This is a genomic window from Helicobacter sp. 13S00477-4 (genome assembly GCF_002272785.1).
Classification (GTDB): Bacteria; Campylobacterota; Campylobacteria; order Campylobacterales; family Helicobacteraceae; genus Helicobacter_J.
On record NZ_MLAS01000006.1, the window covers coordinates 1 to 57,671 of the forward strand.

Consider the following 57,671-nt stretch of genomic DNA (forward strand, 5'->3'; position numbering starts at 1 on the left):
CACTCTAATGCTTGGGTATCTTTTACTTTAGCATTCAACACATTAGCTAGGCTTTTGAACGCAGGGACAAACTTATCATCTAAATTTTCAATAATTAAAGTCATCTCAAAATCCTTTTTTAGCTTTTTTGATATTATAACCTTTTTCTATGAGGTTACCACTTATTATCAATATATCCTAAGTGAAGGCAGGGCAGGGATATTTTTATAATCACAGATTTTTAAAACTAAATGCCAATGATACCAAGATTTTACCCGCATACTTCCTATTTGTGCATTATAAGATTATTTTGTTTGGGTATTTGCCTGCTAGTCTAGTTGTTTTATGTATAATATAAATGAGGTTGTACCAAACGAGGACAGCAACCTCTTTTGGTAAATTTATGACCTCGAAATGAGGTGGTAAGTATGCCATTACTTAAGATACTGAAACATATCTTAGTGATGATTATACTACTTTGTTTATTAATAAACAAGTTATATTAATCCTAAGATAAACACGAAGGTTTAACCCTTTGTGTTTTTTAGTATCTAGTCCTCATTTATGCTTTCATAGCAAATATAAAACCTATCTTCCCAATCCCACAAGTTTAATTCATTTTGTTACAAATCTTTAGCCAATACCATAAATTTCATTAAATCGTGATTATCTACGATTTTATCATACCTCTCTTCTTCTTCTCTTGTTATTACCACAGGCAATAATCCTTGTTCGAAGCAAGAATATATCATTAAAAATTTTCCTAATACACTGTATCCATAATTATCATTCTTACGTTCTAACCAATTATAAAGAAAATGCCAATCATATGCACTTGAAGTATTTGTTTTTAGGATACTGTTGAATTCACCAAGCAAATCATCATTTAGTTTTTGTCCCAATATCAAAGATTCTACCATTTTCAACCCTAATTTTTTATAATTATGCACTTCATAAAAATCTACTACCCTCATCGCTTCAGGTATATAATCATAAAATATTATTGAATTGATTTGATTAGGGTTTGCGTGTGATTCCCTGATAGTATGATATGCCATACGAGCACATATATCCAACATATATTTATCTAAAATCTTTTTAAATTCATCTCTAGTTTTTAGCATTCAATTCTTTGTATCCATTTTGGCATGGTCTCAATTATATTTTTACTTTCAAATTGATTTTTTCTAATCCTACCTACATACCTTAAGGACACAGAATTATCATATAAATAAATTTCATCACATAAATCTATCACTTCATTTAGGTTATAAAAGGATTGAATATAACGCTTTTCAATCACGCTATGAGCTATATCATGCCCGCCTTTTGCTACCCTCATTGCTACCCTTTGTTTAGCGATTTCCACACTATCCACACCCACATAATAAAGATGAATTTTATAACCCTTGCCTCTTAGCTCTATAAAATCATCTTTATAAATATTTTTAACTTCTTGATTGAAACTAATTTGTTTTTTGATACATTTTTCCAACATAAGACAAGCGATTTTACCTGCCCTAAATTGGTCTTTTTCCTCTCGCCAGTCCCCGAAGCTACTGACTATCTCATCGATATTTATCCTATAGCCAAAGTGTTTTTTTCTTTCTAGCTTATCATAATACAGGGTCGTTTTACCTGACCCATCCACACCAGCAAATATATTGGCTATTGGGTTGTCTTTACTCAGGTTCATATCTCTTTTTCCTCTCCCTTCATCACTAGTCAATAAGCGTCGCTATATGCTTGTATCTCTCCTATGAGCGGGGTAAACTTCTACTACCGATTGTATTGATTGAGTAGGTTTTGAAGCTCTTAGGTCTCTATCCCTAGCCCTTTGCACTTCGCTAGCTCTTTGGGTCGGTATTCCTTCGAGTGCTTTTGTATCTCTAAAGCCGTCATGATTTTCCTTATCCATTTTTAAAATATTTCCTGCTATCTCAGCGATACCGCCGCCGCATTTAAATTTTTTATTTTTAAAATAGTGGATTTTATAAAATCCAAAAATCAAATTTATCCATTTAAAATAAAATCCCTGAATCTTTTTTACCTCTTTTTTGCACAAAAGACCCTAATATTTTAACAGATTGTCAAAAATGCAAAAAATTCATACAAGTCAATTTGAATTATGAAGTTTTTTATCTTAATTTAAACTTAATATTTATTTATCAAAATAAATAACATTATGAGACTAACTTTTATATTAAAAGATATAAGCACACTTAAAAATCCCTTATTTACTTTATTCAATAGGTTATAATCCAAAGTGTGCCAAATCATTTATCCAATTTGTGCCAAAACCCATATCTAAAACTTACTTACTTGCCTAAATATTTTATGATAGATACAAGCCTAGATAAAAACACTCTTCCTCTCACTACCCTAATGCTTCTTGTTTTAATTCCGCATTACCCTTAAGTGTAAACCATTCAAAGGCGAGGGTTTATACCCTCTTTAAATGTGAAATATTTGGCTCAGGTTTAGTTTCAAGATTGGGTTTTGGCTAATTGTCTTTTGCACTATGGATAAACTTTAATTGTCCTGTGTTGTAATAAGGTCTTAGGGCTTTGATTTTCTCTACTTTTGATATTTTTCGGCTTGCTTGGTAGGGATTGATTGCGTTTATCAAAATGGGTTTATTCTCATTCCTATTTCATTGCTTTTTTGGCTTCGGATTCTTGGGCTTTTCACACCCCGCTTACCACTAACCCACACAACCCTCTGTCTTTGGCAAATTGTAAAAGTGGTTGTGTCTTTATTTGTTGGGTTGGGTTTTGATTCTTGTGGATTTGATAAGTTTATTCACTAAACTCCTCTTACTACCCTAACATTTTACACCCTACCCATACACGATATTCTCCCTCATACCACTTCACGCCAACCCTTTTAAAATTTGGGTTGTGCTAGTTTTATTGTCAATCACCCTCCTTCGCTTAGAGCTAGAAGATATATCAGATGCTTTTATTTGGCTTGGGTATGTTTGTGTGTTGGTATTTGGTTTATTTTGGAAGGGTTATGAATGTGTTGGTATTTGGTTTATTTTGGAAGGGTTATGAATGTGTTGGTATTTGGTTTATTTTGGAAGGGTTATGAATGTGTTGGTATTTGGTTTATTTTGGAAGGGTTATGAATGTGTTGGTATTTGGTTTATTTTGGAAGGGTTATGAATGTGTTGGTATTTGGTTTATTTTGGAAGGGTTATGAATGTGTTGGTATTTGGTTTATTTTGGAAGGGTTATGAATGTGTTGGTATTTGGTTTATTTTGGGGATGGGGGGGTATCCATCCCCATCCCCCCATCCCTCCCCCCTCACACTCAAATAATGGATTTTTTGGATTTTAAGATTTTTGTAGATTGTAATTCAAAATAATAAATTTTATTTTCATTATTTGACAAATAAGATTTTTATAGATAGAATAGCGATAATAAATTTTAAAGTTCAATAAAATTTTATTATTTAACCTTATACTATATAGTATTATAAATATTTTTAGTAATTGCTCTATCAAATTTTTTGTTTGTTATTTTGTAATAATCATCAAAGACCCTCAAATAAGTATTTTTATGCTCTTCTTGATGGCTTTGGATTATGCAAAGGCTAATATAATCAAGCCCTTTACAAGTGCTTTCATGGATTATCTCTGTAAAATACCTTGCTTGCCTTCCTTTATCTTGTATGGTTTGTTTGGCTTCAAAGAGGTTATTGCTAAAATCTAAAACATCATAAAATGAATCAGGAGAAATGAGTAAGCCATCATCATTTTTTAGGCTTTGGGCTTGGATTTTTAAGATTTGGGCAGAGCCTATGATGATGGCTTATAAGCAGCTGTGTCTAATCTATCTTCATACACCAAACGTTCAAAATCAACATCCCCATCCCTTAAGAACCTAATAGGATCAAGCTCACCTGTGTCATCTTCTTCATCATCCTCATCATATCCTTCCCAATCCCCTTTGGTGATGTGTGTTTGTTCGATTAAGATTTTTTGAGTTTTTAGCTTGACTTTGTTATGGATATTTGCAGCTTGAATGTCTAAAGAGTGTGTTGCATAGATAAAAGCTTCATCATTAAAAAGGGTATGGGCTTGCATAGAAATATTGTCAGAAATAATGAAGGCTTTATCTTGGTTGTAAAGGTTAGAAGCAATCAAAAAAGCATCTTTAGCATAAATGAGTCCTTTGATATTTGAGAGGGTAGAAGCAGAGAGTTTTAAATTTTGCTTAGAGATGATAACCCCAGAATTTTGTAGCTCTTCTTGTGTTTTTATCAATATAGAGCCTGCTGATTGGATGAAAGATTGGTTATTCAAAGAATAGGTTTGGATGGATAAATCTTTGGAAGCAAAAAAGCCTCTATTGTATTTAAAATGAGGCTCAGGAGCATTATCTTTAGCTTCAATTCCAATAGATTGAATGGATTCAAAAGCAACAGGATATATATTTTGAGAAAAATTAGGATAATTATTATCAATATAAGCTGAAGTTATTTCAATCTTGCCATTGCTTTGGATGACAAACCCTCCATCCCCTTCTTTGAGTGATGGGAAGGTAGCCATAATACCCTTATTGTCAATGAGAGAATTGGCACAGGAAGCAATGAGGTAAATAGAATTGGCATAAACCCCACCTAAATAAGCTACATCAAGGGCAAGTTTGAACTCTTCTTGTTTGGAAGTGATGTCTTTAGATTCTATGGGCTGCCATAAGAGCAAAGCTCCTTTCTCATCAAGACTGATTTGATTAGAACCTAAAATAATATTGAGTTCTTTGGCATAGAGTTTTTGATGGATACTCAAAGATTTGGCTAAGAGGTTGAGTGAAGTTGAAGGGAAGGCATTCAAAGAATCAATATTGATGTGTCCTTTTTGCACCCTCAAAGAAAAGTTGTGTTTCAAATTTTGGTTGTCTTGAAGCTGGGCTAGTCTTGAAGGGTTTGGGATAATAGAGGATTGAGGTATGGATTTATTTTTTGTTATTAAGCCTGTAGAAAGGGTCAAATCACCAGTATTGATGAAAGCACAACCTTGACAAGTGATGCCATTAGGATTAGCAATGATAAGTCCTGCTTGTTTGCCTGCAATCTCAAGACTACCCTTTAATATAGAAGAATGGGTGGAAGTAACTTGATTTAAAATAAGGTTAGCTTCAGAGTTTGATAAGTTTGGATTCGAAGTGATGAATCCAGATAATTGAGTTGATGTGATGGATTCTATAGAGTTATTGATGATGATACCCCTTGCATTCACATTAAAGTCCAAGTAATGATTGTTAGAAATCCCTATTTGATTGGGGGCTGTGATATTGATGATGGGGATGTTGTTTGTAGAAGTATCTATTGAAGGGGCAAATTGAGCTTTGGAAGTATCAGGAATGATGGGCATTATGCCCTCATTGGGACTTATAGTCGGTATCAAAGCAGGCTCAGCCAACAAGATAGAACAAAAACTTAAAGCATAAAGAAAAAAAATAGGCATTTGAAAAACTTTGAAAACAAAATCTTTGAGGTATTGGATTTTTGTTTCCAAAATATATGGTGATTTTTTTATTTGAATCAATCATTCCCTCATTTGATAAATTACTTATTCAAAGACATAAAAATTTAATTATTAATTGATATTTGATATTAAAATAGCGTGATATTAAAATAAGGTTGCTTAAGTTTAGGTTAAAAAATTAAAAAGATATTTTAGGATAAAGGCTAAGAGGAAAAATCCCCTTAAGAGATAAGGCATTAGAATTTCCACCTTCCTCCGATGCTTACTGTTGCATATTGAGAGATATTCCCAAGTTTTGCTCCTATAGAAACATTAAGGAAAGTATTTTGACTTGCTTGCCATTCTCCTCCAGCCTTCAATACAAAGGCAGTATCAAATTTATTATCTTCAAAATCACCATAAGATGAATTGAAATAGGTTGAATATATCCTTGTTTGAGTCTTTTGATTGTTTGACAATACGACTCCTTGATAAAATTCTGGTGAAATGAAGAAATAAGATTGATTGTTGTCAAAATATTTCCTGAGTTCTACCCCTATATTTCCTGAGATAAACTGTGTTTGGTATGCAGAAACATCCATTGAAATATCAGGATTATCAGATGTTGCTTTGAGGGCATCATTAGTTCCATAGTTGTATCCCACACCTATGTATGGTTTCACAAACCAATCATTTTTTGATATATTGAATACATACCCATAGGTGGCATCAACATGAGTTTGAAGTCCTAGATTGTTGCCATTCAAGGTTGTATTCAATACATTATCTTTGAAGTTCAACTCATTATAACCTACCACTTCCCCAACGCTTAAATCAATCTCACTCTTGCCTGCAAATATTCTTGTATATACCCCAAAATCACCACTATGACTAGTGTTTTTTGAAGAAGAATTAGATATGGAATTGGTTGTATAAGCATATGTGCCATACAATCCTAAGATGATATTTTTGATGAAAGCATCATAGCCTATAGAAAGTGTGCCTGCAATATTTTTGATACCATTGCTAGTCCCACCTAAAGAACCAAGATTGATCCATAGGTTATTCACAGAATTCAATCTTAATTTGTCATAAGAATAGATAGTTGGAGATACATCAGAGCCAACTGTTTTGTTTGTATTATTAGCGGCTAATGCTTTTCCTTTCATTTTATCAATCCATTCTGAAAATCTTATATCTTGAGAAGAGGGATTGCTGAGCTTAGCTAATCTGGTTTGGGTGCTGAGTCCTGAAGCAAAGCTTAGTATTTGACTGTTCAATGAAGCAGAGGAAGAAAGTGAGTTAAGACTTTGTTGTTGGGTATTGACAGTTTTTATCACTTGAGCTTGTTTTTCTTCCAAAACTTTTCGAGCTATCGATAGTTTAGACATATATTCTAAGGAATCAATGTATTCTTTTTGGGTTTGTTTGATTTTATTTTTGATTTGATTGATTTTGTTTATATCAGCATTCCCAGATTGAAGATCCTTGATTTTTTTATCAAGAGTTGCAATTTCATTGTTAAGTTTAGTCAATTTTGTGCCATTTTCTTTTATAGCTTGCAGATAACTATTTAGAGTTGAATTTTCTTTATTGAGTGTCTCAAGCTCTGTTCGGATATTAAGGAGGGTTGTTTTAGTATTATTGATATCTGTATCTGTGATATTTCTTGTAATGCCTACTGCTTTTTTTAGAGTATTGACTTGATTTTGCAATCTTGTTTTTTCATCAGCAATGGGCTTGAGATCGACAGAATTTTTGCCTAATTGTTTATTGATATCAGCAAGTTTGTTTTGAAGGGTTTTGATTTGATTGTTTACAGCGGCAATATCAGAATCTGCGATTATTCCTGATGGTAGGATGTGTGATGAAAGCTCATTGATTTTCTTTTCAAGTTTCTTTTTTTCATCGTTGAATGATAGGGATTGGATCGTCAGAGTGCTTGCTTGTTCTGCTAAAGTGTTAGCAGCACCAAAATGTTTGCCAGCGTCGAGTTCTTGTTTTTGGAGCTCAGGGATTTTCTTTTGTCCATTTTGTGCATATTGTTTCATATAAGCTATATTTATTTGTATACCAGGATTTGTGTATGGATTTAAAGCTTTACTATTATTAATATAATTTGTAAGTTTATCTATTTCTTCTTCAACTTTGCGAGTTCCGGTTTGGATATTGGCAAAATCAGTAGAAATTGATGTTGCAGTAGTATTTGCTTGATTATGTGAATTTTGAAACGATTTCATTTCATTTTCTCGTTTTTGATTATTTTTTGTCAACTGTGAGTTTATGCTTGAGATATTTTGATTTATGATAACCATTTGTTCTTGAAGATCTTTCATTCTAATGAGATTGATTTCTCTTGCAAGTTTGTTGTTATTGAGATTGACTTGCTGTTGAAGTGCAGTATTCAAAGTATTGGTCGTTGCAACTAATTGATTATTTAAAGTAGCTGTACTTGGATTGTTTGGTGCTGTGTTGACTTTATTGAGGGCATTGAGTGTGTCTTGATTGCTTTTGATTAAGACCAGATTACTCAGTTTGGTTAGGGTGTTATCAAACTCTTTTTTCTTAGTGTTGATTTGATTGTTATAAGAGTTTATGTCTTTGTATTTTAAACTTTTCATACTATTGGTGATAGTATTATTTTTTTGTTGTAGTTCGTTTAAATCAGATTGAAAAAAGTTTTTTTGTGTGTTGAGATAGTTGATTTGTGTTAGCTTGCTAGAAGTTTCTGAAGAAGAATTTTGGATTGCGGTTTGAAGATCTGTATTGAGTTTCAATATATCATCTTGGTAATTGTAAACCTTAGATATTAGGAGTTCATATTGCATTTGGGCTTTTGCGGGATCAAAAGATGATGCATTTGCAATCGAAAGTTCTAAAGAAATGGGAGATAAAGCTGAGTTAGCTGCACTGAGTTCGTTATATGCCCCCCCCCCCTCCTAATAGTGCTAAAGATAAGATAGCTGATAATTTTCTTGATGGTGAATTCATTTTTTTTTCCTTGCATTTTTTATTACGCAATGAAATTTTCGATTTATCCTATTAAGAGTGCAATTATAAAATAAAATCCTATGATTTGTCAATTAAAAATGAATAAAAAATTATTTTTAATTGAGTTAGGTTGTTTATCATACCCCCCCCCCCCCATATATATTAAAAATAAAAGTATTAATAATTTTATTTTTAATATATATTTATACTTTTAATTGTTTTTTATATGAGAACTTTCTTGCCACAAAGGGTTAGGGATATGGTGTTTGTTGTTATTTTTTGATAGAATCAAAAACTAAATTTAAAAAAGGCAAATAATGCAAGAAACGATACAGGCTTTTCAAGATCATTTCCAGACTTGGGGGTATTTACTTTTATTTGTATATTGTATGGGTAGTGGCTATGTGGGTATCGTCGTTGCTGGTATATTGAGTTCTTCAGGGAGTATGGATATAGGGATGTCGATATTGGTAGCATTTTTGGGTAACACTTTTGGGAGTAGTGTTTTGGCTTTGTTAGGAAAGTATCAAAAAACTGAGGTAATGAAATATTTTTCAAAACACCGTAGGAAAGTCGCCCTTACATATTTATGGCTGAAGAAATATGGTGTTTGGTTGATTTTTGTCAATAAATATATTTATGGAGTCAAGACTATTGTGCCTATTGCTATTGGATTGAGTAAATATGATTTGAAGAAATTTTTAATATTGAATGTATTTTCTTGTGGGGTATGGGCTGTATTACTTGGATTGGTGGCATTTTTTGCTAGTGAGGTTATCAAAAAGATTTTTTCCAAAATAGGTGAGATGCCATATTTGATGCCTTTGATTTTTATCATTATTGCTTTGATTGTGTGGATTTTGCTCAAAAAATTCAGCAAAAAATGAAAAGATTTTTTATTCCTTAAGGGTCTTTTTTCTGTATAATAAAAAATCCAAAAAAATAATTTCAAAAGGATAATAATATGAAAAAAATAGGAATTTTTTACGGCAGTGATAGTGGTAATACCCAAACAGTGTGCGAAAAAATCGCTGATAAATTAGGCAAAGACAATGTTGAGCTTATCGATGTTGCAAAAGCTTCAAAAGATCAATTAAAAGGCTTTGATAACCTGATTTTAGCAAGCTCTACTTATGGCAGTGGTGATTTGCAGACTGATTGGGAGGACTTTATTGGTTCTTTGGATGAGAGTGATTTTGGAGGTAAGAATGTTGCTCTCGTAGGGCTTGGTGATCAAGATACTTATAGCGATACTTTTTGCGATGCACTTTATCATTTGTATGATAAGGCTAAGGGTGGCAAAATCATTGGTCAGACTTCTACAGATGGCTATACTTTTGATGATTCTAAGGCTGTTGATGGTTCTAAATTTGTCGGTTTAGCGATTGATGAAGACAATCAAGATGATCTTACTGATGAACGTATCAATGCTTGGGTTGATGATATCAAATCGAAGTTTGCTTGATTTTTCATTGGGCTTTTGTCCAATGAAAATAAGCTTTTAATATCTGGATTTTACATAAAATTTTGAAGTGTGTTGGCTTTTGCCATCCAAGCTTTAAGCTCTTCCCATTCTTCTTCTTCTATAAGTTTTTTTGCTAAAAATAATTCTTCTGTAAATAAATTGATTGAATCAAGTAGATTTGTTTTGTTTTGTTTGAAAATGTCTTTCCACATGATTGGAGAACTTTTTGAGATACGGCTCATATCTTTGAATCCTCCTCCGATAAGAGCTAGGATAGTTTGGGGGTCTTCTTGGGAAAGGACGGTATTAGCAAGTGCGTAGCTGATGATATGAGGGAGATGACTGATGAGTGCGATGTGTTTATCATGGTCTTTGGCATTCATTTTGATGAGACGCATCCCAATAGAGATAAAAATCTCTTTTGCAAAAGCGATTTGAAATTCTCCGCTATCTTCTAAATCTGTGAGGATAATGATTTTATTTTTGAAGAGGTCTTTGAAGGCTGCTTTTGGTCCATAGAATTCTGTGCCACTCATTGGATGGGTGCCAATAAAATTTTTTCTTATTCTTTGGGGAATGGCATTGATGATTTTTTCTTTCGCTCCACCAAGATCAATGATTGTAGTGTGGGTAGAGATTTTGTCAAAAGTTTGGAGAGTTTGTATGATTGCATCTACAGGAGTAGCTAGAAAAATCACATCGCAAGTTTGGATTTCATCAAACTCAACACATTCATCCACTAGCCCTAAAGACAATGCTTGTTGTGTATGCAACGCATTAGTGTCATAGCCTAAGATTGTTTTGAATATTTTAGTTTCTTTTAGGGCAAGCCCCATTGACCCACCAATGAGTCCTAGACCTATGATACCTGCTTGCATAATATCTCCTAAAGTTTATAAATTTTATTATAACTAAAACTCAAGGAGATTTATGTCTGAAGACTTATATCCAGCCTTTTTTGCGGAAGGATTTTAAAGTGGCAGTGAAGATTTCCATTTCATCAGGGGTGCCTAAGGATATACGATTCCAATTTAGATATGGAGGGAATTCTCGTCCAACTAGTATGTGGGAATCTTTCATCCTTTTTTGGTAGGTCTTAAGGTCTCCTTTTATTTGATAAAAGAGGAAGTTTGCTTGTGAGGGAAGGTATTTTATTTTGAGTTCATTGAGTGTGTTTTCGAGCATTTTTCTAGCAATTTGATTGGATTTGAAACTTTTTTGAAAAAACACCTTATCTTTTAGGGAAGCTAGGGCTGCAGCTGCGGCGAGTGAATTGATATTGTCTACTTCGGCAAATTGATTGATATGATCAATCGTGTCTTTCATAGCAATGCCATAGCCTATCCTTAAACCTGCAAGGGCATATATTTTTGAGAATGTTTTAATGACAATGAGATTTTTTTTGCCTTTTTTGATCCAATTTGTCGCACTTTTGAATTCAGGGTCTTGTACAAATTCACCATAAGCTTCATCAATCATAAAAAAGGTATTTGAAGGGGCTTTTTCTATCCATTTATCAAGTTTTGTGCTTGGAGTGATGGTTCCTGTAGGATTATTTGGATTGCATATATAGACGATAGAAAGTCCCTTGAAGTTATCAGCACTTTGGTGCATTTTTTTCAGATCAAAGTTCATTTCATCATCAAGTGCGACTTTGACTATAGGGATGTTTAAGGGTTTTGCATAGTATTGGGCGAGTTCAAAAGTCAACTCTGGGACAATGAGTTGGATGGGTATTTTTGCTTGAGTCGCTTTGGCAGCTAGGGCTTGTATGGTGGAATGTATTGTGCCTGAGGAGCCATTTCCTAAAATGATATTTTCTTTTTTGAGGTTGAAATTTGTCCCTAAGGTTTCAATCAGATCCATCCATATTGTGTGTTCGTCATAACGTAGATATCTAAATGCGTTAGGGATTTCTTCTAAAATAGCTTCTTTTGCTTTTGGTGACATTCCAAGTGAATTTTCATTAGAATCTAGTATCAATGGATTTTGTTGTGTGGGTTTGATGATTTTATCAGGTTTTGCTTCTAGGGCAGATGGGAGACCTCCTAAAAGCAAGCTTCCAAATAATAGCCCTGAAGTTTTTAATATATCGCGTCTTTGGATATTTTTTGGTGTATTTTGCTTGATGATATCTGAAGAAGTCATGATAATCTCCTTTATTTTGAAAGTATATTTTTATATGCTAGCATTTAAAGGATTGATTGTGTTGGAAAAAATCATGAGATTTTCAATAAATGTCCAAAAAAGTAACAAAAAATTTATATAAAGATTCTTGTTTTATGCCAAGTTAGATTAAAACTTCTTTGAGGACTTCTTCTATGGTCTTTACAGGTAGAATTTCGATTTCTTGTTTGACTTCTTCAGGCATATCAATGAGGTCTCTTTTATAATTTTTTTCTGGGATGAGGACTTTTTTTATCCCTGCTTTGTGTGCAGCGATGAGCTTTTCTTTGAGACCGCCGATAGGCAAAACAGCTCCAGTAAGTGTTAGTTCACCAGTCATTGCTATGTCAGATCGGGTTTTTTTCTCACATAAAATTGAAGCGATTGAGCTTGCTAAAGCGATACCTGCACTTGGTCCATCTTTTGGTGTGGCACCTTCTGGGACATGTATGTGTATATCATAGAGGTTATAGATTTGAGTTTCTTGGTCTTTTTTTATTTTTTTAGATTTTTTTTGTGTGATTTTGAGGGTGTCTGAATCAATGAGGACTTTTATCACAGAAAATGCGATACGAGCAGATTCTTTCATCACATCCCCAAGACTACCTGTAAGGGTTAAGAGTCCTTTTCCTTTGATTTTGATGGATTCAATTTTGAGGACATCTCCACCCACGCTTGTCCAAGCTAGTCCATTGATGATGCCAATTTTGTTTTCTTTGGCAATTTCATCAATTTCAAAGACGATTTTATCCAAGTATTGAGGTATTTCTTTTGGAGTAATGGTGATTTTTTTGAATGTTTCTTTGGATTGAAGAATATTTTTAGCACATTTTCTCATTATAGTTGCAATAGTTCGACGAAGATTCCTTACGCCTGCTTCGCGAGTGTATTTTTCGATGATGAGTTTGATAGCTTGTGAATTCAGAGTGATTTCACTTGACTTGAGACCATGTTTTTTGAGCTCTTGAGGGATAAGGTATTTTTTTGCGATTTCTTCTTTTTCTTGAGGTGTATAACTCGAAACACTGATGAATTCCATTCTATCACGTAGCGGAACTGGGATATTAAAAATATCATTTGCTGTGGCAATAAAGATGATTTTAGAAAGGTCAAGATTAAAATTGGTGTAATAATCTCTAAAGGCGACATTTTGTTCAGGATCAAGTATCTCTAGTAAAACGCTTGTGGGATCTCCACGCATACTCCTGCCAACTTTATCAATTTCATCTAGCACTATCACTGGATTCATTTCTTTAGCTTCAATCAGACCTTGTACGATTCTTCCAGGCATAGCTCCCAAATAAGTGCGTCTATGCCCTCTTAATTCATTTACATCTTCAAGTCCTCCTAATGCTATCCTTACTAACGGACGCCCAATCGCTTTGGCAATAGAGTTCGCAAGGCTAGTTTTTCCTACTCCTGGAGGTCCATAAAAACATAATATCGTGCCTTTTCCTTCTGTATTATTTTTATCCCTTAAGCTGAGCAATTCTTTAACTGCAAAATATTCAACGACTCTTTCTTTTGGTTTTTGGAGTGAGTAATGATCTTTATCAAGTTGTTTTTGAACATTTTTGATTGAGAGCTTTTTTTTACTCATCTTGCCAAAAGGGATTTCAAGTACCCATTCAATGTAGTTTTGAATAATGTTAGCATCAGCACTGTCTTGATGCATTCTATTGAGGCGATCAATTTGTTTTTTGACCTCTTTGTGGGCATCTTCTTCCATAAAAGGCTTGATTTTTTCGAGTTTTTGATAGTATTGATTGATTTCCTCATCTCGTTGTTTGTCTACCCCTAGTTCTTTTTGGATTTGCTTGAGTTGTTCTTTGAGGAAGTATTCTTTGTTAATTTGTTCCATTTTATTATGGACTTTGCTCTTGATTTCTTTTTGGAGTTTTTGGGTTTGGATTTCTTCTATGACCATATCAATGAGTGATAAAAGCCTTTCTTCAGTATCGTTGCTTGCAAAGAGTTTGTAGGATTGGTCTTTTTTGAGCCTGAGGGTAGAAGCTATGAGGTCGATGATTCGATTGGGGTCATCATTATCATCAATGGTTTTGAGCATATCTGGAGGGAAAAATTGGCTGATATTAGCTAGGCTAGTAACTTTTTCTCTTAAAACTTCCATTATCGCATTTATTTTGTCTGCGTCGTATTCTTTATAGATAATCACATCTATAAGTGCTTGGAGGGGGTTTTCATCTTGGAGTGAGAGGATTTTGCCTTTGGTGAGTCCTTGAAAAAGTAGTTTTACCCTGCCATCAGGGAGTGTAACTTTTCGCATGATGTTCCCAATGACTCCGACATCATAAAAACTATCTTTGAATCTTTTTTGTTCTTGAGAGTTTTTTGCACAGCTTACAAAGACAAGATTGTTTTGTTCCATTGCTTTATTGGCAGCTTTGATATTAGCTTCATCAGAGATGAAGATTGGAGCTATCATGAAAGGATACACAAAAACTTCATCTTCAATAATGACAGGTATAATACCGGGAAAATTCCCAAAATTACTTATTTGCATTTACATTTCCTTTACCAATTGAATATGACGACATACCATGGAATATGAGAAGGTTTAGGATGGGTTTCATTTTCTAATTCTTCATCTATCCTATCAAGGTATTTGCTTAAAGCTTCTTTTTTGTGTTGTTTTTTGTAGACATTGGCGATAGCTTTATTGAGTTCATTTTGACCCAATATGAATTTGACTTGCATATATTCTACGAATGGTAAATAACGGCTGTTGGGGTATTTATTGATAAAATCATCTAGCGATTGGATAGTGTCGGAGACGAATTCTTGATCTTTGCTTTGATTTTTGAATCCATAGTAATGAGCTTGTAGCTTGAGGAATGCTATATAGTCGGCATTTTGAATTGTCCCATATCGTTTGAGGTATTCATCAAAATAGAATTCAGCCAAGATATATTCTTCTTGACCCATATGTGCTTGCCCTAAAATCAGCATTGCTTCTGGTAATAAAGGTGAGTTGATATGTTCGCTTTGAAGTGAGGAATAATAGTTATCTGCAGCTTCAAGGTTGCCAAATTTTATTTCTTTTAGTATGCTTTGATACCAAAAAGAAGCAGGCTTATTGTATTCATTGTTTTGTTTGGCACAGGCAACTAATAGAGTGAGTAAGATAACCAAAAAAGCCATTTGTCTGTAAAAAAGCATAAAACTCCTATATGATAAACTATTAATTTTAGCATTATAGCTAATCTGATTTGAATTATTTCCAAAAAATATGAGGATAAAATTGATTTTTATGGTTAAATTTGGATATAATCTAAATTATTTATGATAAGATTTTATTTTATTAAAGAAAATAAGAAATATAGGGGCTATAGAAATGAGGTTTAATAACTATGATTTTTGATGTAAAATCGCCAATATTGGGCTTTGAGGATGTTACTAAGATGAAGCTTGAAAAAATAGATGATATATTTGTTCGTCTTAGTAATGCAGAAAGTGAAGTCCCTGTTTTTACCCTTGTAAATCCTTTTGTATTGAGAGAATATGAATTTGATGTGCCAACGGCATTAAAAGTTTTGTTAGAGCTTGATGAAAGCAAGAATATATTTACAGCTAATATTATGGTTATCCAAACCCCTATTCAAAAGTCTACTATAAATTTTTTGGCTCCTGTGATTTTTAATTTTGATAATCAAACAATGGGGCAAGTAGTTTTAGATAGTCTAAAATATCCTCAATATGGACTTGCCGAATCTATTTCAAAATATTATCAGGAAGATAAGCAAGAAGAGAAGAAATAGTTTTTATTTTCATTTTGTTATCTTAATTATTATATTTTATTTCAAAATAAAATAATAAATGTTAAGGATAAAAAATGATAGAACAAAAAACATTACTTTTTGTGGGTTATGGTAGTATGGCAAAGGCAATAGCTTGTGGCATTGCTAAAAGTGAGTTAAGGAATAAGTATCGTTTTGAAATTGCTGGGCGTGATTTAAAAAAAGCACAAACTTTCATTGATGAAAATAATTTGAATAATTTGGCTTCTGTGCACCAACTTTCTGATGTCATTGATATTGATGGCAAAATTGTTATATTATGTGTGAAACCATATGCTTTAGAAAAGTTTAAATACAAAGGTAAGGCAACTTCTGTATATAGCGTCATGGCAGGTGTGGATATTGAAGTGATAAGCAAACATCTTGCAAGTATTAATTATGCAAAGATAATGCCTAATGTTGGTGCTAGGTATCAAAAATCTTCTTCTGCTGTGTATATAAAAGGAGATATTAGGGAAGAGGCTAAAGAAATAGTCTCAAGTTTTGGCTGTGCTGTATTTGTTGATTCTGAAGCTTTAGTCGATGCTTCTATTGCCACAGGAGGAAGTTCTCCAGCTTTCTTAGCTCTAGTAGCTCAAGCACTTATTGATGCAGGTGTGAGAGAAGGTATCAAACGCGATGATGCTACTGAGCTTGTGAGGGCAACTTTTGAAGGTTTTTCTCATTTGCTTGCACAGGAGTTGCCTAATGATATTATCGCTTCTATTACTAGTCCGGGAGGGACAACAATAGAAGGTCTTTATGTATTAGAAGATAGGGGGGTTCGTGGGGCTTTTATTCAAGCTTGTCACGAAGCAGTCCAAAAATCTAAGAAAAAGCATTGAATTTATTTTAATGCTTGTCATCTTTATTGATCGCTTCATAGGCAAATTTCACATACACTGATAAGCCTATCAAAAGCATTGCAACGCCACCAGTGAGATAGACAGCATAGAGGATTTTATCTGGTTCGCTAAGGGTAAATTTGAAGACCAACATCAAAGCTTCGATTGCTAAAGCAATTACAATAGAACCAAGAAAACGTATCATTGTTTTATGGATAGCACGATGACTTTCACCGATATTTTTTCCTAAAACTTCTTCTTCAAAAATCGCCTTGACTAGATCAAAAATAGCCAAAGATAGTGTGAGTAAAATTGTAGATTCAAATACTTCTTTTATATCAAAACTTCTAAAATGAACCGATGCAGTCCAAAAACTTGAAATCCCTTTGATGAAAAGAAGGATAGAAATGAGTGTGAGCATTGTAGAGAGGGCAAAATACATTCCTATGCTGAAATTTGAAAACAAATTATAAAATCGACTTGGTGAACTGATGCTGATAGCTTTTTTTAAAGAGATATCGACACATAAAACAAATAATAACTCTCTTTGGAGATTATAGATTGGGTAGGAAGCAGTGATGACAAGCTTGCCATTGAGTTGAGAAGGATAAGGGTCAGTAAGGACACATTTTTGATCCCTGATAGCTTCAAAAAAGTAGGCTTTATGAGCAAAATTATCTCCAGTTTGATGGTTTGAGTTGTTTTGGATTTGGTTGCCTTTAGGGTCTAGGATATAAATACAATCAGCTACTTCTATTTCATCTTTTATCTTTTGGGTAGCTGTTAGGATAGATTCTAGTGTTGTGGGTCTATAGTTTTTGATATTTTGGGTAAAAAGATAACAGATGTAGGCTCTTAGCTCATAACGTATTTTTGAGTAGGTGATTATATCTTTTGAGAGCATTTTCTTTCCTTTTTGTTTGCTGTGGCAATATTTTACTATAGAATGAAATATTTTAATTTTAAAATAATCTTAAAATTATGCAAATAAAACAAAATAAACGAATCACTCAATCCTTTGCCTATTCAGAAAATATATATTGGAGTCAAAAGGTAGGGAATATTATCTTTTAAAAATGAAATTTTGTGATAGAAAATTTTGGGTTTATATTATATTAAAGTATCCATTCATTCACTAATTTTGATAAATTTTAGATACAATAAAATCACAAAAAATAAAATTTGTCTGACAATAGGAATCAAAATGAATAAAATGCCTGCTTTACCACAAAACATAGTAAAAACTCTCATAAATTTTTTGTATCATGAAGCAAAAAAACGAGGCTTTAATAGAGTCGTTTTAGGCGTGAGCGGTGGTTTAGATAGTGCAGTAGTGGCTGTATTGTCTAAAATGACTTTTAATAATCACCTTCAAGTACTTTTAATGCCTTCAATCACTTCTTCAAAGTCAAGCTTGACTGATGGTATTGCACTTTGTGAGCAGTTTGAAATCCCTTATCAAATTCAGCCTATCACTCAGTATGATGAGGCATTTAGGATCAATCATAAAGATGCTAATCTTATCCGAAAGGGAAATTTTTGCACACGTGTGAGGATGGCTCTTTTATATGATCTTTCTCACCAAATCCGTGCTCTTGTAGTGGGAACTAGCAATAAGAGTGAGTTGATGTTAGGCTATGGGACAGTGTATGGAGATTTGGCTTATGCTATCAATCCGATTGGAGATTTTTTTAAAACACAAGTTTATGAGCTAGCTAAATTACTCAATATACCAAAAAACATCATAGACAAAAAGCCTACTGCTGATTTATATGCAGGACAAAGTGATGAAGAAGAATTGGGCTATAGCTATCAAGAAATCGACAAACTACTCCTTGATATTTCCAATATTTATAGTGATTTTTCCCAGATAGATATAAAACAGCTTTTTTCAATGGGGTATGACAAAGAAATCGTTAATGCTATTGTTCCTAGAATTAAAAACAATCTTTTCAAGCAAACTTTACCTTTTAATTATAAGATCAGATAAAACAATATTTTAGTACAGATTAGAATCGTAAAACCAAAGGTGATTTAAATTACAGGGATTTTAATGAAAATAGATTTTTTTTGGTGTGTTGATGCGTTGGATTGATAGATATTTTTATCAGCCTAGTTTTTTCCAAATTATCATTGCAATTATTTTTTTACCTTTTTCTTTTATTTATTGTTTGTGTGCGAGTTTAAGACGTAATTTTGGTTTTTTGAGGGATTTTGAGATTCCTATCATTAGTGTTGGGAATATCGTAGCTGGAGGGAGTGGGAAGACTCCTTTTATCATTGAGATCGCAAAAGATTATGAAGATGTGGCTATTATCTCTAGAGGATATAAGAGGAAATCAAAAGGACTTTTAGTCGTCTCTGAAAGAGGTAAAATACTTTGTAATCAACAAGAAAGTGGAGATGAAGCCTATCTCATTGCAAAGATGACAAAAAATACGACTGTGATTGTGAGTAAAAATAGGGTTTTAGGCATAAAAAAGGCACAAGAATTGGGTTGTAAAATCATCTTCCTTGATGATGGTTTTCGCTTCAAGTTTAAAAAACTCAATATTCTCTTAAAGCCAAAGCTAGAACCTTATTTTAGATTTTGTATTCCATCAGGTATCTATAGAGAGAAGTCATCTTTATATAGAGAAGCTGATATTGTTGCATTGGAGGGTATTGATTACAAAAGAGATGTGAGTATTGAGTGTGCAACACAAAGAATGTTATTGGTTACTGCTATTGCTAATCCTTCAAGACTTGATGAATATATCCCTAATGTGATAGGGAAATTGACTTTTTCTGATCATTCTGATTTTAACATTCCTTATTTGCAATCAGAGGCAAAAAAATATAATGCTACTTCATTGCTCATCACTCAAAAAGATGAAGTCAAATTGCAAAATTGTCCTATCCCTTTGAGTGTCATGAAACTCACACTCAATATTGATGGTCATATTAAAGCAAAAATCAAGCAATACATTCAATCTTAATATTCTAACAATGATTTATTTTGAAGGCGAAAAACACGAGTGCATTTTTTAGCGATTCCTTCGTCGTGAGTTGCTAAGATTAATATACTTTTTGTGTTTTTGATGTATTCAAATATGACTTGCATTACATTTTGTGCTGTCGTGCTATCAAGATTGCCTGTAGGTTCATCTGCAAAGATTATTCTGGGTTTTTTGGTCAAGACTCTAGCGATTGAGAGACGTTGTTGTTGTCCACCGCTTAGTTCGGCTACATTTTGATGTAGTATTTTTTGGATACCTAAAAATTCTAATAAGTCTCCATCAATCTTTTGTCCTGATAAAATAGAGGAGATTTTAAGATTTTCTATTCCACTAAATCCTCGAAATAGATAATGTGATTGAAAAATAATACCTACATCATAGCGACGGATTTCTAGTAATTTTTTAGGTGATAGGGAATAGATATTTTCGTATTCAAAAAGATTGACCGTGCCTTTTATTGGCTTGAGCATTGTAGAAAGATTGTTTAAGATAGTAGATTTCCCACTACCACTCACTCCAAGTATGGCTATAGATTCTGTTGGTAAAACTTCAAGGTTTAGGTTCTGATACAAGAGCGTTTCAAAATGGTGTGAGATTTTATTTGCTTTTAACATTATTTTCTCCTAAAGATTCTCATCGCCCAAAATAAAAGGTGATATTATATATGATGGGGATTGGTTGATGCTATGGATAACAATGGTATCATAGATTCTGGCATAGTATTTGATAAGCATCCTTTGCACAATAGGCTCAATACTTGGTGTAAACCAACCATTATTGCTAATAAGGATAAGGTATTTTGGTTTATCTTGATACATTATTTCAGAAGTCCCTTCATAGCAAATAGCACTACGAAATACATCATTATCAATAGTGAAATTACCTGGTTTTTTGCCTTCACTCAAGCTGTATTCTTCTCCAAAAAAGATTTTATAAAAAGGCTTTGCCAAAAAATCAGGTAGGGGTATTTTTTCTCCAAAAGGTGCGAGCACAACCTTGTCAATATAGGTAAAATGACCATTTTGGAAAATATAAGTGCTATTGTAAATTTGACCTTCTTCTTCACGCAAAGCACCTGTAATGATCGTGATTTTTTTACTCAAAGTCAGTAGTTCTGGCATCAAAAAACTTTTATTTAGGATAAAGGGGAAAGTTGTTTCTGGGAAAATAATCATTTTTTTACCACTTAAAATTGCTTTATTGATGGAATCAATATTTAGCCAAATAATATTGTTTAGATTTTCAGATTGCCATTTTAAGTTTTGATTGATATTTGTTGTTATGACTTCAATACCTGAAGGTAGTGTTATTTTTCCTTTTATTCCTCCCCAATCTAGTGCTAGGAACAAAAAACAAATACCCAATATTTTGTAAAATCTCTTGAAATAAACAAATGCCCATACTCCAGTAATGATACAAAAAAAACTCAATTTGTCAACACTAAAAATACTATAAGAGAAAAAAGCATCTACTTTGAGCCAGTCGAATCCAAAAGGATGTATATAGCTCATCAGCATCAATGTCAAAATACGATAAAAAGATGAAGTAAAAAATAACAAGAAATAAAAAATAAATCCATAAATCAATGCTACAAAAAACATTATCAGAGGGATAAGGAATGGGAATGGAGAGAATCTAAAACTTAAACCTACCCAATAAAATAGCCCTAATCCTACAAAAAATCCAAACCAAAATGCTAATTTTTTTGGTACGCCAAACCATATCCATACACTCAATAATGCGAAAATAGTATCAAAAATAATAAGAGCATTTTGATAATTTTTGTAAAAAAACCATACATTTCCATAAATAGGGAGTAAAAATATCATCGCTAATATTAATGCACTTATTAGATAAATGCTCCATATTTTAGGGTATAACCATATCCTGAAAATGCCATATTTTTTCTGATCTTTGATTGTTATATTGATATTTTTATGTAAGTGAATATTCAAAATTTTTGCCTTAATTTTTAAGATTTTTATTTTTAGGTTATTTATTGTAGAATGATAACTTTTTAAAACTAAAATTAACATAGGTAAGAAATGGGCTATATCGACTTAATATTAATCATTATCATCATAGTGATTGGGCTTAGAGGGTTTTACAATGGCTTTGTCAATGAGCTTGCTGGTGTTTTGGGTATTGTATTAGGCGTATTTTTTGCTTCAAGATTTGCAGGTAATATGGGGGATTGGTTCAACGCTCATGTCTATAATTTTAATAGCCATTCTGTTTCAATGTTGATTGGTTTTGTGGTTATTTTAGCTGTTATTTGGGTTGCTTTTTTGATTTTAGGTATTATCATTGCAAGGTTTGTAAAGATAACAGATTTTGCTATCATTGATAAAACACTTGGTTTTATATTTTCGTGTTGTAAGATATTTTTGATAATTGGTTTTATCCTCTATGGTATTTCTAAGCCTGAATTTATGAAGAGTTTTAATATGTATATGGAGCAAAATAGTAAAATTTATTCAATGATGGATGCCATTTCTTCTTCAATCATGAAGATTCAAAGTGTCCAAAAAGCAATCAATAATGCAAAAAATATCACTGATCCTGCTGTTGATGAAGCAACAAAAAAATTAGAAGAAAAAATCCAACAATCCACTCAAGAAACTTCAAATAATGTTCAAAAAACAATTCAAGAGAGTGTTAAAAATATTCCTTCAAACATCGTTGGACCAGCAAAGGAATAATGAATGTTTGAAAGTCAATATATAAAACAAAGGATTCAAAAGGCTCAAGATATTAGAGATATGGGTTTCAATCCTTATAGAAATGATGCATTAAAAAATATTTCCAATCAAGATTTTATACAACTATTTGAGTATTTAAAGTTAAGCAGTGAAACTAAAGATTCTTCAAAAAAATACTCAATTGCAGGGAGAGTAAAGTTTTTACGTTTGATGGGCAAAGCTTGTTTTGTAAAAATAGAAGATGAAACAGGAATCTTACAAGCTTATTTGTCTCAAAATGATTTAGGAGAAGATTTTGTTTTTATCAAAAAAACTTTAGAAGTAGGGGATATTGTAAATATTGAAGGCTATCCTTTTGTTACGCAAACAGGGGAACTAAGTATACATACATTAGGATTCAAAATTCTTACTAAATCTATCATTCCTTTACCTGAGAAATTTCATGGTTTGACTGATATTGAATTGCGTTATAGACAACGTTATTTAGATCTTATCGCTAATCCAAATGTAAAAGAAATTTTTAAAACACGAAGCCTTGTTGTATCAAATATACGCAAGTTTTTTGAAGAAAAAGGGTTTTTAGAGGTAGAAACACCAATGTTACATCCAATACCAGGTGGAGCAAATGCAAAACCTTTTATCACCCATCATAACGCTCTTGATGTTGAAAGATACCTTAGGATTGCACCTGAACTTTATCTCAAACGTTTAATAGTAGGTGGTTTTGAAGCTATATTTGAGATCAACAGAAACTTTAGAAATGAGGGGATGGATCATTCTCATAATCCTGAATTTACAATGATTGAATTTTATTGGGCTTATAAGACTTATGAAGATTTGATAAAACTCACTCAAGAATTGTTTTTTTATCTCTTAGAAAAACTCAATCTCCCCAAACAAATCAAGCACAATGAATCTATAATAAATTTTGAAAATTTTAGAGTGATGCCTTATAAAAAAGCACTTGAAGAAATAGGTAATATTCCAAAAGAGATTATTGAAGATGAAGATAAACTCAGAGGCTTTTTGAAACAAAATCAAGTTAAGATTGATACTTCAATGAATTATGGAAAAATATTAGCAGAAGCTTTTGACAGTTTTGTTGAGCCAAAATTGATTGATCCTATTTTTATCACCGATTATCCTATTGATATTAGTCCTTTAGCTCGTAGGAATGACAATAAACCTGAAATTGCGGATCGATTTGAGCTTTTTATTGGTGGGAAAGAGATTGCTAATGGTTTTAGCGAGCTAAATGACCCACTAGATCAACTAGAAAGATTCAAAGAACAAGTAAGGGCAAAAGATGCTGGCGATGAAGAAGCTCAATATATGGATGAAGATTATATATGGGCACTTGGATATGGGATGCCTCCAACAGCTGGAGAGGGTATTGGTATTGATAGGCTTGTGATGTTGCTTACTGATTCAAAAACAATTAAAGATATAATACTTTTTCCTGCAATGAAGCCAGTAAAAATGAACTATGATGATTCAATATTACAAGAAGCAAAGGAGTAGTTGTGCAGTATTTTATGGAGAATTCTGATATGGAAATTTTTGATATTATTCAAAAAGAACTCCAGAGGCAAAATGATCATCTTGAAATGATTGCAAGTGAAAATTATACTTTTCCAGCTGTCATGGAGGCTATGGGTAGTGTTCTGACTAATAAATACGCTGAGGGATATCCGGGCAAACGATATTATGGTGGTTGTGAATTTGTAGATGAGATAGAAATGATTGCAATTGATCGTGCAAAAAAATTATTTGGTTGTGAATTTGCCAATGTCCAACCCCACTCAGGTAGTCAAGCAAATGGATCTGTATATGCTGCTTTGCTCAAGCCTTATGACAAGATAATGGGGATGGATTTAAGTCATGGGGGACATCTCACACATGGTGCAAAAGTGAGTATTACAGGACAAATTTATCAGAGTTTTTTTTATGGCGTTGAGTTAGATGGTAGGATAAATTATGATAAAGTAGCTGAGTATGCAAAGCTTATTAAACCAAAAATGATAGTGTGTGGCTTTTCAGCTTATACAAGGGAGTTAGATTTTGGAAGGTTTAGAGAAATAGCAGATAGTGTGGGTGCTTTTTTAATGGGTGATATAGCACATATTGCAGGGCTTGTAGTTGCTAATGAATATCCTAATCCTTTTCCACATTGTCATATTGTAACTACAACCACGCATAAAACCCTTCGAGGACCAAGAGGAGGGATTATCCTAACAAATGATGAAGAAATTTCACAAAAAATCAATAAAGCTGTATTCCCAGGTATGCAAGGTGGTCCACTTATGCATATTATTGCAGGCAAAGCTATAGGTTTTGGAGAGAATCTTAAACCTGAATGGAAAAATTATGCTAAGCAAATCAAGTTGAATATTAAAAAAATGGCTAATGTATTGGTAAATAGGGGTTATAATCTTGTGAGTGGGGGGAGTGATAATCACCTCATTTTGATGAATTTTTTGCAAAAAGATTTTAGCGGGAAAGATGCAGATATTGCATTAGGTCAAGCAGGTATTACAGTGAATAAAAATACTGTACCCGGAGAATCTAGAAGCCCTTTTGTTACTAGTGGTATTAGGATCGGTTCTCCTGCATTGACTGCAAGAGGCATGAAAGAAGAAGAATTTGAATGGATTGCCAATAAAATTGCTGATATACTTGATGATATTAATAATACATCCTTGCAGCAAAAAATCAAAGCAGAAATTAAAGAATTGACAAAAAAGTTTAAAGTTTATGATAAGGCTATTTTTTAAGGAGATTAATGACTGAAATGGATATGAGTCTCATCAAAATTGATACTTCTCATTATTATCAGAAAAAAGATATATTGGGGAAGCAGATTAATCATATGGGTAAGATATTTTTTGATAAATTTGAACGTGTTGATGAAATGATGACTATAAGCTTAATGCAAAGACATTTTAAAAAAGAAATAATCATTGCTCATTCCCTTATCTTAAAAAATGCTGTTGAAAATATTGTATTTGATTATAATGGTAGGAATACTGAAAAATTTTATCATAAAGCCCAACTAATGTTTAGAGAAGAGGGTTTTATAAATTTTACAGCTTATCATTCAAAAACACCTGGACATCTTCATTTGTATATTCATAAAGGGCATACAGAGGTAAATGAAGGTAAGAGGCTTGCTCAATTTCTTTCAATGAAATTAGCTCAAGTATGTCCAGCTGAATGGAGGGTTTTCCCTAGCAATGAAATGCCTCAAAGTTTTAATATCTTGGCATTGCCTTATGGAATTTATGCGAAAGAAAGAGCTGCTCTATGGGCAAAACATCTTTAATTTAATTACAAGGAGTCTAAAATGGAAGAAAAAAAAGAGTTGAATGAATTTTTGTTGGGAGATGATAATAAATCTTCTTCAAAACCTAAAAAAATATTTTTAATGATTATTGTAGCAATTATAGTCATTTTGATTTTATTGATTGTCTTTTGGAAAATTACTCGTGAAGAGCCAAAAGAGGAGTCAATGACAACAGATAGTTCAATACAAAAAATGGATGATTCTGTATTGAGTAGTGATAGTCATTTTGATAATGAAAATTTTGAAAATATGCCTATTGATGATATGTCTAAAACAGATGAAGAAAGTAAATTTGATAAAATTGTTCAAGATATCAAAGCAAAACAACTTGCTGGTGCTGAGAGTTCAAAAGAGCAAAATAAGATGAGTGAAGATCACCTGACTTCTTCTCAGGATAAGGAGAATGTTGTTCCAGAAATAAGTAAAGAAAATAATGTTGCTCAAGATAAAAACACTCAAGAAAAAAAACCTGTAATGAAAAAAGATAATAGTGTTGTAAAAGCATCAATGCCTACTAAAAAAGAAAACAAGCCTCAAAAACAAACTATTGTCAAACCTAAACAAAATGTTGTTCCAAGAGCAAAAAATGGTTCTGTGGCTTCATCGGGTTATTATTTACAAGTTGGAGCATTTAATAAAACTCCCAATAAAGAATTTTTAAATAAAATATCTAAATTCAATTATCGCACTCAAACCTCAATGCTTAATGGACAGACAATTACCAAATACCTTGTGGGTCCTTATTCTTCAAAAATAGAAGCTAGTAAGGATTTATTAGAAGTTACAAATACATTTACAAAACCTATTCAAATTCAAATCAAATAAATTCCTAAAGAATATTTAGTTTATCCCTCTACAAGGGATAACATTGATTAAAATCTGAAATTTTCTTTTTTAAGATACTTTTTAATATTTAGGCAATGCCATATTTGTAATAAGCTGCACAAGCACCTTCAGAACTCACCATACAGCTTCCAAGTGGAGTATTGGGATTGCAGGATTTGCCAAAGACTTTACAATCATAAGGTTTTGCTATCCCTTTGAGTATATCTCCACAACGGCAGGCTTTATTGTCTTTGATAGGATTTTTGGTCAAAATATCATCAAAAAGGATTTCAGCATCCAGATAAGCATATTTTTCTTTTAGTTTGAGTGCAGAATAAGGGATATTGCCAAGACCTCTCCATTCAAAATTTTTTCTTGGTGTCATTGTATCATTGATAAGGCTTTGAGCTTTGAGGTTTCCTTGCATATTTACAAGACGAGAATATTGGATTTGCAGGCTTGGGGTTTTTGAGATAAATTGGGTAATGATTTGCAAGATACTCTCAAGCATATCCACAGGCTCAAATCCACTGACAACAATGGGTATTTGGTGTTTTTCTAAAATAGGTTGGTAGATTTTAGCACCTGTTATTACACTGACATGTGAAGGGGCAATGAGTGCATTGATTTTACAATCTTTTGAACTCAAAATGACATCAAGAGGAGGTGGAACTAAAATATGATTGATATGAAAAAAAAGGTTTTTTATCTGCATCATTTGGGCTTTTTGTAAGAGTGCTGCTGTCATGGGTGCAGTCGTTTCAAAACCAATGGCAAAATAAATGATTTTTTTTTCAGGATTTTGTTGTGCGATGTCTATGGCTTGTAGGGGAGAGTAAATAAAGCGGACATCTTTTCCTTCAGAACGAGCATTTGATAAACTGCCCTTAGAACCAGGTATTTTTATCATGTCTCCGAGCGTAAGGAGGATGTGATTTTTTAAAGAAGCGAGTTCATATGCTTGATCAATTCGATTTTTTGGCATTATGCAGACAGGACAGCCTGGTCCGTGTACAAATTCAATATTTTTAGGTAATAAATGGGTGAGTCCATATTTCATCAAGGTGTGGGTATGTCCCCCACAAACTTCCATAATGCAAATTTTCTCAGTGAGTTTTGATGCGGTTTTGTTGATTTTATGACAAAGAGCTAAGATGATTTCTTTGTCTCGAAATGAATCAATCAATAAAGTATCATTCATTTATTAGCCTAGTCCTGTTTTGGAATGTTTTTTATAGCCTCTTCTAGACTAATATTTTGAGGAATATATTTTTGAGTTTCTTCTTCAGGTAGTTTTTTCCAAATGAGTGTTTCTCCCATAAGTCCACTTTTATCAATGGTTGCTCTTAATTTGAGTTGATTTTTTTCTGGAGTGATTTTTAGGTAGTAAGTTTTGCCATTGTCAAAGTTGTAGATTTTACCATTTTTGTAAATTTTACCATCTTTAGTGAGATCATATACAAAAATAACTCCTTTATCTAATCTGTCTCTCAAATTTGGATTTGGATTGTGGATGTCTTTTTTGGGTGGAGAACCATCGACGTTAGCAAAACCATATGCATAATATTTATCATTATATTTAAAAAATTGGACAATTGATTGTGTGCCACTATCGCCAATATGTGTTATATAGATACCATTCAAATCATTTGCATAAATGAAACCTATTAAAGCTAGAAAGATTGTGGCTAATTTTTTCATTTTTATTCCTTTGTTTGATGTGGTAAATCTTCATATTCTTCATCCATAGATTCTATCATTTGTCTGTAGAGTTTTATTGATTCTTGTGCGTCTTTTTCATCAATTTTACTCATTACATAGCCAATATGTAGCAAAACATATTCACCAATATGGACTTCCTCATCCATTAAATCAAGGCTTGCTTGACGTTGTACACCCATTGTTTCTAGAGTGACTGAATTTGTGGTCTTGTCAATTTGAATGATTTTAGAAGGGATGGCTAAGCACATTGTATTTCCTTATATCAAAAAGAGTGTTGTGAACAATACCCTTGTTTTTTCTTTTCTATAATAAAATCTTTTAGAATTTCTAGGCTTTTTTTATCTTTTGAACTTGTAAGGATTATAGGGATATTAGGTTTGAGCTTTTGCATATCTTCTTGGACTTGAGAGACGCGAAAGCCAAAATAGTCTATCATATCTGCTTTGCTAATAAGTATAACATCAGCACATAGAAACATTGTGGGGTATTTTAGGACTTTATCATCGCCCTCAGGGACTGAAAGCAAGACGATATTGAGTGCTGCACCTAAATCATAACTTGCAGGACACACAAGGTTACCCACATTTTCTATGATTAAAAATTCTGCATTTTTTAGTGCTCCTTGAGTTTTTAGCGTTTGAAAGGCTCTTTGGACCATAGCTGCTTCAAGATGACATGCTTCACCAGTAGCGATTTGTTCTGCATATATTCCTTTTTTTATCAGTCTATCGGCATCTCTATTGGTTTGTAAATCTCCTTCTACAACGCAGAATTTAAAATCTTTAAAATCAGCAAGATTTTCCAATAATGTAGTTTTCCCGCTTCCTGGAGAACTCATCAAATTGATAGTATAAAGCCCTTCATTTTTGTAATATTCTCTAAGTTCATTGGCTTTGAGATCATTTTTGCTGAGTATTTTTTCTACAATATGAATGTTTTTTTTTGTCAGGTTTGGGTTGTTATTCAAGGAATGTTCTCTAGTATTCATTTATGTTTCCTCAAGTTTGTTATGTTTTTTTATTTTGAATAGTATATTATACTTTTTGGATTTAAATATTTAGTTTTTTATTTTAGCCAAGCGATGAGTGCAAATCTACCAGTAATATTATCCCTACGATAAGAGAACAATTCTTTTTGACAACAGCTACAGTTAGGGAGGATTTGAGTTTGATTGGGATGTATATTATTTTTTAGTAATTCATCTTGCAACATTGCTATCATATCAAGCTTGTGACTTGAATTATTTTTAAGGATATATTTTTGAGGAAATGATTCTGATAGATCTTTGCTGATTTCATAACAGCACTTCCTGATAGAGGCTCCGATAAATACAAGGAAATTTTCGATTTTAGTTTGAGGTTTTTTGAGGATATTTTGGATTGTTTTGGTCAAGATAGATTTTTGGATTCCAACTCTTCCTGCGTGTATGAGCGCAAAAATTTGAGCCTTGCTTTCATAAATAAGGATTGGATTACAATCAGCTACTAGGATCATAGCAGCAAATTTTTTATCTTCACAAATGAGTGCATCACCTTGTGAAATAAATCCATTAATATAAGGCTTATTTTGAATGTCCAAAATATCATCACTATGGGTTTGATCTAACCAAAGTAATTTTTTTGTAGGGAAAAATATTTGATTGATGAGTTTTCTATTTTGTGAAACCGCATTGGGATCATCGCCTGTATGATAGGCTAAATTTAAGCTATCATAAGGAGATTGACTCAAGCCCCCATATCTTGAAGTAAGGATAAAACAAATATTTTTTTCTGCGAACAATGAGCTTTCTTTATCAGAGTAGAAAATTGATTTATTTTTCTCCATAAGAGATTCCTTTTTTGCATAGAATTTTTATTATATCTGATTCTAAGTGAGGTTTACTGCTCATTTTGCTATAATCCCAAAAACCTTCAAAAATAAGGACGAATTTTATAATGTTTAATAAAAAGCTGATATTGGTTTTGTTATCTTTAGGGGCATTGGTGATTGTAATCCTTTTGATCATGGGGTATAAACTGAGTTCTAAGATACGATGGGAATTAGAACATACTTTGAATGCTTATCTTGAAAAAATAGTTCAAGACTATGCTTCAAGCGATAAACCTTTATCTGTAGAATATAATCCTTTTGTGTGCAGTGGGGTGAGCGATTATAAATGTGTGAGTAAAAATATTGCTTTGATAGATACAGATTCACACCAAGAGATTTTAAAAGTTACTGATTTGACTTTGAAGGTTGATAATATCACTACAAGCTCAGTTCGAGTTTTGATAAAATCTCCAAAACTTACTTTTGATGGGCTTGATAAGAAGATTAAAGAAAATCAAAATGATGAGGTATTTCAGATTTATAAAGTATTCAGGCCTGATTCATTTGTATGCAGTGAGGAAGATAAGATTTTAGATAAAAAAGATGGAAAAATCAGCTCTCATAATCAGTGTAAAATCACAGCCAATAAGGCAAATTATAGCTATAGTATAGTTGCGAATGTTAAAAGTCCTAAGTTATCTGAAAAAACTATTTTAAATGCTATGATTTCTTATTATGCTAATTTTATTTCACCTCAAAAATTTTCTGAAGAGATTGATGATTTTGATTTTGCTTTGGAGAATATATCATTTTCTTTTGAATCCAAAGAATTGAAAAGTGTCCTATATCCTATTTTTGAATCAGATTATAATGCCAATAAATCCGGTAAAAAGAATCCTTTTAACGATATTTTATATGAAAAAGGACTCCAAAATCTTAAGGAGCTTGTTGGGTTTGGTTTGGGTGTTACAGGTATGTTAGAAGGTCCTTATGAAAATGCTTTGATTAATCTTGTAGAAGGACTACACTCAATGGCTATAGATAAAGCAATAGGTGTTAAAGTAGTTTTAATGCCTAAAAAAATCCCAACTCCTTATTTTAAAATCCATCCATCCATTCTTCTGAATATTGATAAGAGTAGTGCACAACAAAGAATTCTTGCTAAATTATTTAATACTTATGATTTGAAAGTTGAGACTATTTTGAATCAAAATGAGGAATAATGAAAGAAGATAGGAATCAAAAAAAAGGTAAAAAGGGTTTTTTAAGGATTATCAATGCCTTTTTATATTCAAAAGAAGGTTTAATGGCTGCATGGATAGATGAGTCTGCATTCAGACAAGTTTTAACTTTAGGTCTGATTTGCATTATTGTGGCTTTTTTTATTGGAAGTTCTTGGACTGATAGGGTATTGCTTATTTTACCTTGTATGATCTCAATTTTGATTGAGCTTATAAATAGTGCTATTGAGAATGCAATTGATTTTACTGGTTTAGAGTTCCATCCATTTGCTAAAAAAGCAAAAGATATGGGGAGTGCAGCTCAATTTGTTGCTTTGATTTTTTGGATTGGGGTATGGGGGAGTTTTTTGTGGTCTGAATATTTGTAATGGATTTGGTTTAAGGATTTTAAGCAAAAATAAGTTAAAATAGTAACAAAAGCTAAAAATATTTATGGAGTGATGATGGATAATTTATTGGATAATGCGAGTATTGTAGATGTAAAAATTGATGATTCAATTAAGGAAAGTTATCTTGATTATTCAATGAGTGTTATTATCGGACGTGCACTTCCAGATGCTAAAGATGGTTTGAAGCCTGTACATAGAAGAATTTTATATGCAATGAGTGAGTTGGGACTCAGTTCAAGAGTAGCTTACAAGAAGAGTGCTAGGATTGTTGGAGATGTCATAGGTAAATATCATCCGCATGGTGATACTGCTGTGTATGATGCATTGGTTCGAATGGCTCAGGATTTTTCTATGCGTCTTGAACTTGTCGATGGACAGGGGAATTTTGGTTCTATTGATGGCGATAATGCAGCTGCAATGCGGTATACTGAAGCTAGGATGACCCAAGCAAGTGAAGAGATTTTAAGAGATATAGATAAAGATACTGTTGATTTTGTGCCTAATTATGATGACACATTGCGTGAACCTGATGTATTGCCAAGCCGTGTCCCTAATCTTTTAGTGAATGGATCAAGTGGGATTGCTGTAGGTATGGCGACTTCTATCCCTCCACATCGTATTGATGAGATTATTGATGCTTTGGTTTATGTGATTGATAATCCTGAAGCTTCTTTAGAAGAGTTAATGACTTTTGTTCAAGGTCCAGATTTCCCTACAGGTGGGATTATTTATGGTAAACAAGGGATTTTAGATGCTTATCGCACGGGTAGAGGCAGGATTAAAGTACGTGCAAAAGTCCATATAGAAAAAACTAAAACAAAAGATGTGATTGTAATTGATGAAGTTCCCTATCAGACTAATAAAGCAAGGCTTGTAGAGCAAATCAGCGAGCTTGCAAAAGATAAAATCATTGAAGGTATTTCTGAAGTAAGGGATGAATCTGATCGTGAGGGTATACGTGTTGTTATTGAGCTTAAAAAAGAAGCGATGAGTGAGATTGTTTTAAATCATTTATATAAATCAACGACAATGGAATCTACATTTGGCATCATACTTTTAGCTATTCATAACAAAGAACCAAAAATATTTACTCTTTTTGAATTGCTCAATTTATTTATTTCTCATCGTAAAACTATTGTGATTCGCAGGACAATATTTGAATTAGAGAAAGCTAAAGCGAGGGCACATATTTTAGAGGGTTTAAAGATTGCTTTAGATCATATTGAAGAGGTCATCAAGCTTATCCGTGCCAGCAAGGATGCAGAAGAAGCGAAAATAGGTTTGATAGAGAAATTTGGTTTGAGCGAATTGCAGAGTAAGGCTATTTTGGAAATGAGGCTCCAAAGACTCACAGGTTTAGAAAGAGATAAAATTGAGCAAGAATACAATGAATTGTTAGCATTGATTGAACGTCTAAATGCAATTTTAAAAAGTGAGGAAGAACTCAAACAGATTATCAAAACAGAGCTTTTGGAGATTAAAGACAAATTCAGCACTGATAGAAAAACTCAAATTGAAGAAGATTATGATGCTATTGATATAGAGGATTTGATACCTAATGAATCTGTTGTCGTAACAATGAGCCATCGTGGGTATGTCAAACGTGTCCAGCTTAAGACTTACGAAAAGCAAAATAGAGGAGGTAAGGGCAAGATATCAGGGAATACTCATGATGATGATTTTATTGAATCTTTTTTTGTGGCCAATACCCATGATACTATTATGTTCATTACAGATAAAGGTCAATTATATTGGTTAAAGGTTTATAAAATTCCTGAAGCTGGAAGGACAGCTATTGGAAAGGCAGTTGTTAATCTTATTAATTTGCAACAAGATGAAAAGATTAAAGCAACTATAACAACGACAGATTTTAATGAAGATAAGTCATTAGTCTTTTTTACAAAAAATGGCATCGTGAAAAGAACAAATTTAAGCGAATATAGCAATATTAGAAGTGTAGGTGTTCGTGCGATAAATCTTGATGATGGTGATGAATTAGTTACTGCAAAAATCATCAATAAAGATGTAAAAGAACTCTTTATTGCAACCTATCAAGGTATGTGTATTCGATTTGGTATTGATGATATTCGTGAAATTGGACGGGTGAGTCGAGGCGTGATGGGAATTCGTTTCAAAGCAAATGAAGATTTTGTGATTGGAGCTACTACAATTACAAGTGACACTGATAAGCTTTTGACTGTGAGTGAAAAAGGGATTGGTAAACAGACTTTGGCAGGTGCTTATCGTTTGCAAAGTCGTGGTGGTAAAGGTGTAATTGTAATGAAACTCACACCTAAGACTGGCAAATTGGTGAGTGTTGTGAATGTAGATGATGATAATATGGATTTAATGGTATTGACTACAAGTGGCAAGATGATTCGTATAGCTATAGAAGCTATCAAAGAAGCTGGCAGGAATACAATTGGTGTGAAGATCATTGATGTGGCAGGAGAAAAGGTGGCTTATGTAAGTCGATGTCCAAAAGAAAACGCTGAAGAAGAAGGTGTTGAAGGTGAAGATGGTTTAGATTTGGAGTGATGATTAGAATATTATTTGTATTGATGATGGGTATTTGGCTATTAGAGTCTTATGGTTTGCAAACTTGGAAAAAAAATCCTCCAGTATTTCAATCTGAGCCTTTGATAAATCCTCCTTCAAATCTAGTGTCTCCAGATATGCAAGAACCATTTTATCCACCTTTTTTATCACCCAAACATAATCAAAATACTTTAGAGCCACTAGAAGGCATTTTACCTCAAGTCCCACCAGCTAATATCCCTTCAATAGATAGCATTGTCCCAAAAGAAAACAAGATTAAAAGACAAGAGTTTTTGATTTCTTATAAGCTTTATGTTAAAGATGGTATTGTTCAAGGAGAAAAATATAACATTTCTAGACCTATCAAAAGTCGGATACATAGTGGAGATTATATTTTTGATTATAGTTGCATGATTGATACTTATATTGGTGATTTAGTAGGCGATGATAGTTCTAATTATGCAGTTGAGATTATTTTGAGGCAAAAAAAGGATGCCGTGTTGGATTGTTTGTATAAAAGTGGTGTGCAAATTCGTGATGATACAATCAGTAACAATTTATCTTTGAGTGCCAAAACATTGCTAACACTTCGAGCAAAGAAAGTTCAAGCATATTTGGATAATGGATTTTTGATACTAGAAGTTTGGAAGGAGAAAAAATGAAAATAGCTATCGTTGAAGATGATATCAATATGCGTAAGAGTTTAGAGCTTTTTTTTAATGATAGTAAGGATTTGGAGATTGTGAGTTTTAAGAATCCAAAAGATGCATTGAAAGTTCTAGATGATAGCTTTGAACTCATCATCACAGATATCAATATGCCTCAAATGGATGGTTTGGAATTTTTAAAACTTCTTGAGGGACGTTATGAGGCAATTGTTATTACTGGAAATGCAACTTTGAATAAAGCTATTGATTCTATTCGCTTGGGTGTAAAAGATTTTTTCCAAAAGCCTTTCAAACCAGAACTTTTATTGGAAGCTATCTATAGAATAAAAAAATTAATTGAATTTCAAAAAAAGTATCAAAAAATATCAATAAAAAATGACCCCTCAAAAAATACAGTCAAACAAAAACATTTTTTTATTGCTACTTCAGAAGCCTTAAATCAAACACAAAAGATTGCTAAAAAAGTTTCTCCAACTGATGCTAGTGTGCTACTTTTAGGTCAAAGTGGTGTTGGAAAGGAAGTATTTGCGAATTTTATCCATCAAAATTCCCTACGTGCAAAAGCTCCCTTTATTCCTATCAATATGGCTGCTATCCCTGAACATTTACTTGAATCTGAGCTTTTTGGTTATGAGAAAGGGGCATTTACAGATGCAACTACTCCTAAAGCTGGACTTTTTGAGGCAGCAAATGGTGGGAGTGTATTTTTAGATGAGATTGGAGAAATGCCACTAATGCTTCAAAGCAAGCTATTACGAGCTATTCAAGAAAAAGAAATCACACGTTTAGGTAGTAATAAAAGTATTAAAATTGATGTAAGGTTTATTTCTGCTACCAATGCTAATATTGAACAAAAGATTCAAGAAGGTAGCTTTAGACAAGATTTGTTTTTTAGGCTTCAAACTGTTCCTATCCATATCCCACCTCTAAAAGAAAGAAAAGAAGAGATTTTGCCCTTGGCAGAATGGAAGCTTGATTGTGTCATCAGACAATATGGTTTTGAGTCAAAGAGTTTTTCAGAAAATGCAAAAAAAAAGTTGCTTGAATATGAGTGGTATGGCAATATTAGGGAATTGCTTTCTGTTGTTGAACGTGCTGTAATACTCAGTGAAGGATTGCAAATAGAAGAGTCAGATTTATTTTTGGAAAGTCGAAGCCCGAAAAATAATATTTCTAAAATAGCTGATCTTGAAAAAGAGTTGATTAAAGAAGTTTATTATGAATTTAATGGAGATTTGTTAAAGAGTGCAGAAACTTTAGGGATGAATACTGATATTTTGAAGCAAAAAATTGCAAAATATAATTTGAATTTTTAGTCTATTTGTGTCCAAAGTTATTTTTGTTTAGAGATAAAGGTTCAGTAGTAATTTTTCGTTAAGATCATATACTATTGTTATTTATATAAAAATTTGAGGTGGAAAGTGTGGTATTTTTTATTTTCTATGGTGATTGCTTTTTTAATGTCAGGATGTTTACAACCTATGAATGACCCACAATCAGAAAAGATAGATTCTGAGGTTCAGTGTGGTTTTGGATCTGTTGATTGCTGAAGGGTAATTTTTTAAGATTTTGTAAAAATGATATTTAATTTATGTTATAATAGAAGTTTTTAGGAATTGAAGCATTTTATAAGTTTAGTTGAAAGAAGAAGGCAATTTTTATATGTCAGAAATAATTGGCATCAAATATAATGGTGAAATTTTTGATACCCAGACAGCCTCTATTGAGGATATAAAAGGGGAAGAAATACATTTTGATAATTCAAGAGAAGCACTCTCTATCATAAGGCATTCTTGTGCTCATTTAATGGCACAGGCAATTAAAGAACTTTATCCAGAAGCAAAGTTTTTTGTAGGTCCTGTGGTAGATGATGGATTTTATTATGACTTTAAGACAAGTGTAAAAATTGGCGAAGAAGATTTGAACATCATTGAAAAAAAGATGAAAGAAATTGCCAAAAAAGCATTTCCAATCTCTAAAGAAGTGATAAATAGAGATCAAGCTTTTAGAAAATTTGCTGGTGATGAACTCAAACAAGCTGTTATGGATAGGATTGAGGGTGATTGTTTTGGAGTGTATCGACAGGGTAATTTTGAGGATCTGTGTCGTGGTCCCCATTTGCCAAATACTAAATTTTTGCATAGTTTTAAGCTTACTAAGCTTGCTGGAGCTTATCTAGGAGGGGATGAAAATGCAGAAATGCTTACACGTATTTATGGTATTGCATTTGCTGATAAGGATAGTTTAAATACTTACCTGGCTCAACTTGAAGAAGCTAAAAAGAGAGATCATCGTAAAATTGGTCTTGAAATGGGACTTTTTGGCTTTGATGAAGAGATTGGTTCTGGATTGCCTATATGGCTTCCTAAGGGTGCAAGACTCCGTAGAAGGATTGAAGAACTTTTAACAAAAGCTTTGATTATCCGTGAATATGAGCCAGTTAGAGGACCAGAAATACTCAAAAGTAGTGTTTGGAAAGTCAGTGGACATTATGATAATTATAAAGAGAATATGTATTTTACTGTGATTGATGATGTTGAGTATGGCATTAAACCTATGAATTGTGTTGGTCATATAAAAGTTTATCAAAGCTCTCTAAGGAGTTATCGAGATTTGCCTTTGAGGTTTTATGAATATGGAGTAGTGCATAGACATGAAAAAAGTGGTGTTTTGCACGGACTTTTAAGGGTACGTGAGTTTACACAAGATGATGCACATATTTTTTGTACTCCTTCTCAAATAAAAGATGAAGTGAGTAATATTATAGATTTTACACATAAAATCATGAGGGCATTTGGATTTGATTATGAAATGGAGCTTTCAACTCGACCTAAAAAGTCTATAGGGAGTGATGAAGTTTGGGAAATGGCTACATCTGCCCTCAAAGATGCCTTGAGTGGGAATGCTATTGATTATGCAATTGATGAAGGTGGCGGGGCTTTTTATGGTCCTAAAATTGATATCAAAATCACAGATGCGATTGGTAGGAAATGGCAGTGTGGAACTGTTCAAATTGATATGAATTTGCCGGAAAGATTTCACTTGGAATATACTGATGAGAATAATACTCATCAACAGCCTGTGATGATACATCGTGCTATTTTAGGATCTTTTGAAAGATTTGTGGCTATTTTGACGGAGCATTTTGGTGGAGAGTTTCCATTTTTTGTTGCTCCTACTCAAATTGTACTTGTACCTATTGTTGAGGAGCATTTTAAATATGCTTTTGATATTAAAAGAGAACTTTTAAATATTGGTGTTTATGCCGAAGTGATGGATAAAAATGAGACGTTAAGTAAAAAGATTCGTAATGCCGAAAAGCAACATGTTCCAATGATAGCTGTAATAGGTGAAAAAGAAGTGGCAAATAAAACCTTATCTATCCGCGATAGAAGGCAGAAAGCCCAATATGAATTATCTGAAAAGGAATTTTTAAATATGATAGAAACTAAAATGAAAGAGGTTAACTTTTGAGTAAAGAAGAAGTAATGTTGAATGAAGAAATCAATTTTTCTGAAGTAAGGTGTGTAGGAGATGAGGGAGAAGTATTTGGAATCATTTCTTCTTCAGAGGCACAAAAAATAGCTAATTCTAAAGGTTTAGATTTGGTATTGATTTCTCCAAATGCAAAACCCCCAGTATGTAAAGTAATGGATTATGGGAAATATCGTTATCAAGCTGAAAAAAAACTCAAAGAAGCCAAAAAGAAGCAAAAACAAATAGAAATCAAAGAGATCAAACTTTCAACGCAAATTGCTCAAAATGACATAAATTATAAGGTCAAGCATTCAAGGGAATTTATTGAGGAAGGCAAGCATGTGAAGTTTAAGGTCGTGCTTAAAGGACGTGAAAACAATGATCCTAAGGCAGGTTTGAATGTGCTTGAACGTGTTGGAGTGATGATAGAGGATATTGCTATACCTGAAAAAGATCCTAAGACAGAAGGTCGGTATGTTTCTTGGCTTTTTGTACCAAAGAAGAAATAATTTTATCTTATGAAAGGAGAAAACAATGCCAAAGATGAAAACAAATCGTGGTGCAGCCAAACGTTTTAAGATGAAAAAAAATCTTATCAAACGTGGAAGTGCTTTTAAAAGTCATATCTTGACTAAAAAAAGCCCAAAAAGAAAAGCAACTTTGAATGCACCTCACTATGTACATAGTGCAAATATTGATTCTGTTAAAGTTATGCTTTGTAAAGCTTAACATATTACATCAGATAAAAAATAGTGGCTCCCCTTAAGGGTAAGGGAAAGTTTAGTCAATAGACTACACCTATAATAGGTCAAGGAGAAAATATGAGAGTAAAAACAGGTGTTGTTAGAAGAAGAAGGCATAAAAAAATTCTGAAACTTGCTAGAGGTTTTTATAGCGGGAGAAGGAAACATTTCAGGAAAGCTAAAGAACAGCTTGAGAGGAGTATGTATTATGCCTTTAGGGATAGAAAACAGAAAAAAAGAGACTTTAGAAGTTTATGGATTGTTAGGATCAATGCAGCTTGCCGTATCAATAATATTAGTTATTCAAAATTTATGCATGGTTTGAAACTTGCTCATATTGATTTGGATAGAAAAATCCTAGCAGATATGGCTATGAATGATACTGAAGCATTTGCTAAAATTGTCCAAATGGCAAAAGAAACTATCAAGTAATTATTACAATGGCAAGTTTTGCCATTGTCTTCATAATATTCAATCATTTATGATCTAGATTTTCAAGTGGATTTTTTTCGTGTACTTTTTATTTTTTGTTGTGGAGCTGGTTTAAGTGATAAAAGAATAACTCTCCAAAAAAATGAAATGCTCAAAGTTATTAATAATATTTTAAATAGATACTCACTTTGACTGTGCATTTTTTCAAATTCTGGTGTTGCAGTGTATGCTGGACCCATATTTTGAGCATCTAAAATATTAGGAGTATAATAAAGAGTGAAAAGGAAAATAAGCAAAATACTCAATGTATTTAATCCTAATAAGATAATAGAAGGTTTGAAAGAAGATTTGAAATCTAAAAGTTCGTAAATTATAATAATAATTGCTGTAAAATTTAATAAATAATTGAGCTTTATGAAAATTTGTGTCATGAGGATACCTGAATCATATTGCGTGATACCTAAATCAGGCAAAAAAGAATAAGCATTAAAAATAATAGGTGCAACAAAAGCTCCTGAGATAACCATTGCACCAATGCTTAATCCAAGAAGCCATAGATACAGAGCATGTGCTAAATGGCTGAGTGAAGTGATTTTATTCATTGAACAATTCTCCTGATAAAATAAATATAATCATACCAGAAGAAGGAGTTAAATTGAAAATATTATTTAGTCCAAGTGAGGCAAAAAATCTTTCCGAAATTATTTCAGAGCAAGAAGATTTTAGTTTTTTAGATACTTTAGTTTTGCATCATGAGGGTGTTAAGGAAAATGTTTTAAAGTATTTAGATATTTTGAAACAAGAAGATAATGTGATATGTAAGTTATTTGGTGTGAAAAAGTTGGGTTCTATTTTGAGAGAAATGTTTTTGTGTGCAAATTTAGCCAAAACAAGCAAAATGGAGGCAATAAGATTGTATAGTGGTGTTGCGTACAAAGCTTTAGATTTTGAAAACCTTCCTTTTAATGCAAAAGAATATATTTTAGAAAATGTAATGATTTTTAGTAATCTTTTTGGGATGGTGAGGGCAAAAGATTTCTTGCCTTTTTATAAGTGTAACCAGCATTTTAAATATGAGGATTTTTCTCTCAATGAACTTTATGATAGATTGTCTTCCAAGATTGATCTGTATCTTGAAGATCATAAAATATTAGATTTAAGGGCTGAAGTTTATCTCAAAGCTTATGGTCTTAAAAATATGCATACTCGTATTGAATTTTTAAAAAATGGCAAAAAAGTTAGTCATTATGCAAAGTATTACCGAGGAATTTATCTCAAAGAATTGAGTATGAATCCAACACTTGATTGCCAAGATCTGATAGTAGAAGGATTGGAACTTATTGACAAACAAACTATCAAAAATGCAAATATTTTGTTTTATGAAGTGAGAGAATAAATCGTTGTTTTGTTTGAGAATGATTTTATCCTTTTTGGGATAAAATCTATAAAAAATATCGCTGTGAGGGCTTGATGAAGGATATTTTATTACAGGCTGCTTTGGTTTATTATGATTTTTTAGACAAGAGTGCTTTAGGTTTAGAAGCCATAAATTTGAATAGTGTGACTTTTGGGGATGGGGAAGTATATTTTTCTTTTAAAGGAAAAATTTTTAATCCTGAGAGTTTGATACTTAGGGTAGGTATGGATGAGTTTAGAGTTGGCGATGGAGGATTAGAGCAAAAGTATTTTGATGAAAGGGCAAATATTTTGTGTCTGGAGGTAGCACAAAATATTTTTGAAAAACTCTCAAAAGTTAAAAAAGATCAAATTTCGCTTTTTAGCGATCTTAAATTCTTGGTGAAAAATGTCGAAGATTTTTTCAGAGCGGGTCAAAATCCATATTTTCCAGATCAAGCTAGTAATATTGAGCCTGCTTTATCCAATACTCTGACTGAAGAGCAAGCTATTGGTATAAAAAATATTTTTTCCAAGCCTTTCACTTATATATGGGGACCACCAGGTAGTGGTAAAACCCAAGTTGTTTTATTTGAATCACTTTTTAATTTTATCCAAGCAGGCAAGAAGGTTTGTGTGCTTGCTCCTACTAATAATGCACTTGAACAGGTGTTAAAAACACTCATCAAAAAATTTGATAAGCTTGGTTTGAATCGAGAGAAGATTTTACGTTTAGGAATGCCTACGAGTGGGTTTTTGAATACATATCTTGAAGTGTGTGATCCTAATATCCTCAAAAAAGCTTCTCCTCAGAATCTTTTTAGTTATAGTTTATCTTTTAAGGATAGATTCAAAGAAGCACTTTTAGTTGGGATGACAGTAGATGGATTTATCCGTAAATATAGGACTTTAGATGTAAAATTTGATCATATATTTTTGGATGAATGTGCTTTTACACCACTTATCAAGGCTTGTACGCTTTGTGTAGATAATACTGCATTGACTTTTTTAGGTGATCACAAACAGCTTAGTCCGATTTGTGAAATGCCTCAAAAAGAGATATTGAAAGGTGAGAATTTTTATGCAAATTTGTGGAACCTTTCTGCCTTGAACCTTGAAGAACTTTTTAGAGTGCGTGATTTTGAGAGAAAAAATCCTATTTTTATCAAAACACAGTATCAAGAGGTTGAATTTGAGAGAATATCTGTAACTCATTTGACAAAAACGCATCGATATGGCGATAACCTAGCCAAAATCCTTGATAATCATATTTATAAAAATGGATTGCGTGGTGTCGCTAATCATACAGAGCTTTTTTATATTGATAGCAAAAAGAGTCCACAAGATAGCAAGCATATTAGTATGAACGAGGCAGCCAATGCACTTGAGATGGTGCGATTATTATGGGGAGGGGATTATGCTGTGATTACCCCATTTGTAAAACAAAGGCATTGTATGATAGCACAAGGTATTCCACGTGAAAAAGTATGGACAATACATAGTTCTCAAGGTCAGGAGTTTGATAGTGTCATATTTTCTCCTGTATGCTTGCATTATCACCTCACTGATTCAACTAACATTAAAGCTTTATATAGTTTAAATGTAGCCCTAAGCAGGATAAAAAAGCAGTTTTTTATGGTGTGTGATTATGATTTTTGGATGATGCAAGATCATCAATTTTTAAAAAATATTTTACAGGCTTGTAAGCCATTTAATAAAGGTGATTTATTACCTTTTTAAGCAGAGATTTTATTTTATGGGTTGAATTTGATAGTATTTTTTATAAACTCAAAAAATTTTGGAGTATGGTTTTACCACCTTCTGAAAGAATTGATTCTGGATGAAATTGGACACCATAGACATCAAAAACTTTGTGTTTTAGAGCCATCAATATCCCATCTTCGCTAAATGCTAATGGCAGCAAGTTTTCTCCTAAAGAAGAAACATATAATGAATGATACCTACCTACCTTCAGATGCACAGGCAAACCCTTAAAAAGGACGGATTTTTTGAGAGTGATGATTGAGGTCTTGCCGTGAATAGGGTTAGAAAGAGGTGATATTGTGCTATCAAAGACTTGAGCAATACATTGATGTCCTAAGCAAATCCCTAAGATTTTCTTTTGATGGCTATAGTATTTAATGATATCCAAACAAATACCAGAATCCTTAGGGCTTCCAAATCCAGGTGAAATCAAAAAGTGTGTGTAGCTTTGTAAGTCTATAAGTTTAATGGCATCATTTTTATATACATCAATTTTATATTCCATTGCTTCAATATAATGGATGAGATTATAAGTGAAGGAATCATAATTATCAATCATTGCAATCTTCATTTTTTTAATACCACTTCAATCATTCCGCGTACTGAGTTCGTGCAATAGATTTTATTGGCTTGATATAAATCATCAATGGTCAATATTTTTTCTCTGCATATTCCTTTTTTTAGAAGAAAATCGCGATAAATACCTTTGAGTAAGCCACATTTTGCATTTGGAGTAAAAAGGTTTTCTCCAATTTGAATAATAATATTGCTCCTTGAACCTTCTGTTATTTCTCCATTTTGATTGAGAAAAATTTCATCAAAAATAAGATCGCGATTGATTTTTTGCATAGTCTTTTTGTACCAAGGACGATGGGAGGTTTTGTGATATAAAAAATCATTATGATTGTCTATGGGTTTAGGGTTTAGGGTAATGAGATTAGAAGTGATAGGATTTAGTGATAGATATGTTTTTGTTATTTTACCAGATTTGTCAGATGTTATCCTTAAGATACCATTTTTTTCAGGTTTTAAAGTTGATAAAGAATCATCAAAGTCAAAGCCAAAATATTTTGCAGATTTTGACATTCGCATGAGGTGTTCATCAAAATCAAGGATTTTTAAATGCTGTACTTTCATAGTTTCAATAAGTTTAAAATCAATCTTTGGAAGGATAAACAATGATTTGAGTTTACTTTCATTCCATTCATCCTCGCTATGACTATCCCATACAATTCCCCCGCCTACTCCTAATGTGTATTTCTTGGAATCATTTTTTTTATAAAGAGTGCGGATAGGGACTGAAAAGCAAATTTCCTCTGCACTGATGACGCCAATCGCACCACAATAAACCTTTCTTTGATAGTTTTCAAGACTCTGTATGATTTGCATTGTTTTAATTTTGGGTGCACCGGTGATTGAACCACAAGGGAAAAGTGCTTCAAAGATTTTATAAATATTGATATTATTAGGTAAATCTGCACATATTTCTGAGGTCATTTGATGTAATGTAGGATGGGTATTTATTTCAAAGAGTTTTTGTGTTTTTACACTCCCTTTGAGAGCGATTTTACTCAAATCATTACGCAATAGATCAACTATCATCACATTTTCGCTTTGATTTTTTATATCATTTTTCAGGAAGGTTTTGTTTTTGAAGTCTTCTTGTGGAGTTTTACCTCTTTTAATGGTTCCTTTCATTGGACGTGTTGTGATGACATGATGGGTATTTTTAGATTTTATTTCAAAGAATAATTCGGGTGAAAAACTAATGATGGTTTCATATTCATTTCTTATAAATGCTTTGTAGGGAGTATTTTGATTTTCTAAAATGCTCTTAAAAATTTCTATTTCACTAGCCTGTGTGCTAATATATAGTGGATATGTAAAATTGACTTGATATGTGTCGCCTTTGGCAATAAATGATTTGATTTGAGTGATTTTGTTTTGATAAGTTTTTTTATTTATAGATGATTTGATTTGAGGATAGTATGTATTTTCTTTTGGCTCTAATTTTAAAGGAGTTTTGTGGGCAAAATATTCAAAATACAAGAGGGGTTCTTTTGTTTGGAGTTTTTTGCCTAAAAAAATATCTTTGAGTTCATATTTGATATAGCCAACAAAATATCCTTTAGATTTTCTTGATTCTATGAAATCAAAGGCTTTTATCACACCTATTTTATCAAAGGCAATGACTCTATCTAGGTATTTGGAATATATATTATCCCCAAAAATCATCCTTGAAAAATAGCCTCAAATTTTTCTACTAAAAATGCTGGATTATAACTCATTTTTGCCCTGCGTAGACCTTCTATGCCAAGATCTTCTTCTCGATTGGCATAAGTGTAGTTTTTGAATTCATTGAAGAGTAGTTGTTGATTGATGATTTGATAGGCACCGTGATACTGGGGGTTTGCTTTTTCTATATGGATCACAACCATGTCATTATTAATAATTTCACCGAAACTAAAACCTATGATTTCATCATTTGCACTCACAAAACCACCTTTGAAGCCTAATTTTTCGTAATGATTTAAGGCGTTGATAATACCAACATTTTCATTTTTTAGTCCTTCTGTAGCTTCTTTTTCTGTTTGGGTGAACCATTTTCTCCAGATTTCTAAGACTTTTAACTTGTTGTTTTTATCAATGCTCGTATAGCAAAAATCTGGATAAGATTGTAGAAATTGATTGAGATGGTTTTTTTTCTTATGATATTTCCTACCTGAAAGCTCAATTAGTTCTTTGATATTATAAATATAGTCACTGCGGTCGCGATTTGGTATGATAGAGAATTTTTGAGGGAAATTTTCTTGCAGTTCCTGGATATTTTTACTTTCAAGTGAATGAAATTCTAATGTTTGATTTTGTGTCTGTGAATAATTAAGCAAGATTTTGATGCATTCAATTTTATTCCCATTCCCAATAGGGTAGAAGTAAAATGGATTTTTTTGGGGATATTGTGTGCGGATAACCAAGCAATCTTGTATTATCGCATAGCTAATATCTCTAGCACAATGCCAAATATATAAATTTCCAAAACTTACATCTGAAATGTAAAAAAAATCTTTTGTCAAATAAACATCAAATAAAGCTTTGTCCTCTAAAGATATTTTTTTAAATTCTATCATTTTTCCCTCATTTATCCATTTTTACATAACTGCCAAGCCATTTGAGTTCATCTTTTCGTAGGCTAAAAAGCTCTTCTATCATCTCATCATTCCTGTGTCCTTCAAAATCTATATAAAATCCAAAACTAAAATCAGATTTTGTCTTGATAGGACGTGAGTCAATTTTTGTGAGACTGATACCTCTTTGGTTAAAATCTTTAAGCAGTTCAAGCAAGATGCCTGGTTTGTTAAAATCTTTGAGATTAGCAAAAACAGAAGTTTTGTCTTTCCCGCTGGGGTGATTGATAAAATCACTGATGATAACAAAACGGGTTTTATTCTTGTTGGAGTCTTCAATATTTTCAAACATAATAGGCAAATGATACAATTTTCCAGCAATTTTTGAGCAAATAGCAGCAGAATTTTTATCTTTAGCAGCAAATTGAGCAGCTTTTGCAGTAGAATCTACAGGAATTCTTTCAATATCTTGAAGTTGATGGGATTCTATGAATTGATTGCATTGTCCAAAAGCAATATCTTTGGAATAAATACGTTTGATATCTTTTAGGTATTCACAATTTGTAGCAAAGCTATGATGGATAGGTAGGATAATTTCAGCGATGATTTTGAGTTCTGAGCTGGCAAGCAAATCAATAGTGTCACCCACCATTCCATTGGTATTGTTTTCTAGCGGAATGACACCATATTTTGCTTGATTTAATTCAACAGCTTTAAAGACCGAAAATATATTTGTCATAGGAAGATATTCACTCATTGCACCAAATCTTTCTTCAGCAGCTTGGTGTGTATAGCTACCCAATGGTCCCAAATAAGCTACTTTTTCAGGTAATTCTAAATTCCTTGAAATAGCAAAAATTTCTTGATATATAGCTTCAATTGCTTTGATATTAAGATATTTCGACTCTTTTTTTGCTAGACGTGCAATGATCTCATTTTCTCTTTCAGGTCGATAAATACTTTGATTGGAATTGATTTTTTCTTTCCCAATCTCAGCTACAATACCTAAACGTTCATTTAAAAGATCAAAAATTTTATTATCAATGATATCAATTTTGTCGCGCTTTTGATTTAAATTCACCTTGTGCTCCTTGTAAGATTTTTAATTCATCTCTTATGAGGTCTTCAAAACTTTCGCGATGTTTTAAAATCCTATCCTTCCCTTCTTGAATTCCAATTTCGGCAGCTTTGGCTCTTGTGTTGTAGTTGCTTGACATGCTATATCCATAAGCCCCTGCATTTTCAAACACTATCAAATCACCACTTTTGAGTGGAGGGAGCATCACATTTTTTGCTAAATAATCCCCGCTTTCACATATTGGACCTACTACATTGGCTTCACTTATTTTGTCCTCATTGATTGGTTTTTGAGGATATGCTTTGATTTTGTGAATAGCTTGATAAAGCACAGGACGTATTAGATCATTCATTCCAGCATCAATGATAACAAAACGTTTATCTTTGGTGTATTTTTCATATAAAACTTTCGTGACCAAATACCCTCCATCCCCAGTGATGTATCTACCTGGCTCACAAATAATAGTCAAATCTAAGCCTTTTAATGCTGTTAAAATTGTTTGAGCATAATCATAAAGCTTGATGGTTTTTTCACCACAATAAGAAATCCCAATGCCTCCACCTACATCAAAAAATTTTAACTCAATTTTGAGTGCAAGTAATGATTTTGTGAGGTTTGCAATTTTTGTAGCTGCAGCTGCAATAGGAGCAATATCTGTTAATTGCGATCCTATGTGAAAATGAATGCCTATAGGTTCTAAAAATACTGAATTTTTTGCTTGGATATAGAGTTTGAGTGCAGTATCTTCATCAACACCAAATTTGTTTTCGTGTAAACCTGTGGAAATATAAGGGTGTGTTTTTGCATCAATGTTTGGATTCACTCGTATGGAAATTCTTGCTTTTTTGCTAGTTTGTTTTGCAATTTTTTCAATGTGTTCTAATTCTTGTGCGGACTCAACATTTAAAAATAAAATATCAGATTCTAAAGCCTCTTTGATTTCTTCATCACTCTTGCCTACACCGCTAAATATAATCTTGTATTTTGGAATACCAGCCAAAAGGGCACGTTTGACTTCGCCAATGGAAACACAATCTGCCCCGCTATCAAGTCTTGCTAAAGTGTTTATAATGCTTAGATTTGAATTGGCTTTGAGTGCATAACAAATAAGTGTTTTTCTGCCCGAAAAAGCTTTTTTGAAGTCTAAAAATCGATTTTTTATTTGATCTATGTTATATATATATAATGGTGTTTTATATTTTTTGGCGAGTCCTTTAAAATCCATTATCAATCCCTTTAGTAAGATTTAAACATAAAAAGTTTACAATTTTAACTAAATTTATATATATAAAAAATTTAAATCTAGATTATATTGATAAATATACATATAAAGAGAGAAACAATGAATCCAAACGCATTTTTTATTATTATTTCATTTGTAATTGTTTTAGGAATATTTTTTGTTGCTTTAGTGCTTCTTTTAAATAAAAAGAAACAAAAGTTTCAAACGGTTATTGAAGATATTGTCAGTTATGAAACCGTAATGTTGTTAATTAATTCTAAATATAGCACTCTTAAGGATTTGGAAAAAGCTACAAAGTTCTTTTTTGATAATTATCAAGACTGGCATTTGAGCAAAACGCAAAAAAAGAATTTTTTATTTTCTATTTGTGTTCATAAAAGTGTGAATTCAAAGATCATTATCAACATTCAAAATAAACTCACTGTTTTGAATCCACAATTAAAAGAGGAGTTTGAAAAGGTCGTCAAACAAGCAATTGATATTCGTTAGTTGTTTTTTGTTTTAGATTTTTTGAAAAAGAGTCATTAATTGATATTTGTATAAACGGCTTGTACATCATCATCATCTTCAATTTTATCTAAGAGTTTTTCTATTTCATTGAGTTGTTCTTCAGTCAGTGAAATAGGGTTATTGGGGATGCGTTTTAATAAGGCTTTATTGATAGGGATTTGAAGTTTTTCAAAACCTTCATTGAGTTTGCCGAAATCTGTATAGTTGCCATAAACAATAAATATTTCACCTTCTTGAGTCTCAATTTTTTCAATATCTTCTAAACCATAATCAATCAACGCTAATTCAAGTTCTTCTATATTTATACCTGCAGATTGTATGTTTTTTTTGTCAAATTCAAATACACTTTTTCTTGAAAACATAAATTCTAATGATCCATTTGGAACAATAGATGCTCCGGGTGTTTTATTAAAATAGCTTTTGATATTTGCTATGGTTCGAGTTGGATTATCAGTTGTGCATTCAATAAAAATCAATACTCCATTGCTCGCCTTTCCTTCATAGTTAATCTCTGAAAATATACCATCCTTTCCAGCAGCTCTTTTGATAGCTGCTTCAATATTGTCTTTTGGCATATTTTGTGATTTAGCATTAGAGATCGCAGTTCTTAACTTAGCATTCATTTCAGGATCTATGCCACCTTCTTTGGCAGCTACTGTGATAGTTTTTGCAAGTTTGGGAAAGATTTTACTCATTTTATCCCATCGTTTTTCTTTGGCGGCTCTGCGGTATTCAAATGCTCTTCCCATACGAACTCCTAGAATTTTGTTAAAATTATATCAAAGGCATACAAAAATTTTCAATGAATGCTTAGGTTTTTGTTATAATAATTTTATACAAAGATTTTGAGGAAAAATTATGCCTACTTTATTTAGTTGGTTTTTCTTGTCAGTAATATTTTTGATCCCATCTTATATGTTTGCTGAACAAAATTTGAGGATATTTGTAGGTGCTGATACTGCTGCGACAGATAGTATATTTGATTCTAAATTTTATCAAGACAAAAAACGTTATGGATATGAAGGTTATATTGGGACTAAAATAGGGATTGAATATTTTTTCACTAAAAAGAATGGTATACGTGCTTTTGCTGGTTTGGGATATGCTAATATCAAATTATTGAATGAAAAAAATGGTTTTGATCTTTTTTCAGGAGTTGGCACTAGGGTTGAGGTTGATTATTTATTTAATTATTATAGTGATGAAAAATTTGATTTTGGATTTTTTGTAGGTATGAATTATTTTAATGCTTTTTATAAAAGAAAATACGAAATAATTTTAACTAATCAGGTTTTGGCTATTTTAGGATTGAATATGACGATAAAATCTTATCATCGTATAGAATTTGGAATTGGTGTACCATTTTTTTTCAAAGGCAGGTATGATTCCCAAGAATACAATAATGTGCCAGTAAATAGAAAGTTGAATAATCTTTATTATGGTATTTCTTATGTTTATCTTTTTGATCTATGAGCTGGGTATGTTGCAATAGGATTATCTATTTAAGTAATTTTGCAACTTCTTTTGCATGGTAACTGATGATAATATCTGCTCCAGCCCTTTTGAAACCAAGCATTGTTTCAAGCATTACTTTTTCATAATCAATCACTCCGGCTTTTTGGGCTGCTTTAAGCATTGAATATTCTCCACTAACATTATAAACAGCTAATGGCAAAAGTGTCCTTTCTCTAATGTCTCTAACAATATCAAGATAAGCCAATGTAGGTTTGACCATTAAAATATCAGCTCCCTCAGCTTCATCATTAAGGCTTTCTAAAATTGCTTCTCTTCGATTGGATGGGTCTTCTTGATAGCTTTTTCTATCTCCAAAGTTTGGTGCGGATTGTGCGGCTTCTCTGAAAGGACCATAATAAGCACTACAAAACTTTGTTGAATAGCTCATGATAGGGATATGACTAAAACCGGCTTTGTCTAGTTGGGTGCGGATATGTAACACCATTCCATCCATCATTGTGCTAGGAGCAATAATATCTGCACCACTATTAGAGAGGATGATAGCTTGTTGTGCTAGGATTTCAAGTGTGGCATCATTGTCAACTGTTTGTAGCTTCATATCAAGAATACCACAATGTCCATGATCAGTATATTCACAAAAACATAAATCTGCTGTTATGATGATTTGGGGATATTTTTTTTTAATAGCATAAATTGTTTTAGCAACAATGCCTTCATCGCTGAGGGCTTCACTACCACAAGAATCTTTATGAGATGGGATTCCAAATAATAAGATATGATAAATACCCAAATTTTGCAATTCTTTACATTCTTTGATGATCTCATCACAACTCATTTGATAAACACCGGGCATTGAAGAGATTTCTGATTTAATATTATTGCCTTCTACAACAAAAAGAGGATAAATAAAATCTTTAATATCCAATCTTGTTTCTTTGACCAATTCCCTTAAATTTTCTTTTAATCGTAATCTTCGTAATCTTCTAAACATCATCTTCTCCTTTTAGTATTCTATGCCCACAGTTCTAAGTTTATCGCGTAAATAACGCATTTGGATATTTTTGTCAAAACACCATTTTGGGGCTAATAGAGTTTCATCATGTGCCCCTGCACTTACTCTTTGGATGACAATATCAGTAGGGATGATTTGGAGTGATTTGACAATAAGGTCTGCATATTCATTGAGTTCAATGGGTGTATAGTTCCCACTTTTGTAGAGTTTAGCCAAATGGGTATCTTCAACAACATAAAGTGGATGGATTTTTAATCCATCAATACCCCATTTTAGGATGGTTTGAAGTGAGTGGATCATCATTTGATGTGTTTCATTTGGGAGTCCATAGATAAGATGAGCACATAATTTTATGCCTCTTTGTCTAGTTTTTTTGAATAATTCTTCCATTCCTGCGGTAGAATGCCCCCTATTGGTTGCTTTTAATGTCTCGTCATGAACAGATTGTATCCCGTATTCTAGCCAAATTTCTTTACCTTCTTTTACATAATCTGCGAGCAAATCAAGCACTTTATCTTCAACGCAATCTACTCTTGTTCCAATACTCATCCCTATGACATTAGGTAATGATAAGGCTACTTTATAGAGTTGTTGCAGAGTGTCAAAAGGTGCATAAGTATTAGTATAAGATTGAAAATATACCATATATTTTCTGATTTCAAATTTTTCTTTATGAAATTGAGAGTGCCAGTTGAATTGTTCTTTGAGTTGAGCGATTTGTTTATCTAAAATAGGATTTTGAGTGATTTTAAAGTTCATTTGTATAGGCATTGTGCTGGAAGAGATTTTGACAATGCTAGGCGAAAAACTTTCATTCCTACAATAGATGCAGCCTCCTTTTGCTACATTCCCATCAATATTGGGACAGGTGAAACCTTCAAGTGAAATGGGGATTTTTCTGACTCTCTGACCAAATTTTGATTTGAAATATCTTCCAATGGTGAGTATTTTTTTCACTGCCTATCCTTCCAGTTCATCAATATATTTACCATCAAAACAAGCTTGGCAAAATTTTTCTTTGAGATCAGATTGGATGGATTTTTTTAATCCTTCAAGGGATAAAAATTCAAGCGAATCAGCCCCTATAAAATCCCTCACTTCTTCTAAAGAATGATTGGCACAAATAAGTTCAGATTTATCTGGTGTATCCACTCCATAAAAACAAGGCGAAATAGTTGGGGGCGAAGAGATGAATAAATGTATTTTTTTAACTCCTGCTTGCCGTAAAATTTTGATGATTTGTTTGCTAGTGGTTCCTCTGACTATAGAATCATCAATAATAATAATATCCTTATCTGCAATGAGTTCAGAAATAGGGTTTAGCTTTAGTCTTACTTTGAGTTCCCTTGTTGATTGGGTTGGCTCAATAAAAGTTCTACCAACATAATGATTTCGTATGATGCCCAATTCAAAAGGAATACCACTTTCTGCAGAATATCCAATAGCAGCAGCGACTCCACTATCAGGAACCGGTATGACCATATTTGCATTGATTTTATGTTCTTTGGCAAGTTGGATGCCCATTTGTTTGCGGATTTGGTAAACATTTTTTCCAAATATTTTACTGTCAGGACGTGCAAAATAAACATATTCAAAAATACAAGGATAAGGATTTTGAGGGAATATTTTTATGGATTTTAATGTTGGTTGTTTAGAATTCAGTCCTTCAAATACTATCATTTCTCCGGGTTCTATATCTCTAATATATTCGGCATTAATGAGATCAAAAGCACAAGTTTCACTTGCAACAATATAACCAAAACTCCCATCAGGATTGATTATTTTACCTAAACTTAAGGGTCGTAGTCCGTGTTTATCCCTTACAGCAAACATTTTTGTTCGAGATAAAAATACAAAAGCATAGGCTCCTTTGATTTGATTAAGTCCATCAATGATTCTGTTTTCAAGATTGTTTTTATTGCTTTTAGCAATCAGATGGATTAGATTTTCTGTATCAAGGTGACTTTGGAATATTGCCCCTTCTTGGATGAGGGATTGACGGAGCTTTTTTGTGTTTGTAAGGTTTCCATTGTGTACGATAGCGATTTCTCCAAGTGCATATTTTGCAAAAATTGGTTGGCAGTCATTGATGGAGTCCTCTCCTGCAGTTGAGTAACGATTGTGTCCTATGCTTGAATTTCCCTCAAGTTTTGATAAAATATTTTTATTAAAAACATCAGAAACTAAGCCATTTTTTTTATAGGTGAAAATCTTTTTGCCATTTGATGTGCTGATACCACTTGCTTCTTGTCCTCTATGTTGCATTGAAAATAATGAATAATAACTTAATATAGAGGCATTATGAACACTATAAATACCGACAACTGCACATTTTTCATTCCAGTCTTCCATTCAGATATTGTTCCTTTGAATGAAGTATTCTTTTAATATTGTAACCAATAAAAGCATAATATTTCTTTTTTATTGTGTGAGGGTATTTTTTGGCACAATGCAATAATTTTCAACAACACATCCAGAAATGATAAAATAATTGATGTTGTCCTTGTATTCATAAGTAATGTTAAAACCTTGTGCATCAAGAGTATTTTTTATGATATACATTCCAAGACCAAATCCTGCAGATCCTACTTTTGTAGAATCTTTAAAATAAGGCTTGAAATATTCTTTAAAATCCATTTTTAAAGGATCGCCTTTGTTAGCTATGATGAGACTATACTTATCTGTATTGATAGTCACTTGATTGTCATAACTGTATTTAATAGCATTATCTAAAAGATTCTTCACAGACATCGCAAAAAGTTCAAAATCTGCTTTGATTAAGTCATTTGGAGACAAAAGGATGATTGGATCTGTACCCATTTTATCTATCAATAACATTTTTTTAATATATTCAATCAGTTCATCTACTAAAAATTCTCTTTTATTGAGTTTATAGCTTTTAGAAGAGAGTTGTTCAATTTTAGCAAATTGATTGATGAGTTCATTTAGACGTTCAAATGCAGAAATAAGTCGTTCTTTTTGTAAAGAATTTTTGACCATTTCAGCAGTGATGCGACCTTTTGTAATAGGTGTTTTTAGCTCATGCATAATTGATCTCAGGAATAAAGTTCTAGATTCATTGAGTGCAGCGATTTTTTTGATCGCATTGTCAAATTCATTTGCTAATTCTCCGATTTCATCTTGTTGATCTGTTTTGCAGGTGATATTGAGTTTTCCATTTGAAAAATAGCGGATTTGTTGTCTTAGGCTTTTGAGTGGCAATAAACTTTTTATCACAAGTGCAAAGAGGAATATCAATAATAAAATACCTGCAAATGTAATGAGATAATAATTTTGATAAGAAGTTTTAAACGTATCTTTATAAAGAGTTGCTTTATCTTGAGTTTCAAGAAGAATAAAGATTTCATTATTGAGTTTTATGGTTTTAGCGAATATTCCATTGATACCAATAGGAATTTTTTTATAATCCAATAAGGCTTGTTTGATATTAGGTTCGGAAGTGATTTCAAAACCAAGATCTTTAAGGTATTTTTCTATAGTCTTGATATTGCCATTGTAAGTGATGATTTGGTTTATAGTGGCTGTGAATTGTCTGTATTTAAACTCAGATTTTTTTATTTCTCTATCCATTTCAGATTTAATAAAATAAAAAGAAAATGCAAAAAAACTAAATAAGGCAAACAAAAATAATGTTGTAATTTTGAAAAATATTGAGGTTTTCATCTTAATTAAGATTCTAGCTTGTAGCCCACCCCTCTGACTGAAATGATATATTTAGGCTTTTTTGGATCTTCTTCAATTTTGGCTCGTAATCTACCTATAATAACATCTATACTTTTGTTTGAGCTTTCCGGATTGATAGATTCAGATTCAATAGCAATTGCTTCTCTTGAAAATACATGACCTTTTTTACTGATAAGGAGCGTAAGGATTTCATATTCTGCACGAGTAAGTTCTAGTTTTTTGTCTTTGAAGTAAACTTCACGACTATCTTTATCTATTCTGAAAATGGAACTTTTGTCTTTCTCCTCATTTTTTCCACCTTTTTTATTGTATCTTCTCAAAAGGGATTGGATTCTAGCTAAGAGTTCTTTAGGGTCATAAGGTTTTGGTATATAGTCATCAGCACCATATTCAAGAGCTTTTATTTTATCATTTAGATCACTCCTAGCAGAAGAGATTATAATAGGAATATTTTTTTGTTTTGCAACTCTTTTGCAGACTTCAAGTCCATCTAAATTTGGCAATGTAAGATCAAGGAGCAAAAGATCGTAGTGTTGTGTAGCTACTGCACTCATTCCTGTATAAGGTTCATCATAATTTGTAACATTAATATCATGTTGTTTGAGGTATTCACTCAGGATTTCTGCAAGTTCTATATCATCTTCTATCATTAATACTTCTAGCATTTATCTTACCTTGAATATGAGGATTGTTTGTTTATATTTTTTGGATTGAATCATACTATAAAATTCATTAAATAATATATTTTAAAATTCAAAATACGCAAAAAGATAATCACACATCCTGGCTAATTACCCAATTTTTCATCAATGATATATAATTGGTATTGTAGATAATTGATAACTAAATCAAGCTTTGTTGGCAAGTCTTTTATTTGAGGAGATTGCAAACCTTCAAAAAGTACAAGTGTTTTCTCTCTCAAATCAGATAAAAATTCTAATTCATTTTTAGAAGATATTATTGTATTTTTTGCTTCTGATATTTCTGAATCATTTGAAATTTGACTATCCCCCATTTCTGTAAGTGCTTCAAGAATAACATCTTTTAGTTCCATTTCATTAACCACCTTTCAAATACTTTTAATTCTTTTTGATTTGAAGCTTCTATAAAAAAATCTTTTGCTTTTATATTCAGACCCTTAAAACTTTTTGTTTTTTTGTTAAGACGTTTATAGCCCTGTTGTGCTTGTTGATTTGTTGGGTCGAATTTAAGGATATCTTTATAAATTTGCAATGCTTCATCTTTTAGACCTTGTAATTCATAAATACTTGCGAGCGTAATTGTTTTACTGGCATTCATTATATTTCCTCTTTAAGATATTTTACTATTAAATCTCCCATTTGTGAAGTATTACAAATATTTTTAGCATCAAATAAAGCTATGTCTTTAGTGCGATAACCTTTTTTGAGTACTTTTACTATAGCTTGATGGATATTTTCTGCTGCTTGATTTTCTTTGAAGCTATATTTTAACATCATAGCCGCACTCAATATCGCGGCAATAGGATTTGCAATCCCCATTCCTGCAATGTCAGGAGCAGATCCATGTATAGGTTCATAAAGTGATACTTTTCCTCCAATGCTTGCAGATGGAAGTAGACCAATAGAACCAGTAAGCATGGCAGCTTCGTCACTTAATATATCTCCAAAAAGATTTTCAGTCAAAATAACATCAAATTGCTTTGGATCTTTTATGAGCTGCATACTTGCATTGTCAACATATTGATGGGTGAGTTCGACTTCAGGGTATTGTTTTGAAACTTGGGTTACAACTTCACGCCAAAGCTGGCTAACTTCTAAAACATTTGCTTTATCTACTGAACACACTTTTTTTCTTCGAGTGCTTGCTAAATCAAAAGCAAGTTTTGCTATTCTTGTTATTTCTTCTTTTGTATAAATCATTGTATTGTAAGCACGATCTGAATCTTTTCCTTTGGGTTGTCCAAAATAAATCCCACCTATGAGTTCACGAACAACTATCAAATCTGTGTTTGTTATAATCTCTGCTTTGAGTGTGCTAGCTTTTGTTAATTCTTCAAATACCATTGCAGGACGTATATTACCAAATACTTCTAAGGCTTTTCTTAGACGTAAAAGACCACTTTCAGGTCGCATTTCTCTTGGAAGATTATCCCATTTATTCCCTCCGATTGCTCCAAATAAAATAGCATTGACTTCTAGACAACCATTAATAGTTTCTTCAGGCAAAGGATTTTTGTATAGGTCATAAGCACATCCACCCATTAGATATTCTTTGTATTCAATGTTGAAACCTTCAAGCTCACTCACTTTATTCAATACTTTAATAGCTTCATTGATAACTTCAGGTCCAATACCATCACCTTTGATAAGGGCTATTTTGTATGTTTTCATCACAAATCCTTTATTTGTTTTTGTGCATACGGTATTAATCCACCACAATTAAGTAATTCAAGCATAAAAGGAGGGATTTTAGCATATTGATATTGTTTATTCTTGGTATGATTGATGATTTTATTTTTTTCAAGACAAATTTCAAGCTGATCCCCTTCTTCAATCGTAACAATCTCATTTTGAGGTACTTCTAGTATTAATAGACCTGTATTGAACGCATTTCGATAAAAAATTCTAGCAAAGGATGGTGCAAGAACTGCACTTATGCCAGCTTCTTTGAGTGCCAATGGTGCATGTTCTCTGCTGCTACCACATCCAAAATTTTCATCTGCGACAATAAAATCACCTTTTGAAATAATATTTGAAAATCCACCCCTTGAGTCTTC

61 protein-coding genes (1 of these 61 running past the window's edge) are annotated in these 57,671 nt (G+C 32.5%); 27 read left to right on the forward strand and 34 right to left on the reverse strand.

The genetic code is table 11. The features are described from left to right. Window positions 1–602: 602 nt before the first annotated feature. From BKH44_RS03855 to BKH44_RS08955, 4 genes are all read right to left on the reverse strand, one after another. Window positions 603–1,103, reverse strand: a complete 501-nt coding sequence (locus BKH44_RS03855) for a hypothetical protein (RefSeq protein WP_095270236.1) — start codon at window positions 1,101–1,103, stop codon at window positions 603–605. Next, a complete protein-coding gene (locus tag BKH44_RS03860; RefSeq protein WP_095270441.1) occupies window positions 1,097–1,675 on the reverse strand; it encodes an ATPase in 579 nt (192 codons plus the stop codon). The genes BKH44_RS03855 and BKH44_RS03860 overlap by 7 nt, the downstream gene beginning before the upstream one ends. A 42-nt stretch (window positions 1,676–1,717) precedes the next feature. Next, window positions 1,718–1,990 (reverse strand): hypothetical protein, encoded by a 273-nt coding sequence (locus tag BKH44_RS08705; RefSeq protein WP_180674102.1) that lies wholly within the window; start codon window positions 1,988–1,990, stop codon window positions 1,718–1,720. A gap of 492 nt (window positions 1,991–2,482) precedes the next feature. After that, entirely contained in the window at window positions 2,483–2,608 is a 126-nt protein-coding gene (locus tag BKH44_RS08955) for a hypothetical protein (protein ID WP_257842585.1), read from the reverse strand. 283 nt (window positions 2,609–2,891) lie between these two features. Between BKH44_RS08955 and BKH44_RS08775 the strand changes: the two genes are divergently transcribed. From BKH44_RS08775 to BKH44_RS08785, 3 genes are all read left to right on the forward strand, one after another. Next, entirely contained in the window at window positions 2,892–3,035 is a 144-nt protein-coding gene (locus tag BKH44_RS08775) for a hypothetical protein (protein ID WP_180674103.1), read from the forward strand. A gap of 111 nt (window positions 3,036–3,146) precedes the next feature. Beyond that, window positions 3,147–3,302, forward strand: coding sequence for a hypothetical protein (locus tag BKH44_RS08780; protein WP_180674104.1), 156 nt, complete (start codon window positions 3,147–3,149; stop codon window positions 3,300–3,302). A gap of 241 nt (window positions 3,303–3,543) precedes the next feature. Further along, entirely contained in the window at window positions 3,544–3,696 is a 153-nt protein-coding gene (locus tag BKH44_RS08785; RefSeq protein WP_180674105.1) for a hypothetical protein, read from the forward strand. Window positions 3,697–3,782: 86 nt separating this feature from the next. Here the strand turns inward: BKH44_RS08785 and BKH44_RS03870 are convergent, their stop codons facing one another. Together BKH44_RS03870 and BKH44_RS03875 are read right to left on the reverse strand one after the other, a co-directional pair. After that, complete coding sequence (locus BKH44_RS03870; RefSeq protein WP_095270239.1) at window positions 3,783–5,534, reverse strand: filamentous hemagglutinin N-terminal domain-containing protein; 1,752 nt, start codon at window positions 5,532–5,534, stop codon at window positions 3,783–3,785. A 176-nt stretch (window positions 5,535–5,710) separates the two neighbouring features. Next, entirely contained in the window at window positions 5,711–8,281 is a 2,571-nt protein-coding gene (locus tag BKH44_RS03875; RefSeq protein ID WP_095270241.1) for an autotransporter outer membrane beta-barrel domain-containing protein, read from the reverse strand. 480 nt (window positions 8,282–8,761) lie between these two features. On the opposite strand from BKH44_RS03875, the gene BKH44_RS03880 reads away from it, so the two are divergent. Next, a complete protein-coding gene (locus BKH44_RS03880; protein ID WP_095270242.1) occupies window positions 8,762–9,331 on the forward strand; it encodes a DedA family protein in 570 nt (189 codons plus the stop codon). A 77-nt stretch (window positions 9,332–9,408) separates the two neighbouring features. Continuing rightward, entirely contained in the window at window positions 9,409–9,909 is a 501-nt protein-coding gene (locus tag BKH44_RS03885; protein WP_095270244.1) for a flavodoxin, read from the forward strand. A 50-nt stretch (window positions 9,910–9,959) separates the two neighbouring features. On the opposite strand, the gene BKH44_RS03890 is transcribed toward BKH44_RS03885, so the two are convergent. The 4 genes from BKH44_RS03890 to bamD all read right to left on the reverse strand — a co-directional run bounded on the left by BKH44_RS03890 (window position 9,960) and on the right by bamD (window position 15,237). Beyond that, window positions 9,960–10,787, reverse strand: coding sequence for a prephenate dehydrogenase (locus tag BKH44_RS03890; protein WP_095270246.1), 828 nt, complete (start codon window positions 10,785–10,787; stop codon window positions 9,960–9,962). Between the two features lie 64 nt (window positions 10,788–10,851). Further along, window positions 10,852–12,057, reverse strand: a complete 1,206-nt coding sequence (locus BKH44_RS03895; RefSeq protein WP_219349883.1) for a histidinol-phosphate transaminase — start codon at window positions 12,055–12,057, stop codon at window positions 10,852–10,854. A 142-nt stretch (window positions 12,058–12,199) separates the two neighbouring features. Further along, window positions 12,200–14,599: an endopeptidase La gene (gene lon / locus BKH44_RS03900; RefSeq protein WP_095270248.1), complete on the reverse strand. Its 2,400-nt coding sequence runs from the start codon at window positions 14,597–14,599 to the stop codon at window positions 12,200–12,202. An 11-nt stretch (window positions 14,600–14,610) separates the two neighbouring features. After that, window positions 14,611–15,237, reverse strand: a complete 627-nt coding sequence (bamD, locus tag BKH44_RS03905) for an outer membrane protein assembly factor BamD (protein WP_257842589.1) — start codon at window positions 15,235–15,237, stop codon at window positions 14,611–14,613. Window positions 15,238–15,446: 209 nt separating this feature from the next. On the opposite strand from bamD, the gene fliW reads away from it, so the two are divergent. Next, complete coding sequence (gene fliW / locus BKH44_RS03910; RefSeq protein ID WP_095270252.1) at window positions 15,447–15,854, forward strand: flagellar assembly protein FliW; 408 nt, start codon at window positions 15,447–15,449, stop codon at window positions 15,852–15,854. Between the two features lie 74 nt (window positions 15,855–15,928). Then, window positions 15,929–16,717: a pyrroline-5-carboxylate reductase gene (proC, locus tag BKH44_RS03915; protein WP_095270253.1), complete on the forward strand. Its 789-nt coding sequence runs from the start codon at window positions 15,929–15,931 to the stop codon at window positions 16,715–16,717. A 7-nt stretch (window positions 16,718–16,724) separates the two neighbouring features. Here the strand turns inward: proC and BKH44_RS03920 are convergent, their stop codons facing one another. Next, the gene (locus BKH44_RS03920; protein ID WP_095270255.1) at window positions 16,725–17,621 is read right to left on the reverse strand and encodes a PDC sensor domain-containing protein; all 897 of its coding nucleotides are present in this window, start codon (window positions 17,619–17,621) and stop codon (window positions 16,725–16,727) included. A gap of 309 nt (window positions 17,622–17,930) precedes the next feature. On the opposite strand from BKH44_RS03920, the gene BKH44_RS03925 reads away from it, so the two are divergent. Next, complete coding sequence (locus BKH44_RS03925) at window positions 17,931–18,707, forward strand: NAD+ synthase (protein ID WP_095270445.1); 777 nt, start codon at window positions 17,931–17,933, stop codon at window positions 18,705–18,707. A gap of 91 nt (window positions 18,708–18,798) precedes the next feature. Further along, window positions 18,799–19,695 carry a tetraacyldisaccharide 4'-kinase gene (locus BKH44_RS03930; RefSeq protein ID WP_095270257.1) on the forward strand — a complete coding sequence of 299 codons (897 nt, stop codon included), beginning with the start codon at window positions 18,799–18,801 and terminating at the stop codon, window positions 19,693–19,695. On the opposite strand, the gene BKH44_RS03935 is transcribed toward BKH44_RS03930, so the two are convergent. Further along, complete coding sequence (locus tag BKH44_RS03935; RefSeq protein ID WP_095270259.1) at window positions 19,692–20,330, reverse strand: ATP-binding cassette domain-containing protein; 639 nt, start codon at window positions 20,328–20,330, stop codon at window positions 19,692–19,694. The genes BKH44_RS03930 and BKH44_RS03935 overlap by 4 nt on opposite strands. A 9-nt stretch (window positions 20,331–20,339) precedes the next feature. Next, complete coding sequence (locus BKH44_RS03940) at window positions 20,340–21,671, reverse strand: apolipoprotein N-acyltransferase (protein WP_257842586.1); 1,332 nt, start codon at window positions 21,669–21,671, stop codon at window positions 20,340–20,342. A 90-nt stretch (window positions 21,672–21,761) separates the two neighbouring features. Between BKH44_RS03940 and BKH44_RS03945 the strand changes: the two genes are divergently transcribed. From BKH44_RS03945 to BKH44_RS03965, 5 genes are read left to right on the forward strand one after another with little or no spacing between them, the layout of a single operon-like run. Continuing rightward, entirely contained in the window at window positions 21,762–22,418 is a 657-nt protein-coding gene (locus BKH44_RS03945; RefSeq protein WP_095270263.1) for a CvpA family protein, read from the forward strand. Window positions 22,419–22,421: 3 nt separating this feature from the next. Continuing rightward, entirely contained in the window at window positions 22,422–23,939 is a 1,518-nt protein-coding gene (lysS, locus tag BKH44_RS03950; RefSeq protein WP_095270264.1) for a lysine--tRNA ligase, read from the forward strand. 14 nt (window positions 23,940–23,953) lie between these two features. Then, complete coding sequence (locus BKH44_RS03955; protein ID WP_180674109.1) at window positions 23,954–25,192, forward strand: serine hydroxymethyltransferase; 1,239 nt, start codon at window positions 23,954–23,956, stop codon at window positions 25,190–25,192. A gap of 8 nt (window positions 25,193–25,200) precedes the next feature. After that, complete coding sequence (locus BKH44_RS03960) at window positions 25,201–25,740, forward strand: DUF1882 domain-containing protein (protein WP_095270268.1); 540 nt, start codon at window positions 25,201–25,203, stop codon at window positions 25,738–25,740. Window positions 25,741–25,761: 21 nt separating this feature from the next. Beyond that, the gene (locus BKH44_RS03965; RefSeq protein WP_095270270.1) at window positions 25,762–26,586 is read left to right on the forward strand and encodes an SPOR domain-containing protein; all 825 of its coding nucleotides are present in this window, start codon (window positions 25,762–25,764) and stop codon (window positions 26,584–26,586) included. 88 nt (window positions 26,587–26,674) lie between these two features. Here the strand turns inward: BKH44_RS03965 and hypD are convergent, their stop codons facing one another. The 5 genes from hypD to pgeF all read right to left on the reverse strand — a co-directional run bounded on the left by hypD (window position 26,675) and on the right by pgeF (window position 30,132). After that, on the reverse strand, window positions 26,675–27,787 hold the full coding sequence (gene hypD, locus BKH44_RS03970; protein WP_095270271.1) for a hydrogenase formation protein HypD: 1,113 nt from the start codon (window positions 27,785–27,787) through the stop codon (window positions 26,675–26,677). 8 nt (window positions 27,788–27,795) lie between these two features. Next, a complete protein-coding gene (locus BKH44_RS03975; protein ID WP_095270273.1) occupies window positions 27,796–28,287 on the reverse strand; it encodes a DUF2147 domain-containing protein in 492 nt (163 codons plus the stop codon). Between the two features lie 2 nt (window positions 28,288–28,289). Further along, window positions 28,290–28,556, reverse strand: a complete 267-nt coding sequence (locus BKH44_RS03980) for a HypC/HybG/HupF family hydrogenase formation chaperone (protein WP_095270274.1) — start codon at window positions 28,554–28,556, stop codon at window positions 28,290–28,292. 14 nt (window positions 28,557–28,570) lie between these two features. Continuing rightward, on the reverse strand, window positions 28,571–29,296 hold the full coding sequence (gene hypB / locus BKH44_RS03985; RefSeq protein WP_095270276.1) for a hydrogenase nickel incorporation protein HypB: 726 nt from the start codon (window positions 29,294–29,296) through the stop codon (window positions 28,571–28,573). A 77-nt stretch (window positions 29,297–29,373) separates the two neighbouring features. Continuing rightward, on the reverse strand, window positions 29,374–30,132 hold the full coding sequence (gene pgeF / locus BKH44_RS03990) for a peptidoglycan editing factor PgeF (RefSeq protein ID WP_095270278.1): 759 nt from the start codon (window positions 30,130–30,132) through the stop codon (window positions 29,374–29,376). A gap of 110 nt (window positions 30,133–30,242) precedes the next feature. Between pgeF and BKH44_RS04000 the strand changes: the two genes are divergently transcribed. The 9 genes from BKH44_RS04000 (at window position 30,243) to rplT (ending at window position 39,605) form a co-directional block, all read left to right on the forward strand. Then, window positions 30,243–31,340, forward strand: a complete 1,098-nt coding sequence (locus BKH44_RS04000; protein ID WP_143428300.1) for a hypothetical protein — start codon at window positions 30,243–30,245, stop codon at window positions 31,338–31,340. Beyond that, window positions 31,340–31,726, forward strand: coding sequence for a diacylglycerol kinase (locus BKH44_RS04005; protein WP_095270284.1), 387 nt, complete (start codon window positions 31,340–31,342; stop codon window positions 31,724–31,726). Before BKH44_RS04000 ends, BKH44_RS04005 begins: the two co-directional genes overlap by 1 nt. Before the next feature lie 75 nt (window positions 31,727–31,801). Next, entirely contained in the window at window positions 31,802–34,285 is a 2,484-nt protein-coding gene (gene gyrA, locus BKH44_RS04010; RefSeq protein ID WP_095270286.1) for a DNA gyrase subunit A, read from the forward strand. Continuing rightward, complete coding sequence (locus BKH44_RS04015; protein ID WP_095270288.1) at window positions 34,285–34,947, forward strand: hypothetical protein; 663 nt, start codon at window positions 34,285–34,287, stop codon at window positions 34,945–34,947. The genes gyrA and BKH44_RS04015 overlap by 1 nt, the downstream gene beginning before the upstream one ends. Beyond that, complete coding sequence (locus tag BKH44_RS04020) at window positions 34,944–36,269, forward strand: sigma-54 dependent transcriptional regulator (protein ID WP_095270290.1); 1,326 nt, start codon at window positions 34,944–34,946, stop codon at window positions 36,267–36,269. Before BKH44_RS04015 ends, BKH44_RS04020 begins: the two co-directional genes overlap by 4 nt. 346 nt (window positions 36,270–36,615) lie before the next feature. Beyond that, the gene (gene thrS, locus BKH44_RS04030) at window positions 36,616–38,427 is read left to right on the forward strand and encodes a threonine--tRNA ligase (RefSeq protein ID WP_095270295.1); all 1,812 of its coding nucleotides are present in this window, start codon (window positions 36,616–36,618) and stop codon (window positions 38,425–38,427) included. Beyond that, window positions 38,424–38,939 (forward strand): translation initiation factor IF-3, encoded by a 516-nt coding sequence (infC, locus tag BKH44_RS04035; protein ID WP_095270297.1) that lies wholly within the window; start codon window positions 38,424–38,426, stop codon window positions 38,937–38,939. Before thrS ends, infC begins: the two co-directional genes overlap by 4 nt. Window positions 38,940–38,964: 25 nt before the next feature. After that, on the forward strand, window positions 38,965–39,159 hold the full coding sequence (gene rpmI / locus BKH44_RS04040) for a 50S ribosomal protein L35 (RefSeq protein WP_095270298.1): 195 nt from the start codon (window positions 38,965–38,967) through the stop codon (window positions 39,157–39,159). A 92-nt stretch (window positions 39,160–39,251) separates the two neighbouring features. After that, complete coding sequence (rplT, locus tag BKH44_RS04045) at window positions 39,252–39,605, forward strand: 50S ribosomal protein L20 (protein WP_095270300.1); 354 nt, start codon at window positions 39,252–39,254, stop codon at window positions 39,603–39,605. Window positions 39,606–39,667: 62 nt separating this feature from the next. On the opposite strand, the gene BKH44_RS04050 is transcribed toward rplT, so the two are convergent. Next, window positions 39,668–40,207: a DUF4149 domain-containing protein gene (locus BKH44_RS04050; protein WP_095270302.1), complete on the reverse strand. Its 540-nt coding sequence runs from the start codon at window positions 40,205–40,207 to the stop codon at window positions 39,668–39,670. Window positions 40,208–40,260: 53 nt separating this feature from the next. Here BKH44_RS04050 and yaaA point away from each other — a divergent pair, with 53 nt between their 5' ends. Both yaaA and BKH44_RS04060 read left to right on the forward strand, forming a co-directional pair. Continuing rightward, window positions 40,261–41,001, forward strand: coding sequence for a peroxide stress protein YaaA (gene yaaA / locus BKH44_RS04055; RefSeq protein ID WP_180674107.1), 741 nt, complete (start codon window positions 40,261–40,263; stop codon window positions 40,999–41,001). Between the two features lie 74 nt (window positions 41,002–41,075). Further along, a complete protein-coding gene (locus tag BKH44_RS04060; protein WP_095270306.1) occupies window positions 41,076–42,740 on the forward strand; it encodes an AAA domain-containing protein in 1,665 nt (554 codons plus the stop codon). 40 nt (window positions 42,741–42,780) lie between these two features. Here the strand turns inward: BKH44_RS04060 and BKH44_RS04065 are convergent, their stop codons facing one another. Genes BKH44_RS04065 through lysA form a run of 5 tightly spaced genes read right to left on the reverse strand, consistent with a single transcriptional unit; the run spans window position 42,781 to window position 48,192 of the window. Then, window positions 42,781–43,335 (reverse strand): aminodeoxychorismate/anthranilate synthase component II, encoded by a 555-nt coding sequence (locus BKH44_RS04065; RefSeq protein ID WP_095270308.1) that lies wholly within the window; start codon window positions 43,333–43,335, stop codon window positions 42,781–42,783. After that, on the reverse strand, window positions 43,332–44,999 hold the full coding sequence (gene pabB / locus BKH44_RS04070) for an aminodeoxychorismate synthase component I (RefSeq protein ID WP_095270310.1): 1,668 nt from the start codon (window positions 44,997–44,999) through the stop codon (window positions 43,332–43,334). Before pabB ends, BKH44_RS04065 begins: the two co-directional genes overlap by 4 nt. Beyond that, the gene (locus BKH44_RS04075; protein WP_095270312.1) at window positions 44,996–45,892 is read right to left on the reverse strand and encodes a phosphatidylglycerol lysyltransferase domain-containing protein; all 897 of its coding nucleotides are present in this window, start codon (window positions 45,890–45,892) and stop codon (window positions 44,996–44,998) included. Before BKH44_RS04075 ends, pabB begins: the two co-directional genes overlap by 4 nt. 7 nt (window positions 45,893–45,899) lie before the next feature. Beyond that, window positions 45,900–46,970, reverse strand: a complete 1,071-nt coding sequence (pheA, locus tag BKH44_RS04080; protein ID WP_095270314.1) for a prephenate dehydratase — start codon at window positions 46,968–46,970, stop codon at window positions 45,900–45,902. Continuing rightward, complete coding sequence (gene lysA, locus BKH44_RS04085; protein WP_095270316.1) at window positions 46,939–48,192, reverse strand: diaminopimelate decarboxylase; 1,254 nt, start codon at window positions 48,190–48,192, stop codon at window positions 46,939–46,941. The genes pheA and lysA overlap by 32 nt, the downstream gene beginning before the upstream one ends. A 117-nt stretch (window positions 48,193–48,309) precedes the next feature. Between lysA and BKH44_RS04090 the strand changes: the two genes are divergently transcribed. Then, window positions 48,310–48,699, forward strand: coding sequence for a hypothetical protein (locus tag BKH44_RS04090; RefSeq protein WP_095270318.1), 390 nt, complete (start codon window positions 48,310–48,312; stop codon window positions 48,697–48,699). 35 nt (window positions 48,700–48,734) lie between these two features. On the opposite strand, the gene BKH44_RS04095 is transcribed toward BKH44_RS04090, so the two are convergent. Continuing rightward, window positions 48,735–49,469 (reverse strand): YebC/PmpR family DNA-binding transcriptional regulator, encoded by a 735-nt coding sequence (locus tag BKH44_RS04095; RefSeq protein WP_095270320.1) that lies wholly within the window; start codon window positions 49,467–49,469, stop codon window positions 48,735–48,737. A gap of 109 nt (window positions 49,470–49,578) precedes the next feature. Between BKH44_RS04095 and BKH44_RS04100 the strand changes: the two genes are divergently transcribed. Next, complete coding sequence (locus BKH44_RS04100; protein ID WP_095270322.1) at window positions 49,579–50,193, forward strand: outer membrane beta-barrel protein; 615 nt, start codon at window positions 49,579–49,581, stop codon at window positions 50,191–50,193. A gap of 25 nt (window positions 50,194–50,218) precedes the next feature. On the opposite strand, the gene hemB is transcribed toward BKH44_RS04100, so the two are convergent. The 9 genes from hemB to BKH44_RS04145 form a co-directional block, all read right to left on the reverse strand. Beyond that, entirely contained in the window at window positions 50,219–51,187 is a 969-nt protein-coding gene (gene hemB, locus BKH44_RS04105) for a porphobilinogen synthase (protein WP_095270324.1), read from the reverse strand. Between the two features lie 12 nt (window positions 51,188–51,199). Then, window positions 51,200–52,165 (reverse strand): TIGR01212 family radical SAM protein, encoded by a 966-nt coding sequence (locus BKH44_RS04110; RefSeq protein WP_095270326.1) that lies wholly within the window; start codon window positions 52,163–52,165, stop codon window positions 51,200–51,202. Window positions 52,166–52,168: 3 nt separating this feature from the next. After that, the gene (purF, locus tag BKH44_RS04115; protein ID WP_095270328.1) at window positions 52,169–53,560 is read right to left on the reverse strand and encodes an amidophosphoribosyltransferase; all 1,392 of its coding nucleotides are present in this window, start codon (window positions 53,558–53,560) and stop codon (window positions 52,169–52,171) included. 69 nt (window positions 53,561–53,629) lie between these two features. Then, window positions 53,630–54,892, reverse strand: a complete 1,263-nt coding sequence (locus BKH44_RS04120) for an ArsS family sensor histidine kinase (protein ID WP_095270330.1) — start codon at window positions 54,890–54,892, stop codon at window positions 53,630–53,632. Between the two features lie 5 nt (window positions 54,893–54,897). Beyond that, on the reverse strand, window positions 54,898–55,578 hold the full coding sequence (locus BKH44_RS04125) for a response regulator transcription factor (RefSeq protein ID WP_095270332.1): 681 nt from the start codon (window positions 55,576–55,578) through the stop codon (window positions 54,898–54,900). A gap of 122 nt (window positions 55,579–55,700) precedes the next feature. Further along, window positions 55,701–55,967 carry a hypothetical protein gene (locus tag BKH44_RS04130; protein WP_095270334.1) on the reverse strand — a complete coding sequence of 89 codons (267 nt, stop codon included), beginning with the start codon at window positions 55,965–55,967 and terminating at the stop codon, window positions 55,701–55,703. Next, window positions 55,958–56,212 (reverse strand): hypothetical protein, encoded by a 255-nt coding sequence (locus BKH44_RS04135; protein WP_095270336.1) that lies wholly within the window; start codon window positions 56,210–56,212, stop codon window positions 55,958–55,960. Before BKH44_RS04135 ends, BKH44_RS04130 begins: the two co-directional genes overlap by 10 nt. Next, window positions 56,212–57,285: a 3-isopropylmalate dehydrogenase gene (gene leuB, locus BKH44_RS04140; RefSeq protein WP_095270338.1), complete on the reverse strand. Its 1,074-nt coding sequence runs from the start codon at window positions 57,283–57,285 to the stop codon at window positions 56,212–56,214. Before leuB ends, BKH44_RS04135 begins: the two co-directional genes overlap by 1 nt. Continuing rightward, window positions 57,285–57,671, reverse strand: partial view of a 3-isopropylmalate dehydratase small subunit gene (locus tag BKH44_RS04145; RefSeq protein WP_095270340.1) — the 3' portion only. Its footprint extends 117 nt past the window's final position; the window shows 387 of its 504 coding nt (coding positions 118–504); its start codon lies off the right edge, out of view; it ends in the stop codon at window positions 57,285–57,287. Before BKH44_RS04145 ends, leuB begins: the two co-directional genes overlap by 1 nt.

What these genes read in the sequence shown, in the direction of transcription:
- BKH44_RS03885 (WP_095270244.1), top strand. Translation starts at nt 9,409, where the DNA reads ATGAAAAAAATAGGAATTTTTTACGGCAGTGATAGTGGTAATACCCAA.
- hypB (WP_095270276.1), bottom strand. Translation starts at nt 29,296, where the DNA reads ATGAATACTAGAGAACATTCCTTGAATAACAACCCAAACCTGACAAAA.
- BKH44_RS03895 (WP_219349883.1), bottom strand. Translation starts at nt 12,057, where the DNA reads ATGACTTCTTCAGATATCATCAAGCAAAATACACCAAAAAATATCCAA.
- BKH44_RS04075 (WP_095270312.1), bottom strand. Translation starts at nt 45,892, where the DNA reads ATGATAGAATTTAAAAAAATATCTTTAGAGGACAAAGCTTTATTTGAT.
- lysA (WP_095270316.1), bottom strand. Translation starts at nt 48,192, where the DNA reads ATGGATTTTAAAGGACTCGCCAAAAAATATAAAACACCATTATATATA.
- BKH44_RS03855 (WP_095270236.1), bottom strand. Translation starts at nt 1,103, where the DNA reads ATGCTAAAAACTAGAGATGAATTTAAAAAGATTTTAGATAAATATATG.
- BKH44_RS03860 (WP_095270441.1), bottom strand. Translation starts at nt 1,675, where the DNA reads ATGAACCTGAGTAAAGACAACCCAATAGCCAATATATTTGCTGGTGTG.
- BKH44_RS03930 (WP_095270257.1), top strand. Translation starts at nt 18,799, where the DNA reads ATGCGTTGGATTGATAGATATTTTTATCAGCCTAGTTTTTTCCAAATT.
- hypD (WP_095270271.1), bottom strand. Translation starts at nt 27,787, where the DNA reads ATGAATGATACTTTATTGATTGATTCATTTCGAGACAAAGAAATCATC.
- BKH44_RS08785 (WP_180674105.1), top strand. Translation starts at nt 3,544, where the DNA reads ATGCTCTTCTTGATGGCTTTGGATTATGCAAAGGCTAATATAATCAAG.
- pabB (WP_095270310.1), bottom strand. Translation starts at nt 44,999, where the DNA reads ATGATTTTTGGGGATAATATATATTCCAAATACCTAGATAGAGTCATT.
- rpmI (WP_095270298.1), top strand. Translation starts at nt 38,965, where the DNA reads ATGCCAAAGATGAAAACAAATCGTGGTGCAGCCAAACGTTTTAAGATG.
- thrS (WP_095270295.1), top strand. Translation starts at nt 36,616, where the DNA reads ATGTCAGAAATAATTGGCATCAAATATAATGGTGAAATTTTTGATACC.
- BKH44_RS04100 (WP_095270322.1), top strand. Translation starts at nt 49,579, where the DNA reads ATGCCTACTTTATTTAGTTGGTTTTTCTTGTCAGTAATATTTTTGATC.
- lon (WP_095270248.1), bottom strand. Translation starts at nt 14,599, where the DNA reads ATGCAAATAAGTAATTTTGGGAATTTTCCCGGTATTATACCTGTCATT.
- BKH44_RS04065 (WP_095270308.1), bottom strand. Translation starts at nt 43,335, where the DNA reads ATGAAGATTGCAATGATTGATAATTATGATTCCTTCACTTATAATCTC.
- BKH44_RS03890 (WP_095270246.1), bottom strand. Translation starts at nt 10,787, where the DNA reads ATGCAAGCAGGTATCATAGGTCTAGGACTCATTGGTGGGTCAATGGGG.
- hemB (WP_095270324.1), bottom strand. Translation starts at nt 51,187, where the DNA reads ATGTTTAGAAGATTACGAAGATTACGATTAAAAGAAAATTTAAGGGAA.
- BKH44_RS08780 (WP_180674104.1), top strand. Translation starts at nt 3,147, where the DNA reads ATGTGTTGGTATTTGGTTTATTTTGGAAGGGTTATGAATGTGTTGGTA.
- BKH44_RS04125 (WP_095270332.1), bottom strand. Translation starts at nt 55,578, where the DNA reads ATGCTAGAAGTATTAATGATAGAAGATGATATAGAACTTGCAGAAATC.
- BKH44_RS04050 (WP_095270302.1), bottom strand. Translation starts at nt 40,207, where the DNA reads ATGAATAAAATCACTTCACTCAGCCATTTAGCACATGCTCTGTATCTA.
- BKH44_RS03920 (WP_095270255.1), bottom strand. Translation starts at nt 17,621, where the DNA reads ATGCTCTCAAAAGATATAATCACCTACTCAAAAATACGTTATGAGCTA.
- BKH44_RS04020 (WP_095270290.1), top strand. Translation starts at nt 34,944, where the DNA reads ATGAAAATAGCTATCGTTGAAGATGATATCAATATGCGTAAGAGTTTA.
- BKH44_RS04135 (WP_095270336.1), bottom strand. Translation starts at nt 56,212, where the DNA reads ATGAATGCCAGTAAAACAATTACGCTCGCAAGTATTTATGAATTACAA.
- BKH44_RS03935 (WP_095270259.1), bottom strand. Translation starts at nt 20,330, where the DNA reads ATGTTAAAAGCAAATAAAATCTCACACCATTTTGAAACGCTCTTGTAT.
- BKH44_RS03965 (WP_095270270.1), top strand. Translation starts at nt 25,762, where the DNA reads ATGGAAGAAAAAAAAGAGTTGAATGAATTTTTGTTGGGAGATGATAAT.
- purF (WP_095270328.1), bottom strand. Translation starts at nt 53,560, where the DNA reads ATGGAAGACTGGAATGAAAAATGTGCAGTTGTCGGTATTTATAGTGTT.
- BKH44_RS03975 (WP_095270273.1), bottom strand. Translation starts at nt 28,287, where the DNA reads ATGAAAAAATTAGCCACAATCTTTCTAGCTTTAATAGGTTTCATTTAT.
- BKH44_RS04015 (WP_095270288.1), top strand. Translation starts at nt 34,285, where the DNA reads ATGATTAGAATATTATTTGTATTGATGATGGGTATTTGGCTATTAGAG.
- BKH44_RS04130 (WP_095270334.1), bottom strand. Translation starts at nt 55,967, where the DNA reads ATGGAACTAAAAGATGTTATTCTTGAAGCACTTACAGAAATGGGGGAT.
- BKH44_RS03875 (WP_095270241.1), bottom strand. Translation starts at nt 8,281, where the DNA reads ATGCAATATGAACTCCTAATATCTAAGGTTTACAATTACCAAGATGAT.
- BKH44_RS03960 (WP_095270268.1), top strand. Translation starts at nt 25,201, where the DNA reads ATGACTGAAATGGATATGAGTCTCATCAAAATTGATACTTCTCATTAT.
- BKH44_RS04090 (WP_095270318.1), top strand. Translation starts at nt 48,310, where the DNA reads ATGAATCCAAACGCATTTTTTATTATTATTTCATTTGTAATTGTTTTA.
- BKH44_RS04060 (WP_095270306.1), top strand. Translation starts at nt 41,076, where the DNA reads ATGAAGGATATTTTATTACAGGCTGCTTTGGTTTATTATGATTTTTTA.
- pgeF (WP_095270278.1), bottom strand. Translation starts at nt 30,132, where the DNA reads ATGGAGAAAAATAAATCAATTTTCTACTCTGATAAAGAAAGCTCATTG.
- fliW (WP_095270252.1), top strand. Translation starts at nt 15,447, where the DNA reads ATGATTTTTGATGTAAAATCGCCAATATTGGGCTTTGAGGATGTTACT.
- proC (WP_095270253.1), top strand. Translation starts at nt 15,929, where the DNA reads ATGATAGAACAAAAAACATTACTTTTTGTGGGTTATGGTAGTATGGCA.
- gyrA (WP_095270286.1), top strand. Translation starts at nt 31,802, where the DNA reads ATGGATAATTTATTGGATAATGCGAGTATTGTAGATGTAAAAATTGAT.
- BKH44_RS03955 (WP_180674109.1), top strand. Translation starts at nt 23,954, where the DNA reads ATGGAGAATTCTGATATGGAAATTTTTGATATTATTCAAAAAGAACTC.
- BKH44_RS04005 (WP_095270284.1), top strand. Translation starts at nt 31,340, where the DNA reads ATGAAAGAAGATAGGAATCAAAAAAAAGGTAAAAAGGGTTTTTTAAGG.
- rplT (WP_095270300.1), top strand. Translation starts at nt 39,252, where the DNA reads ATGAGAGTAAAAACAGGTGTTGTTAGAAGAAGAAGGCATAAAAAAATT.
- BKH44_RS04120 (WP_095270330.1), bottom strand. Translation starts at nt 54,892, where the DNA reads ATGAAAACCTCAATATTTTTCAAAATTACAACATTATTTTTGTTTGCC.
- bamD (WP_257842589.1), bottom strand. Translation starts at nt 15,237, where the DNA reads ATGGCTTTTTTGGTTATCTTACTCACTCTATTAGTTGCCTGTGCCAAA.
- BKH44_RS03980 (WP_095270274.1), bottom strand. Translation starts at nt 28,556, where the DNA reads ATGTGCTTAGCCATCCCTTCTAAAATCATTCAAATTGACAAGACCACA.
- BKH44_RS03945 (WP_095270263.1), top strand. Translation starts at nt 21,762, where the DNA reads ATGGGCTATATCGACTTAATATTAATCATTATCATCATAGTGATTGGG.
- leuB (WP_095270338.1), bottom strand. Translation starts at nt 57,285, where the DNA reads ATGAAAACATACAAAATAGCCCTTATCAAAGGTGATGGTATTGGACCT.
- BKH44_RS04000 (WP_143428300.1), top strand. Translation starts at nt 30,243, where the DNA reads ATGTTTAATAAAAAGCTGATATTGGTTTTGTTATCTTTAGGGGCATTG.
- BKH44_RS03880 (WP_095270242.1), top strand. Translation starts at nt 8,762, where the DNA reads ATGCAAGAAACGATACAGGCTTTTCAAGATCATTTCCAGACTTGGGGG.
- lysS (WP_095270264.1), top strand. Translation starts at nt 22,422, where the DNA reads ATGTTTGAAAGTCAATATATAAAACAAAGGATTCAAAAGGCTCAAGAT.
- BKH44_RS03925 (WP_095270445.1), top strand. Translation starts at nt 17,931, where the DNA reads ATGCCTGCTTTACCACAAAACATAGTAAAAACTCTCATAAATTTTTTG.
- BKH44_RS04095 (WP_095270320.1), bottom strand. Translation starts at nt 49,469, where the DNA reads ATGGGAAGAGCATTTGAATACCGCAGAGCCGCCAAAGAAAAACGATGG.